This window comes from uncultured Draconibacterium sp., assembly GCF_913060805.1.
Classification (GTDB): domain Bacteria; phylum Bacteroidota; class Bacteroidia; order Bacteroidales; family Prolixibacteraceae; genus Draconibacterium.
Map to the genome: position 1 here is coordinate 1 of NZ_CAJXTC010000003.1, position 57,671 is coordinate 57,671.

49 protein-coding genes (1 of these 49 running past the window's edge) are annotated in these 57,671 nt (G+C 41.8%); 33 read left to right on the top strand and 16 right to left on the bottom strand.

Annotated features, from left to right (window positions below; translation table 11 throughout):
* On the top strand, positions 1-480 hold a 480-nt coding region (gene rplQ / locus QZ576_RS02330; protein ID WP_297093783.1), incomplete at its 5' end, for a 50S ribosomal protein L17.
* Positions 481-597: 117 nt separating this feature from the next.
* Here rplQ and QZ576_RS02335 read toward each other — a convergent pair.
* Positions 598-1,866 carry a replication-associated recombination protein A gene (locus QZ576_RS02335; protein ID WP_297093784.1) on the bottom strand — a complete coding sequence of 423 codons (1,269 nt, stop codon included), beginning with the start codon at positions 1,864-1,866 and terminating at the stop codon, positions 598-600.
* A 138-nt stretch (positions 1,867-2,004) separates the two neighbouring features.
* A complete protein-coding gene (locus QZ576_RS02340; protein WP_297093785.1) occupies positions 2,005-3,981 on the bottom strand; it encodes a tetratricopeptide repeat protein in 1,977 nt (658 codons plus the stop codon).
* 137 nt (positions 3,982-4,118) lie between these two features.
* Here QZ576_RS02340 and QZ576_RS02345 point away from each other — a divergent pair, with 137 nt between their 5' ends.
* The 7 genes from QZ576_RS02345 to QZ576_RS02375 all read left to right on the top strand — a co-directional run bounded on the left by QZ576_RS02345 (position 4,119) and on the right by QZ576_RS02375 (position 9,599).
* Positions 4,119-4,682, top strand: a complete 564-nt coding sequence (locus tag QZ576_RS02345; protein WP_297093786.1) for a DNA-3-methyladenine glycosylase I — start codon at positions 4,119-4,121, stop codon at positions 4,680-4,682.
* Positions 4,683-4,836: 154 nt separating this feature from the next.
* Positions 4,837-6,039 (top strand): C1 family peptidase, encoded by a 1,203-nt coding sequence (locus QZ576_RS02350; RefSeq protein ID WP_297093787.1) that lies wholly within the window; start codon positions 4,837-4,839, stop codon positions 6,037-6,039.
* Between the two features lie 168 nt (positions 6,040-6,207).
* A complete protein-coding gene (locus QZ576_RS02355) occupies positions 6,208-7,107 on the top strand; it encodes a hypothetical protein (RefSeq protein ID WP_297093788.1) in 900 nt (299 codons plus the stop codon).
* A gap of 83 nt (positions 7,108-7,190) precedes the next feature.
* Complete coding sequence (locus QZ576_RS02360; RefSeq protein WP_297093789.1) at positions 7,191-8,138, top strand: glycosyltransferase family 2 protein; 948 nt, start codon at positions 7,191-7,193, stop codon at positions 8,136-8,138.
* 74 nt (positions 8,139-8,212) lie between these two features.
* A complete protein-coding gene (locus tag QZ576_RS02365; RefSeq protein WP_297093790.1) occupies positions 8,213-8,896 on the top strand; it encodes a TonB-dependent receptor plug domain-containing protein in 684 nt (227 codons plus the stop codon).
* Between the two features lie 30 nt (positions 8,897-8,926).
* Positions 8,927-9,379 (top strand): SRPBCC domain-containing protein, encoded by a 453-nt coding sequence (locus QZ576_RS02370; RefSeq protein ID WP_297093791.1) that lies wholly within the window; start codon positions 8,927-8,929, stop codon positions 9,377-9,379.
* Entirely contained in the window at positions 9,372-9,599 is a 228-nt protein-coding gene (locus QZ576_RS02375) for a DUF2007 domain-containing protein (RefSeq protein ID WP_297093792.1), read from the top strand. Before QZ576_RS02370 ends, QZ576_RS02375 begins: the two co-directional genes overlap by 8 nt.
* A gap of 48 nt (positions 9,600-9,647) precedes the next feature.
* Here the strand turns inward: QZ576_RS02375 and QZ576_RS02380 are convergent, their stop codons facing one another.
* The 6 genes from QZ576_RS02380 to QZ576_RS02405 form a co-directional block, all read right to left on the bottom strand.
* Positions 9,648-12,395: a prolyl oligopeptidase family serine peptidase gene (locus QZ576_RS02380; protein ID WP_297093793.1), complete on the bottom strand. Its 2,748-nt coding sequence runs from the start codon at positions 12,393-12,395 to the stop codon at positions 9,648-9,650.
* A gap of 174 nt (positions 12,396-12,569) precedes the next feature.
* Positions 12,570-12,965 (bottom strand): hypothetical protein, encoded by a 396-nt coding sequence (locus QZ576_RS02385; RefSeq protein ID WP_297093794.1) that lies wholly within the window; start codon positions 12,963-12,965, stop codon positions 12,570-12,572.
* 80 nt (positions 12,966-13,045) lie between these two features.
* Positions 13,046-14,167: a saccharopine dehydrogenase C-terminal domain-containing protein gene (locus QZ576_RS02390; RefSeq protein ID WP_297093795.1), complete on the bottom strand. Its 1,122-nt coding sequence runs from the start codon at positions 14,165-14,167 to the stop codon at positions 13,046-13,048.
* 46 nt (positions 14,168-14,213) lie between these two features.
* Positions 14,214-14,861 (bottom strand): response regulator transcription factor, encoded by a 648-nt coding sequence (locus QZ576_RS02395; protein ID WP_297093796.1) that lies wholly within the window; start codon positions 14,859-14,861, stop codon positions 14,214-14,216.
* A gap of 146 nt (positions 14,862-15,007) precedes the next feature.
* The gene (locus QZ576_RS02400) at positions 15,008-16,051 is read right to left on the bottom strand and encodes a response regulator (protein WP_297093797.1); all 1,044 of its coding nucleotides are present in this window, start codon (positions 16,049-16,051) and stop codon (positions 15,008-15,010) included.
* A 235-nt stretch (positions 16,052-16,286) separates the two neighbouring features.
* Complete coding sequence (locus QZ576_RS02405) at positions 16,287-16,892, bottom strand: hypothetical protein (protein WP_297093798.1); 606 nt, start codon at positions 16,890-16,892, stop codon at positions 16,287-16,289.
* A gap of 341 nt (positions 16,893-17,233) precedes the next feature.
* Here QZ576_RS02405 and QZ576_RS02410 point away from each other — a divergent pair, with 341 nt between their 5' ends.
* Positions 17,234-18,769: an alpha-L-arabinofuranosidase C-terminal domain-containing protein gene (locus QZ576_RS02410; RefSeq protein ID WP_297093799.1), complete on the top strand. Its 1,536-nt coding sequence runs from the start codon at positions 17,234-17,236 to the stop codon at positions 18,767-18,769.
* Here the strand turns inward: QZ576_RS02410 and QZ576_RS02415 are convergent, their stop codons facing one another.
* Positions 18,770-19,729 carry an aldo/keto reductase gene (locus QZ576_RS02415; protein ID WP_297093800.1) on the bottom strand — a complete coding sequence of 320 codons (960 nt, stop codon included), beginning with the start codon at positions 19,727-19,729 and terminating at the stop codon, positions 18,770-18,772.
* A gap of 277 nt (positions 19,730-20,006) precedes the next feature.
* Here QZ576_RS02415 and QZ576_RS02420 point away from each other — a divergent pair, with 277 nt between their 5' ends.
* The 3 genes from QZ576_RS02420 to QZ576_RS02430 are packed head-to-tail and all read left to right on the top strand — an operon-like array spanning position 20,007 to position 22,484.
* The gene (locus QZ576_RS02420) at positions 20,007-20,333 is read left to right on the top strand and encodes a 4a-hydroxytetrahydrobiopterin dehydratase (protein ID WP_297093801.1); all 327 of its coding nucleotides are present in this window, start codon (positions 20,007-20,009) and stop codon (positions 20,331-20,333) included.
* A 57-nt stretch (positions 20,334-20,390) separates the two neighbouring features.
* Positions 20,391-21,806, top strand: a complete 1,416-nt coding sequence (gene fumC, locus QZ576_RS02425) for a class II fumarate hydratase (RefSeq protein ID WP_297093802.1) — start codon at positions 20,391-20,393, stop codon at positions 21,804-21,806.
* A gap of 12 nt (positions 21,807-21,818) precedes the next feature.
* Entirely contained in the window at positions 21,819-22,484 is a 666-nt protein-coding gene (locus QZ576_RS02430) for a flavodoxin reductase (RefSeq protein ID WP_297093803.1), read from the top strand.
* Positions 22,485-22,852: 368 nt separating this feature from the next.
* Here the strand turns inward: QZ576_RS02430 and QZ576_RS02435 are convergent, their stop codons facing one another.
* From QZ576_RS02435 to QZ576_RS02450, 4 genes are all read right to left on the bottom strand, one after another.
* Entirely contained in the window at positions 22,853-23,209 is a 357-nt protein-coding gene (locus QZ576_RS02435) for an STAS/SEC14 domain-containing protein (RefSeq protein WP_297093804.1), read from the bottom strand.
* A 17-nt stretch (positions 23,210-23,226) separates the two neighbouring features.
* Positions 23,227-25,257, bottom strand: a complete 2,031-nt coding sequence (locus QZ576_RS02440; RefSeq protein ID WP_297093805.1) for a copper-translocating P-type ATPase — start codon at positions 25,255-25,257, stop codon at positions 23,227-23,229.
* 54 nt (positions 25,258-25,311) lie between these two features.
* Complete coding sequence (locus QZ576_RS02445) at positions 25,312-25,527, bottom strand: hypothetical protein (protein ID WP_297093806.1); 216 nt, start codon at positions 25,525-25,527, stop codon at positions 25,312-25,314.
* A 241-nt stretch (positions 25,528-25,768) separates the two neighbouring features.
* Positions 25,769-26,098 (bottom strand): lipopolysaccharide assembly LapA domain-containing protein, encoded by a 330-nt coding sequence (locus QZ576_RS02450; RefSeq protein ID WP_297093807.1) that lies wholly within the window; start codon positions 26,096-26,098, stop codon positions 25,769-25,771.
* A 354-nt stretch (positions 26,099-26,452) separates the two neighbouring features.
* Here QZ576_RS02450 and QZ576_RS02455 point away from each other — a divergent pair, with 354 nt between their 5' ends.
* A complete protein-coding gene (locus QZ576_RS02455; RefSeq protein WP_297093808.1) occupies positions 26,453-26,914 on the top strand; it encodes a hypothetical protein in 462 nt (153 codons plus the stop codon).
* A gap of 56 nt (positions 26,915-26,970) precedes the next feature.
* Here QZ576_RS02455 and QZ576_RS02460 read toward each other — a convergent pair whose 3' ends face one another.
* Complete coding sequence (locus QZ576_RS02460; RefSeq protein ID WP_297093809.1) at positions 26,971-27,420, bottom strand: plastocyanin/azurin family copper-binding protein; 450 nt, start codon at positions 27,418-27,420, stop codon at positions 26,971-26,973.
* Positions 27,421-27,598: 178 nt separating this feature from the next.
* The gene (locus QZ576_RS02465) at positions 27,599-28,264 is read right to left on the bottom strand and encodes a BON domain-containing protein (protein ID WP_297093810.1); all 666 of its coding nucleotides are present in this window, start codon (positions 28,262-28,264) and stop codon (positions 27,599-27,601) included.
* A gap of 291 nt (positions 28,265-28,555) precedes the next feature.
* Between QZ576_RS02465 and QZ576_RS02470 the strand changes: the two genes are divergently transcribed.
* Positions 28,556-29,008: a hypothetical protein gene (locus QZ576_RS02470; protein WP_297093811.1), complete on the top strand. Its 453-nt coding sequence runs from the start codon at positions 28,556-28,558 to the stop codon at positions 29,006-29,008.
* 162 nt (positions 29,009-29,170) lie between these two features.
* Here the strand turns inward: QZ576_RS02470 and QZ576_RS02475 are convergent, their stop codons facing one another.
* Positions 29,171-30,679 carry a glycoside hydrolase family 30 protein gene (locus QZ576_RS02475; RefSeq protein ID WP_297093812.1) on the bottom strand — a complete coding sequence of 503 codons (1,509 nt, stop codon included), beginning with the start codon at positions 30,677-30,679 and terminating at the stop codon, positions 29,171-29,173.
* A 144-nt stretch (positions 30,680-30,823) separates the two neighbouring features.
* On the opposite strand from QZ576_RS02475, the gene QZ576_RS02480 reads away from it, so the two are divergent.
* The 19 genes from QZ576_RS02480 to QZ576_RS02570 all read left to right on the top strand — a co-directional run.
* The gene (locus tag QZ576_RS02480) at positions 30,824-31,417 is read left to right on the top strand and encodes an RNA polymerase sigma-70 factor (protein ID WP_297093813.1); all 594 of its coding nucleotides are present in this window, start codon (positions 30,824-30,826) and stop codon (positions 31,415-31,417) included.
* Positions 31,418-31,548: 131 nt separating this feature from the next.
* Positions 31,549-32,529, top strand: coding sequence for a FecR family protein (locus QZ576_RS02485; protein WP_297093814.1), 981 nt, complete (start codon positions 31,549-31,551; stop codon positions 32,527-32,529).
* A gap of 226 nt (positions 32,530-32,755) precedes the next feature.
* Positions 32,756-36,130 (top strand): TonB-dependent receptor, encoded by a 3,375-nt coding sequence (locus QZ576_RS02490; RefSeq protein WP_297093815.1) that lies wholly within the window; start codon positions 32,756-32,758, stop codon positions 36,128-36,130.
* A gap of 18 nt (positions 36,131-36,148) precedes the next feature.
* Positions 36,149-38,038: a RagB/SusD family nutrient uptake outer membrane protein gene (locus QZ576_RS02495; protein ID WP_297093816.1), complete on the top strand. Its 1,890-nt coding sequence runs from the start codon at positions 36,149-36,151 to the stop codon at positions 38,036-38,038.
* 18 nt (positions 38,039-38,056) lie between these two features.
* Positions 38,057-38,743 carry a DUF3823 domain-containing protein gene (locus QZ576_RS02500; protein WP_297093817.1) on the top strand — a complete coding sequence of 229 codons (687 nt, stop codon included), beginning with the start codon at positions 38,057-38,059 and terminating at the stop codon, positions 38,741-38,743.
* 100 nt (positions 38,744-38,843) lie between these two features.
* A complete protein-coding gene (locus tag QZ576_RS02505; RefSeq protein WP_297093818.1) occupies positions 38,844-41,345 on the top strand; it encodes a glutaminase family protein in 2,502 nt (833 codons plus the stop codon).
* A gap of 4 nt (positions 41,346-41,349) precedes the next feature.
* Positions 41,350-42,282, top strand: a complete 933-nt coding sequence (locus QZ576_RS02510; protein ID WP_297093819.1) for a glycoside hydrolase family 43 protein — start codon at positions 41,350-41,352, stop codon at positions 42,280-42,282.
* 1 nt (position 42,283) lies between these two features.
* Positions 42,284-43,366: a glycoside hydrolase family 43 protein gene (locus tag QZ576_RS02515; protein WP_297093820.1), complete on the top strand. Its 1,083-nt coding sequence runs from the start codon at positions 42,284-42,286 to the stop codon at positions 43,364-43,366.
* 1 nt (position 43,367) lies between these two features.
* Complete coding sequence (locus tag QZ576_RS02520) at positions 43,368-44,471, top strand: cellulase family glycosylhydrolase (protein ID WP_297093821.1); 1,104 nt, start codon at positions 43,368-43,370, stop codon at positions 44,469-44,471.
* 26 nt (positions 44,472-44,497) lie between these two features.
* Positions 44,498-45,592, top strand: a complete 1,095-nt coding sequence (locus QZ576_RS02525; protein WP_297093822.1) for a glycoside hydrolase family 43 protein — start codon at positions 44,498-44,500, stop codon at positions 45,590-45,592.
* A gap of 30 nt (positions 45,593-45,622) precedes the next feature.
* Entirely contained in the window at positions 45,623-46,780 is a 1,158-nt protein-coding gene (locus QZ576_RS02530) for an aldose epimerase family protein (protein WP_297093823.1), read from the top strand.
* Between the two features lie 97 nt (positions 46,781-46,877).
* Entirely contained in the window at positions 46,878-48,716 is a 1,839-nt protein-coding gene (locus QZ576_RS02535; RefSeq protein ID WP_297093824.1) for a glycoside hydrolase family 127 protein, read from the top strand.
* A gap of 11 nt (positions 48,717-48,727) precedes the next feature.
* Positions 48,728-50,281 carry a family 43 glycosylhydrolase gene (locus QZ576_RS02540; RefSeq protein WP_297093825.1) on the top strand — a complete coding sequence of 518 codons (1,554 nt, stop codon included), beginning with the start codon at positions 48,728-48,730 and terminating at the stop codon, positions 50,279-50,281.
* 11 nt (positions 50,282-50,292) lie between these two features.
* Positions 50,293-50,958: a hypothetical protein gene (locus tag QZ576_RS02545; protein WP_297093826.1), complete on the top strand. Its 666-nt coding sequence runs from the start codon at positions 50,293-50,295 to the stop codon at positions 50,956-50,958.
* Between the two features lie 35 nt (positions 50,959-50,993).
* Positions 50,994-51,983: a glycoside hydrolase family 43 protein gene (locus tag QZ576_RS02550; RefSeq protein WP_297093827.1), complete on the top strand. Its 990-nt coding sequence runs from the start codon at positions 50,994-50,996 to the stop codon at positions 51,981-51,983.
* Between the two features lie 26 nt (positions 51,984-52,009).
* A complete protein-coding gene (locus tag QZ576_RS02555) occupies positions 52,010-54,013 on the top strand; it encodes a beta-L-arabinofuranosidase domain-containing protein (protein ID WP_297093828.1) in 2,004 nt (667 codons plus the stop codon).
* Between the two features lie 99 nt (positions 54,014-54,112).
* Positions 54,113-55,087, top strand: a complete 975-nt coding sequence (locus QZ576_RS02560) for a family 43 glycosylhydrolase (protein WP_297093829.1) — start codon at positions 54,113-54,115, stop codon at positions 55,085-55,087.
* Positions 55,088-55,114: 27 nt separating this feature from the next.
* A complete protein-coding gene (locus QZ576_RS02565; protein WP_297093830.1) occupies positions 55,115-56,926 on the top strand; it encodes a glycoside hydrolase family 2 protein in 1,812 nt (603 codons plus the stop codon).
* A gap of 128 nt (positions 56,927-57,054) precedes the next feature.
* Positions 57,055-57,671, top strand: partial view of a glycoside hydrolase family 76 protein gene (locus QZ576_RS02570; RefSeq protein WP_297093831.1) — the 5' portion only. It continues 556 nt past the right edge of the window; the window shows 617 of its 1,173 coding nt (coding positions 1-617); the start codon lies at positions 57,055-57,057; its stop codon lies off the right edge, out of view.

A 57,671-nucleotide genomic window follows, 5' to 3' on the forward strand; every position in this document is an offset into this window, starting at 1 on the left:
ATTTCAACTACTGTTGCAAAAGCGAAAGCATTGCGTATGTACGTTGAGCCACTGATTACTAAGGCAAAAGAAGATACAACACACTCGCGCAGGGTAGTTTTTAGCTACCTGCAAGACAAAGATGCTGTATCGGAATTGTTCCGCGAAGTAGCTGTAAAAGTTGCTGACCGTCCGGGAGGATACACTCGTATTCTTAAAACCGGTAGCCGTTTAGGCGACAACGCCGATATGTGTATTATCGAGTTGGTTGACTTTAACGAAGCTATGTTGGCTGCAAAAGAAGAAGCTGCTGCACCAAAAAAACGTCGTTCACGTCGTGGTGGTGCTAAAAAAGCTGACGCTACTGCACCAGTTGCAGAGGCTGAAGTTGTTGAAGAAGTTAAAACTGAAGAAGCTCCGGCTCCTGAAGCAAAAGCTGAAGAAACAACCGAAGAGCCTAAAGCTGACGAGTCAGCTGACGAAGCTAAAAAAGAAGACTAATAATTTTCTTTACCATATTGAAAAGCCGAATTGCATTTGCAGTTCGGCTTTTTCATTTATAATCGCTTAGATCTATCGTTTGGATCCATGAGGGGCATTTTGTGAGGTTTTACGCCATTAAAACCTATTTCCCCACCACTTCTTCAAACGCTCCAGAATCTTCACCTCAGCAGCGTTATTTTGCGGCTGGTAAATGCGGTTGTTTTTAATCTCTTTGGGTAGGAAATCCTGCTCCACAAAATTACCCTCGTATGCATGGGCGTATTTATAGTCTTTGCCGTAACCAATTTCTTTCATCAGCTTGGTTGGTGCATTTCGTATGTGTAGCGGCACAGGCAGGTCGCCGGTTTGTTTTACCAGTGCAATGGCATTGTCGATGGCTTCGTAGGCCGAATTACTTTTTGGCGAGGTAGCCAGGTAAATCGTACATTCCGATAAAATAATGCGCGATTCGGGAGGGCCAATTTTATGCACGGCATCAAAAGTGTTTTGTGCCATCAGTAAGGCATTTGGATTGGCCAGGCCAACATCTTCTGCAGCCAGTATCAACAAACGGCGGGCGATAAACTTAATGTCTTCTCCACCTTCCAACATGCGCGCCAGCCAGTACACTGCTGCATCTGGATCGCCACCACGGATACTTTTTATAAATGCCGAAATAATATCGTAGTGCATTTCGCCTTTCTTATCGTATATCGAAAGGTTTTTCTGCAGCTTGTCGGTTACCTTTTTATCGGTAATAACAATGTTATCGCCGTCTTCGCCAAGGGTAACCAGTTCCAGCACATTTAACAGTTTCCGGGCATCGCCACCCGAGTAACGCAGTATGGCCGAATCTTCGCGTAGTGTTATCTTTTTCTCCTTAAGTACGGTATCTTTTTTTGTGGCTTGTTTAATAATCTTTAGCAAAGCAGCCTTATCCAAATGCTCCAGAATATACACCTGGCAGCGCGAGAGCAGGGGAGAGATCACCTCGAACGATGGATTTTCGGTTGTTGCACCAATCAGCGTTATGGTACCATCTTCAACAGCTCCCAGCAACGAATCTTGTTGCGATTTGCTAAAACGGTGTATCTCGTCGATAAACAGTATCGGGTTTGGGCGACTGAAAAACTGTTGCTTTTTGGCTCTGTCAATCACATCGCGTATATCTTTTACCCCCGAGTTAATGGCACTGAGCGTGTAAAACGGTCGGTCAAGTGTGTTGGCAATAATACGGGCCAGCGTGGTTTTTCCTACTCCCGGAGGTCCCCATAAAATGAGCGAAGTTATTTTTCCCGAATCGATCAATTTGCGCAAAACGGCACCCTTCCCAACAAGATGTTCTTGGCCGATGTAATCGTCTAAAGTTTTTGGTCGTAAGCGTTCTGCGAGTGGCTGATTCATAATTCAAGTAAAAAGTAAATGTGACAAGGCAAAAGTAAAAAATCAAATTGAAAAGTATTGGGTATAAAGTTCACCCTTCGACTTCGCTCAGGATGACATTTTTCTTTCTTCGGTCTTCAAGCTCCGATCTTCGTGCTTTTAGTTACAGTAGCGTTTAATAATGTTGTAAGCTCCGTCGATTCCCAGCTCTCCGGCGCGGCTTAAATCCAGTGCTCCACCTTCTATATCGTCGAGGTAGATTTTTGTCAATCCGCGGTTAAAATAAGCTTCGGCAAACTCAGGCTCCAGGTCGATGGCGTGATTTAAATCTTCAACAGCACTCCGGTATTCGCCAAGGCGCAGTTTAATAAACGCACGGTTGTAATAGCCAAAAAAGAAATCGGGATCGAGGAACAGCGTCACTGCATAATCGTCGAGAATCTCCTGGTATTCAACAGTCGATGGTTTTTCGTTGTTGTTGTCGTTAATCTTTCCTTCGTTTAATGTCAGCGAATTGGTTGACCCAACTCCTGCCAAAAGTTCCACCTGTTCTTTTAATTTATATCGTGTGTTGGCACGCGTGAAATAGGCCAGCGAAGTTTTTTCATCCAACTCAATCGCTTTATCCAGGTCGGCAAACGCACTGTTGTAATCGCCCGTAAGACTGTAAAAAATACCGCGGTTTAAATAATTGTGCGCATTTTCCTGCACCTCGATCTTTTCGTTAAAGAACAAAATAAAGTTCTCGAAAACCGACTGGTACGTAGTCACCGGCTTGTTCGAAATAGAGAGCAATGGATTGTAGTTGTTCTCGGCATTTAAATCATCGACTACTATATTGTAATATTGGAAACGTTCGTAATCGACTGCATTTTTTTCGAAGGCTGTAATCAGGAACATCGGCTGCAGATCGATTACAATGTTTTTATTCTGAATGCGGCCATCGTCAACTTCCTCGGCTTCCTCCGGAATATCGCGGGTATTTTCAACCACCAGATCCATACGCATCCGGCGCCGGCGTTTTTCAGCTTCCAATTCTTCTTTGCGTTTTTGTTCAGCTGCTTTTTCATCGTCAACCGAGGCATTGTTTTGCTGCGACGATTGCTGCTGATTGTGTTGTGCCAGCGCCTGCTGGTTCGCCTGCGAATTTTGCTGATTATTATTTTGCGTCGAAGATGAATTCTGCTGTTGTTTGTTTTGTTGCTGTTGCTGTTGAGCCAACTGCTCGGCATTTATACGTCGCTGGCTTAAATCGAACTGCGGATTAAGACGGGCTGCAATTTGGTAGTCCTGCTCATAACCGGGGCGGTCCAAAATTTCGCGGGCCATAGCGCGGTTGAAGTAGGCACTGGCCATTTCCGGATTCAATTGTATGGCCATGTCGTAATCCATAATGGCACTTTCGTAGTCCTCCAGTTTGTGTTTCACAATACCGCGGTTGTTAAAAGCCAGGGCGTTTGTGGCATCAAAACGAATACTTTGGTCGTAATCGCGCAGTGCCGATGCATAATCTTCCAGCTCAAAGCGGGCCAATCCACGGTTTAAGTACGCAGCAGCATAATGCGGCCTGATGATAATTACCTGGTTCAAATCTGCAATAGCCCCTTGAATATCGCCGCTTACAATTTTTGCGTTGCTTCGGTTCATCAACGCATGTGTCGATTTTGGATTTACTTCCAGCGCTTTGTCATAATCTTCAATGGCACCTTCCAGGTCTTTTAGCGCCAGTTTGGCAATCCCGCGGTTGTTGTATATCGATTCGTCAGTAGGATCAAATTCCAGTGCCCGGTCGTAATCTTCAATGGCACGTTTATACAGTCGGAGGTTGTGGTAAGCCATTCCGCGGTTGTTGTAAGCACGCGGGTAGTACGGTTTTATTTCAATCGCTTTATCGTAGTCGGCAATGGCGCCACGGTAATCCTCCAACGAATGTTTGGCCGTTCCGCGGTACAAATAGGCCTCAGCCAGATAAGGTTTAAATTCAATAACAATATTAAAGTATTCGATTGCCCCCGTGTAGTTGCCAATTGATATGCGCGTACGTCCAACCCTGATAAAATGGTTGATGTTCAATTGCGCCTCGGCCAGGAAACTCATCGACAACAAGAGTGCAAAAAGTATGGTAAGTTTCTTCATCTATTTATTTCTTTCGTAACCTTTTCTCTGCAGGGTTACTTCGTCCTGTTTTACTAAACAAACAAAAATAGTATTTTCATAGTTGGAAGTAATAAACAGTTAGGTTTTTTAACGAATAGCCACTTAAATCTAAAATTATGTGTAAACGCTGTGCCTGGGGAACAAAAAACGAGTTGATGATAAAATATCACGATGAAGAGTGGGGTGTGCCGATTCACGACGACGATAAGTTGTTTGAATTCTTTGTACTGGAAGGATTTCAGGCCGGGTTAAGCTGGCAGATCGTTCTGAACAAACGCGAGAATTTTCGTAAAGCTTTTGATCATTTCAACCCGCAAAAAGTTGCAACGTATTCAGAAGATAAAATTCAAGAACTTATTCAGGATAAATCAATCATTCGCAACCAGCAAAAAATTAGGGCTTGTGTAAATAATGCGCAACGTTTTCTCGAGGTGCAAAAGGAGTTTGGCACCTTCGATCGCTACATTTGGAAGTTTGTGGATTACAAGCCGATTCTAAATAGCTTTAAAACGATTGGTGAATTGCCGGCCAAAACCGATTTGTCGGATGCGATTTCGAAAGACCTGAAAGCGCGCGGTTTCAAATTCGTCGGATCGACCGTAATTTACGCGCACATGCAGGCCACTGGAATGGTAAATGATCACCTGGTTGACTGCTTCCGTTACCTCGAAATTCAGTGACCTTAGTCACATAAATCGTTACATAACTTTTAATCTGAAAAACGACCTCTAATTTTTATTAAGTCTATCTTAAATTCTCTTTTCAAAAAAGAATAAATTGTTAATTTTGACGCTAATTCAAAAGAAGAGGGGTAATAATTTAATTATTAATTTGATGAAGTTGCGTTTTATTTTTACCGTATTGATTGCGGTATTCACACTGAGTGTATTTGCGGAGAATGATAAGAAGGAGGAGGAAAAAGGTTATGTTTTTGAAGACGAGATTTCATTAGCGGCCACGCCTGTAAAAGACCAATACCGTTCGGGTACATGCTGGTCGTTTTCGGGGCTTTCATTTCTGGAGTCGGAAATGATGCGTTTGGGAAAACCGGAGGTCGATCTTTCAGAAATGTTTGTTGTATGGCACACCTATTCCGATAAAGCCAAAAAGCACGTACGTGTGCACGGTAATCTGAATTTCTCGGCAGGTGGAGCTTTTCACGATGTTACCAATATGATTCGTGCGTATGGTATTGTTCCTGAATCGATTTACGATGGTTTGAACTACGGCGAAGAAAAACACGTGCATGGCGAAATGGATAATGTGCTGAAAGAGCATGTTGACGCTGTTGTGAAAAACGGAAACCGTAAACTGAGTACTGTTTGGCACGAAGCCATTGACGGTACTTTGGATTCGTACTTAGGCGAATTGCCACAAAAATTTGAATACGAAGGAAAACAATATACACCACAAAGTTTTGCCAGCGATTATGTTGGATTGAACATGGACGATTATGTGGAGATCACTTCGTATACACACCACCCGTTCTACGATAAATTTATTTTGGAAGTTCCTGATAACTGGTCGTGGGATGAAGTGTACAATGTGCCACTTGAAGAATTGGAATCGATTATAGATTATTCGCTGAATAATGGTTTTACCATTGCGTGGGCAGCCGATGTTAGCGAAAAAGGATTTGCTACAAGCAACAAAGGTGTGGCTGTTTTGCCGGCCGCTCCGGAAGAAAATATGGACGACGCTGAAATTGCAAAATGGGAGGCGCTGCCACAAAAAGACAAAGAAAAGGAACTGTATAAGCTGGATAATCCGGTACCGGAGTTGGTAGTTAGCCAGGAAATGCGTCAGAGAGCATTTGACGATTATGAAACTACCGACGACCACGGAATGCATATTATCGGTACTGCAAAAGATCAGGATGGACATACTTTCTACAAAGTGAAAAACTCGTGGGGCGATTACAATAAATACGATGGTTATTTTTACGCCTCTAAACCGTATGTGAATTACAAGACGATGTGCATTATGGTGCACAAAGACGGCATACCCCAAAGTATAAGAGAGAAACTTAAACTTTAATTTTTAAGCCCTTCAGTAATCCTGAGGGGCTTATTTTTTTCACAACTTCATGTTTTCCCTAGCTGCGCATTGGCTGCATAAAAAAATCGTTTACATTTGATGTCTCTAAACAAAACCGGCAGAAAAGGTCATCTTTTCACGAAAAGCATGAACAGGTGTAAATTAGCAATGAAGCGATTACTTATCATATTTCTTGTACTAACAAGTACACTGCAATTGGTTTCGGCGCAGGAAGACTGGTCGTGGTGGAACAACGCACACGGCTGGGAAAGCGGTGATCCGGGGTGGCGAAACTGGATGATCATTTCGCCTGCCTATTTCGGTCCTAACGCTTTGTCGGTTCCCGAGGTAAAAAAAGGTTTTATCGAAGGACATACGGAGTTTGAGCTTACCGTATCAAGCCACTTTTTTTCGGGCGATCCAACACAGGATATTTCGGGGCGGGCTTTCATCCCTTTTGCACAAAACAAAATTGCAATCGAAATGTATGGTGTGTTGCTCGAACACTATTCCTACACCGAAGAGATACGGGACGAACGTTTTTCGCGCGATAAAGACGGAAAAGGTTATGCCATCGGCGATTTCTATTTCTCTACGCTTATTCAGCTTTTTAAAGACCGTGCTTTCCCAAATACTATGTTTCGGGCGATATTAAAAACTGCATCGGGAACCAATTTTGAAGGTGCACGTTTTGCCGACACACCGGCTTATTCGTTTGATTTTAGTTTCTCGAAAGATTACGGCCAGCAGGAAACATTTTTATTTCGCCCACATGCCATGTTGGGATTTTACAGTTGGCAAACCAACGATGAGCTGAACCTGCAAAACGATGCTTTACTTTATGGTGCAGGTGCCGATTTTCAGAAAAACAACTGGCGTTTTACGCCATCGTGGTCGGGTTATTTCGGTTATAAAAATAATGGCGACCGGCCTATGCAACTGAACTTTGAACTTCGGAAAGAATACAATAAAAAGGCAATTTCAATAGAATACCAGCACGGATTACACGATTGGTTGTATAAAACCGTACGTTTTTCGTTCATTTGGAAACTTAATGGAATTGAGTAAGTTATCGTAAATCAGAATTTATAACTTTGCAATCGCAAAATCAAGCTTGTGTTGATGCAGCTTAAAACAGATAAGAACAGATCATGAAAAAGCTTTCACTCGTAATATGTGTTTGGAATGAAGAAGAAAACATTAAACCACTTTCAGTAGAAATAAAAGCAGCGCTCGAAGGAATTGACTACGAGGCCATATTTGTGGATGATGGATCGACCGATAAAACACGTGAAGAGATTCGGAAAATTAACGACGACCGATTTTTATTGGTAGAGTTAAAACGAAATTACGGGCAAAGTTCGGCACTGCAGGCAGGTATCGATCAGGCCGAAGGCGATTTTGTAGCCTTGATTGACGGCGATTTGCAAAACGATCCGGCAGATATTCCGATGATGCTGAAAATGATCGAGGAAGAAGAATGGGACATGGTTGCGGGTGTACGTGCCAACCGAAAAGATGGAATGTTCCTGCGTAAAGTGCCATCAAAAATTGCCAATTATCTGATTCGTCGTGCTACCGGTATTTATATGAAAGACCTGGGATGTACGCTAAAAATCTTCACCAACGATATCATTAAAAGTATCCATATTTATGGCGAGCTTCACCGCTATATTCCTGCACTGGTAACGCTTGAAGGTGCCACAAAAATTACGCAGGTTGATGTGAATCACCGTCCGCGTACTTTTGGTACATCAAAATACAACCTTAGCCGTACCACGCGTGTAATGAGCGACCTTGTATTGATGCTTTTCTTTAAAAAGTACCTGCAACGCCCGATGCACTTTTTCGGGCAAATCGGTATTTTCACCCTTGCCATCGGAGTGCTTATAAATTTCTATCTGCTCGTGCTCAAAGTTATGGGTAACGATATTTGGGGAAAACCACTGTTGTTACTTGGTATTTTGTTGGTATTGGGTGGTATTCAGTTTATTACAACTGGTATTATTGCCGAGTTGCAGATGCGTACTTATTTCGAATCGCAACAGAAAAAACCTTACCGTGTGAAACGTGTAGCACCTGCTAAAGAAAACATTTAATGTAATTTCGGTACCTTGGCTTTTTGTTAAATTATTATACCTTTAACAAACAATAAAACAATAAAGCCAATACAATGAAAACCCGAATTTCTCTAGTATTTCTTGCGCTATTCTGCTTAGTCACAGTCAATAGTATTGCCCAGGAACGTTATGTAAAAGGAATTGTAACCACTTTCGACAGTATAACTATTGTTGGTGCCGAAGTGATGGTGAAAAGCTCAAAAGAAGTTGTACAAACAGATACACTTGGACAGTTTGAAGTTAAAGTTGACGGTAAGGATAAACTGAAAATATCTGCGAAAGGATTCGTTAACCAGAATGTTAAACTGGAGGAAAAGACGAAAATAGTTGCCGTTAATTTGAAGCTTAAACCCGGCGACAAAGCCCGGGAATATGCCATTGGTTACGGCTACGTAAAAGATGGTGAGCGCCTGAATGCACTGGCCCAAATGACAAACGACGATGTCGATTTTTCACAATACACCAATATGTACGATCTGATGCGTGGTCGTTTCGCCGGTGTGCAGGTACAAAGCAACGGCGATATAATTATCCGCGGACAAAATTCGATAAACCTCAGCAGCGCTGCATTAATTATTGTTGATGGCATGCAGGTGGATAATACCATTATGAATACGCTGGTGCCTTCGCAGGTGAAAAGCGTTAACGTAATTAAAGATGGTAGCGCGGCAATTTATGGTGCACGCGGTGCAAACGGAGTGGTGATTATCGAAACCAAAAAAGGTAATGAAGATTAACGCACCTTCGTGTTAACCGGACTCCGTAGAATGAAAAAGGGAGACAGGATAATTGTTGAGCAGCTGCTCGATGCCAAGGTTGTAAACGTGTGGCAAGCCATAACTGACTTAGCCAAAATGAAGCAATGGTATTTCGATAATATCAACCATTTTCAACCCGAAATTGGCTCCGTTTCCCAATTCATAGTAAAGTCAGGGAAGAGAACGTTTACACACCTTTGGAAAGTGATTGATGTGAATCCACCAACAAAGATCTGTTATTCGTGGAAATACCTTGAATACCCGGGAGATTCTGTAGTTTGTTTTGATTTGATTGACGAGAAGGGGCAGGCAAAACTAACGTTATCGCAAACTGTTCTGGAAGATTTTCCGGATGATATACAAGAATTTAAAAACGAAAGCTGTAGGGCAGGTTGGAATTATTTTCTGGGAGACCGATTGCCTGAATTTCTAAAAGAGAATAAAAATAAACACAATGAGTAAAGCTGTAACCGTCGCAACATTCACGAGCAATTTCGACATGAAATACATGTTGTTCAAAGAAATGCTTGACGAAGCCGGCATCAAATTTATGCTGGTAAACGAGATCACAAGTACTGTTGATGGTACTTTTAGCGGAAGTCCTTCTAATATTGGTATCGAAATCCGTGTGATGGAAGAAGAATTTGAGGAGGCTATGGAGATTTATAACTCCATAAAATAGCGAAAACGAAAAAGCGATGTACCTTACAGAAAGTACATCGCTTTTTTTTTAATCTACCAGTTCATACCCCATTTCAACGCCTTTATTAATTGCAGGAATACCCTCGTCCATCCATTTTGGCATTGGCTCACCTTTTAGGTAGTGGTCGAAAAATTGCGCCATCCGAATCTGGAAATCGTGCATATCGCGAAGTTTTGTTGGCCAGTGGTCGGCTTCGTTGTAATTAAGCAACCAGCTTGGTTTTTGCAAACGTCGCAAGCCAATAAAAAACTCAATTCCCTGGTACCATGGCACTGCACCGTCATCGTCGTTATGCATGATCAGAATCGGCGTGTTGATCTTGTCGATAGTAAACAACGGCGAATTCTCGAGATAACGCAATGGAGATTCCCAAATCGATTTTCCGATCCGGCTTTGTGTGTGCTCGTACTGGAACGATCGGTTTAATCCCGATCCCCAGCGAATTCCACCATAAGCACTGAACATATTTACAACAGGAGCTCCCGATTCAATAGCTGCAAACATATTGGTTCGTGTTGCGAGGTAGGCAACCTGATAACCGCCCCAACTGTGCCCCTGAGCGCCAATATGCGCTTCGTCAACAAAACCTTTGTCGATTAACGAAGTAATGCCCGGCATCACACAGTTAAAAGCCGATTCGCCCGGGTATCCTTCTTTGTAATAAACATCAGGATTGAAAATGATATAACCATGACTGGTGTAGTAGTGATAATCGATGGTTGAACGATGATTTTCCGGCATGCGATAGCTCAACAGGTTTTGCGAACTTTTTTCGTAAAAATTCACGATCATCGGGTATTTTTTGTTGGGATCAAAATCTACAGGTTTGTGCAAAGTGCCTTCCAAAACCAAACCGTCGAGCGAGCGCCAGGTTACCAATTCGGCAGTTCCCCACTTAAATTCGTTTTGCTGAGGCGCAGCATCGCTAATTTGTGTTTCCTTTTTAAAACGCAGATCGGTTGCAATCAGGTTCGGGTAGGTTTCAAAATCCTCTTTTGTAAAAATGATCATATCATCATCCTTTGCTTTTTTGGGTCTGCTTAACTTGTAATTCTGACTGAAAATCGCTTCCGGAGCTTTGGTTTTACTCAGATCGAAAGCGTAGTAGGCATCGGCACGCGAAACTTCATTATTCCCTGTTAGTAGTACCGTTTCTTCAGGATCGATTCCTGTATTCGGTTCCGGATTAAAACGAACCAGTCGATAGCTGATCTTTTCAGTTCTGCCATTTTTTGTCAGATTTACCGGAGCGGCAGAATTTGTTGGATCCACTTTCCACAGGTCGTAACGATCGTAGATCAGAATTGCTTCATCGTCTTTAAGCCAACCTGCATCTCGGTACGAACTTGCCAACATTGGTCGATCGTTTAGCTCATCGGCTGCCTGAATCGTTTCTGGTTGTGTAATTTGATATTCTTTACCGGTTGCAATTTCGTAGGTATTCCAGGTGGTATCGACGGCATTGTACCAATACACAAATTTCCCGTCGGGAGAAACTGATGGATTAGCACGACAGTCGGTTTTAAACTTTTCAGCTTCACCTGAGTTGATGTCAACCAAATAAAAATCGTTGTGATACGGTCCGCCTTCCCACATCGTTTGCACTGCGTAGGGGCGGTTGCTGTAGGCCAGCAATTTATCGGCGTCGCCATTTTGTATTTCCCGTATTCGCGAAAATTGTTCTGTTTCCAACTGAACTGTTTTTTGTGCGTCGAGATGAACAACTGCCAAATAGGTTTTTTTCAAATCTCGTTTTTGATTGTTGAGCTGAACGGTTTGAAGTTGCTCTTCATTCCAGGTCCAAACATCAAGTGCAGGGATTTCTTCCTCCAGTACTGTAGTATCTTTTTCCGGTAAAATTGGAGCCGTTCCAAAAAACAAACGTTCGCCGTTATCCGAGAATGAAAGATTGCCGTTTTCACTTATTGCCCAGTTTTCAGGAATGGCATCGTTGGAGTTGTCGGCGACAACGGTTTCATTATCTCCGCCCCAGTAATAAAGTGCAAACGACGGCTTGTCAGCATCGGTTGTATCGGCCAAAAAAGCAAGTTGTCCACCATTGTCGGCAATACAAAGTTGTTCGAATTTTCCTTCTGCTTCCAAAATTGGAGAGAGTTCTTCATTCTTTAGATCAAGCAGGTAAACTCCGGCTGAAAAAGTACTGTCGCCTTCAGAAATAAAACTGATGAATGGCTGGTCTTTCGCCAGTTCGTAACTGCTAACTGCAGGATATGTTTTTGTTGATCCGTCGTCAAGATTTTTGATGAACAACGGATGCTTTTTGTCCTTTTTGTTTTTCGTAGAATCACTTGGATCTTCCGCCTGATAAGCGATCCAGCCCGACCATTCTTCAGGTACTTTAACCGATTTCAGGTTTTCAACTTTCTCCGATTCATTTTCATCGATATTGAAAACAACCAATTTATTCTGAGGCAGGTCTTCCTTTTTCGTCTTCTTCAGTTTCAGGGCGCGAATTGTATCAGCCGGTGGAACTTCCGTAAAAATCAGGAATTTTGAATCAGCTGTAAACTTTGCTTTCGTTCCGTAGTTGAAAGACGCTATTTCTTTCGCATCGGGAGTACTGATTTTCAATGTTGCATCACCTTTCCAAGGTTCTTCTTTCCAGGCAACGTATTTCCCGTTGTTCGAGAGATGTGTTTCGGTAATTCTGTTCCACTTCAAAATATCATCGAAAGTAAGTGGTCGTTTTTCTGTTTGGGCCGATAAACTTGCTGAAATGATTAAAAGAACAAGTAGTGACAAAATGTTTTTCATAGGACTTCAATTGTTGGTTTTCCCTAATTGGATTAAAATGCGTGTAAAAATGAACGGTTTTACACAAAGATTTGATGAAGATAAAAATATTTCCTGTTGAATAAGAACGTAACTTCACAAAGCTCTTAACTCAACGGGAAAATTAATGGGAGGTTCAATAGGGGAGTGAAATGTTTATGCTTCGGCCATTAGCATTCTGGCTTCACTTTTTAAAATGGCCGGAAGTTGAATGTGGCGGCGCTCAATGCTAAGTAGCCAGAATTTTATTTCGTCGGTTTTTAGGGTGTACAAAACTTCGCGAAATTGTTCTATCTGGTTGTTTGTGTATGAATTTTCGTCCACATTTTTATACTCGTCCAATTCCTCGTCGTCGTAATATTCAATAACCGATTCGTTCATTTTCATCTGATCGAATTCACAGATCTCGTGAGCACCACAACAGTCGGAAGGTGGAGCAACCACTTCTTCCTGTTTTGTCTCTGTCTTCCCGTCTTTTTTATTCGCTTTTACTAAAAGAAAAACACCAATAAAGGTGAGTAATAAAAAGCCAAATCCAATAATCATTTCCATGGTGCAAAAATAGCAATTTGCTACAAAAGATAATTGGCTTTGGGTAAAGGTTAAAATAATTTTAAGTGAGTTCCTTACAACTACTCTGAAAGTAGGTAAATGACGCCACGTTCTTTCAGGTATTGGAAGATGTAACTGAGGTTTCCGGGCTGTGCGCCAACTGCTTCGGGCGCGTTTACGCCAACCGAATTAAAGGTACCGTCGAGCACAAGGTTGGCAACCGAAGTACAGGCATAACCGGTTGTTCGTGCCATTGAAATGGTTTGCGTTTCGCGGTCGAATTTGTCGAGCAGATGATAGGTAAACGTTTTTTCTGCTCCGTTTTCCACTCCTTTAATAACGATGCGCATGATAGTAAAATCTTCCTCGCCGGGTTTCAGTTGCCACTTTGGAAAAAGTAATTTCGCCGTAACATCGATTGGCCGAACTTTTGCTCCGTTCACTTCAACCGGATCGTTCGAGAAAAATCCCGATTCTCTTAAAACGCGAAGGTACTCGATGCATCCCGGGTAACGCAGTGTTTTTTCAATCATGTCGGGCACATTTTTCATGGTTTGCATCAGCGAACGTAACCCGTCGGAATTCCACGATTCAAGTGTGCCAATGCCATCAAAATGAATTAATTCAGGATCGGAGAGTGCTTCTTTTTCTACCAGCTCGTAATTTTGGATATAACGTGCAGGACGGGTGTATTCTTCAATAACGTCGATGGGCGAGAACACGGCTTTATATTCATACGGCCACTCGCGAATAACAGGCAGACCGCCAACCAAACATTCGTATGATTTTACTGTAATTTGCTGATTATGATGCCCCAGAATGATATTTCCCATACCGGGAGCAACGCCACAATCGGCCACAACACAAACCTTATGTTTTTGTGCTAATCCGTTTAACGACAAAAAATCTTCGGGCATAAACGAAATGTCAACCATATTCTTTCCGGCTTCAATTACCGCTTTCATGGTTTGGTAGCCCATAAAACCCGGAACGGCGCCAATTACCAAATCGTAGTCGGCAACCAATGATTTTATATTTTCAGGTTGGCTCAGATCTTCCTGAATGCATTTTATTTCGGGGAACGCAGAAAACTTGTCTAATGCTTTTTTGTCAAAGTCGACACTGGTAACCTGGTGGTTTTTCGATAAATCTTTGGCAATTGAACTTCCTACAAGTCCGGCACCTAAAACAATTACATTCATCTTCATTCGGTTTAATTAAGTTTTGGTTTGTTATGTGTAATCCTGCTTAATCGAGCTGAATCAATCCTTTTTTCAATGCATATTTTACAAGGTCGGAGTTGGTTTTTAAATCCAGCTTTTCAAGAATATTTTGCTTGTGTGTACCAACTGTTTTTACGCTGATAAAAAGTTTGTCGCCAATTTCGCGTGTCGATTTTCCTTCGGCAAAAAGTAGGAAAATTTCTTTTTCGCGATCGGATAATTGCGAGTAAGAATCGTTATCGTCGGCACTCGAATTTAAGTAGCCGTTAATAACAATTTCGGTAATGTCTTCGCTCAGGAATTTTTTACCGTCGTGCACCGAGTTTACGGCATCGGTAAGTTGGCGGTAGGTGCAATTTTTTAAAAGGTAACCGTCGGCACCGGCTTCCAGCATTCCTTTTACATATTGTTTGTCGGAGTGCATCGATACTGCAATGATCTTTACCTCCGGCATTTTTTCTTTCAAAATCCGGGTCGCCTCAATGCCGTTTAATTTTTCCATGGCAATATCAACCAAAAGCACATCGGGTTTAAATGCTTCCACTTTGTCTATTGCATCCTGTCCGTTTTCAGCCTGGGCAATAACTTCAATGTTGTCAGCCGAGTGTAAAAGGTTGATTAAACCTTCTCTGAAAAGTTGGTGATCGTCAGCAACTATAACCTTTATTTTCATACTATTAAATTGTTTGTTGTTAGTATAGTGCGGAACCAGCAGTATTTTTTAGCCTATAATATTTTACCTGCTCGTTTCATATCTTTTTATTCTTTTGGTCGGTGGAAATTCTGGTTTCAATGCCCGAATAACCGATTATTAACAGCCTAATTTTGTTCGAGAGAATACGGTATTTCAATCTCGGCTTTTGTGCCTTTTTCCAGCGATTCAATATTGAATGTACCGTTTAAACTTTCAATTCGCTCTTCAATACTCAACAGCCCAAAACCACCTTTGTTTGATACCTCTTTCGACGGCGATTTGTCAATCCCAATTCCATTATCTTCTACCGAAATACAGTACATCCCGTTGTTGGTTTCCTGTTTTACGGTAACCTCTGTGGCTTCGGCGTGTTTATAAGTGTTTGCAAGCAACTCGCCAACTGTGCGATACAGAAAGATGTTATTCTCTTTGCTGAGTTGCGTACGTTTGTTCTCTACAATCAGATTTGTTTTGATGTTAAAGTCTTTCTCAAACTGTTCCAGTTTCCACTGAATGGCGGGAAGTAAACCCAGTTCATAAAGTATTGGCGGACTTAAATCGTAAGTTAATCGCCGCGATTCTTCAATGGCTTTATTGAGCAATTTTGAGGTAAACTTGATGGTGTTTTTTATGGCCGGCGAACAATCCTCGGCGTCAATCGACGACAAGTTCATAAATGCCAGCCCCAGTGTTTGACCCAAACTGTCGTGCAGATTTTCGGCAATGCGTCGTCTTTCGCGCTCTTCAACCAGCGTAACTTCCGAGTTTAACTTTTTAAGTTGCAACTGGTACGATTTTATACGCAACGCAACATTTATCTGGGCTTTTAATTCAACCTGATCGAACGGTTTTGAAATAAAAGAATCAGCTCCGGCATTCAATCCTTTGGTACGTTCAACACTGTCGCGACCCAAAGCCGATACCATTATAATTGGTATTTGTTTCGTCCGGTTATTCTGCTTTAACAATTTACAGGTTTCGTACCCGTCGAGATCCGGCATCATAATATCCAGCAAAATCAGATCGGGATTTTCATTTTGTGCAATAGTTATACCCTCCTGGCCGCTTAATGCGCCAATAAATTTAAAATCGGGGTAATATACCTTCACAATCTGCGAAATCAGTTCCAGGTTGATGTTATTATCATCAATCGCCAGGATTTTTTTCATAAATTCTATCTCATTGTTTGGTACCAACATAGCAAAAAATCACTTAGGGTTTTAATCTTCAAGCGTCAATTGGTCTAAAGATACCAAAACTGTCGGAAACAATGAAGCGCGGAGGTAATAAATACTTAACAAAATATCAGTAAATTACTGAGGGTTTTTTAGGAGTCAAGGAAGTTGATAGACTAATTCGTTTGCTGAGTGAGGATTGTAGTTGAAAAACGGGTGCTGTTTTTTATTAATTGTTTCTAATCAATCCGTACATAATTCCGATTCCGGCACCAATATAAGTTTGATTGCTGTTTACAACAACCATTGGCCCAACCGAGCATCCAACCGTTGAGTGCAAAGGCATTTCGAGCTTTGGATTTAAAACCAGGCTTAACTTTTTTGATGTTTTGGTCTCGAAATTATACTGGCTGTTTGAGTTTACCAATGCAAATTCAGGTTCGCGAAATGTGGCAATTCCCGGTCCGGCCTGAAGAACAACACGCATGCTCTTTTTATGATTCAGGCTCAGAATTCGTCCTACCATCATATGCAGGTTCTCAGCGTTTTCGAACGGTTCGGCCGAGGTGGCAGATGTTATGTTCGAGCCTGATTTCAGAAAATTATCGGATGGTGAAACCGCTGATTTGAATGTGGCGGTGTAGCCAACGCTAACTATATACTTGTTGTTGTAGGTATAGCTCAAACCGATATTCCCGGCTTGCTGGTTACCAACAACATATTCTCCCGACGAATATAAATTGTGTGGTTTCATTGCTGTCGTTTGATCGGTCCACTGGGCATGGCTTACCAAAGTAACCAAACTAAAAACAGTAATTAATAAAAGTGCTTTCATAGGCGAACTTTTTTGGGATCTTCAACTTGCAGTAAACATTGGGTTTGAAATGTTTACGAAAAGTGAAAGGCCCGAAATGATTTAATGATTTCCAATCACAATGTAAAATTAAAGACTCTGGGGTCGTTTTATTAAATAGTTGTGCTGATTTGTGGGGTGCGAACTGACCATAATGAATTCAGCAAAATGGAAATTATTCTAAACTTTGGGCGCTGGAAACGCCATTTATCAATAAATTGAAGGGTAAATAAATTATTAAAATGCATTGCCGGAACAGGACAAAACCGGGTGCTTGTTCTATTTTTGAGGGCAAATTTATTTCGGATAAAAAATCACAAATTATGAATATTTCGCTTAAAAAGATAACGCTGTTCTTGACGCTGGTTCTATTGTTTGCTTTTCAAAATAGTTATGCGCAGGAAACCACAATAACGATCTCGAAACCTGAACAAGCAGTTGAAGTGTCGCCGAATATTTACGGGCAGTTTATCGAGTATTTGCGAAACAGTATAACCGGCGGAATATTTCAGGAAGATTCGCCGCTGTCGGATGAAAACGGATTTCGCACCGATGTATTGGAAAAAATGAAAGCGCTGAATACTCCGGTGTTGCGTTATCCGGGCGGTACGGTGATGAAAATATACCATTGGGAAGATGGTATCGGGCCTCGCGAAGAGCGTCCGGCGCGCCGCAACCTGATTTGGGGAGGCGTGGAAGACAATCATTTTGGAACCGACGAATACATAAAATATTGCCGCGAGATTGGTGCCGAGCCCTACATTGTGGTAAACATGGGAACGGGAACTGCCGAGGAGGCCGCTAACTGGGTGGAATACTGCAACGGAACCGGCAATACGTATTATGCCAATCTGCGCCGAAAATACGGAACGGAAGAACCTTATAATGTAAAGTTCTGGAGCCTTGGAAATGAAGAGGCTGCACGCGAAGATGCCGGGCGTTTACAAGATCCGGAGAAATATGCCGAAGAATCGTGGTACTACGCCAAATTGATGAAATTGACTGATCCAACCATCAAATTATTTGTGGTGGCCGATCCGTTTAAGTTCGACTGGAACGATCCGGTTTTAGCGTCTTTGTCGCCGATTGTGGATTACATATCGCTGCACTGGTACGTGGGAAACAGCCCCGATGATCCGTATTCGATTTATAAAAATATTACCCGTTTCGATGCAAGTTTGACCGAGCTGGGAGATTACCTTCAGCAGTTTCCTGCCAAAGTGGAGAATTTCTCGAAATGGTACCGTTTTCCGCCACGCAAGGGAGCCATAAAAATATCGGTTGACGAATGGGGAATTTGGGACAACACCTGTGGAGGACAATACAACCTCGATTGCGAATATACCTGGAAAAGTGCGTTGGCAACAGCTTCATTTTTAAATGTGTTTCACCGGCAGGCCGAAAATGTAACCATGGCCAATTGGGCGCAATCTGCAAATATTCTGGGGGCAATTTTGGCCAACGACGAGGGTTCGGTTGAGCAAACAGTGTATTATCCGCTGCAGTATTTCAGGAAGTATGTTGGTGACCAGTTGATGAAATTTGAAGTCGAAGATATGCCGCTTCTTGCCGAAGATCAAACTATTGAAGCGATGGATATTTCAGCAACCTATAACAATGACAATGATGAACTTTGTGTTTTTGTAGTTAACCGCAGTGATGAGGAGCAAACTGTAAAACTGGATTTTGCTGATATAAAAATGTCAACTGCATCACTTGTTGAAATGACTGCCCCGAATGAAAACTCGCGCAATGCAATCGGTGAGGAGAGTGTGGTGTCGATCGATGAAAAACCGTTAAAAAAGAACGGAGCCATTAAACTGGCCCCGCTTTCGATAAATATTGTGGTTGTTCGGTAACTATTCCCACTCCGGAAACTGGGTTTTATTCAAGTCCAGAGCGGCGATGGTTTTCATATCCGAATCACTGAGTTCGAAATCAAAAATATTAAGGTTTTCCGCCATGTGTGCCTTTTGCGATGAGCGTGGAATGGCAACAATACCGCGCTGATAATGCCACCTCAAACTTACCTGCGCATTGTTTTTATTGTACTTTTTGCCAATGGCAGCGAGCGTTTCGTTGGTAAATAATTCGTTTCGGCCCTGAGCAAACGGCGACCAGGCTTCCATTTGAACACCGTAATTCAGTAACGATTTTCGTGCTTTGCTTTGATTGAAAAAAGCATGTGTTTCAATCTGGTTAACGGCCGGTTTTATGGTGGCATATTCCAGCAGTTCATCAATCTGGTGATCCTCGAAATTACTAATGCCAATGGCTTTTATCTTGCCCTCTTTGTGCAATTCTTCCATGATTTTCCACGAGCCTTTTACGTCGCCCCTCGGACGGTGGATGAGGTACAGATCAAGATAATCGAGGCCCAGTTTGTCAAGCGAAGTCTGGAAAGCAGCCTTGCCCTTTTCATAACCTGAATCATCTACCCAAAGCTTTGATGTAACAAACAGTTCTTTGCGGTCGATACCGCTTTTTTTGATGCCCGCGCCAACCGCTTCTTCGTTGCCGTAAACCGTGGCGGTGTCAATTAGCCGATAACCCAATGAAATGGCATCCGCAACACATTGCGCACCCGTTTCGCCATTCAAATACAAGGTCCCAAAACCTAAAATTGGCATTTGTACTCCGTTGTTTAAAGTTACACTTTCGATTGTGGTTTGTGCTACGGAGTCGTCGCCGGCACCAAAAGCTTTAGAACTGCTCAGCCCTAAAATTCCGGCTCCGGCAGCAAAAGTAGCACTTGCGCGGATAAACTCGCGGCGCTTCATTTCTTTTTGAGGATTCTTTTCGTCGGATTTTTCTTTCATGATCTAAGTTCAGTTTAATTGGTAATAGAATTCGGGTTTAAGTTACTGAATTAGAAACAAAACGAAAACGCTATTGTTCGTTTTTATAGAGGGGATATGTTTCAATGGAAAAGCGGCTTCGCCGGGATTATAAAGTTGTGGTTTCATTTCACAACTTGTGGAAATTGTACCCGCATAACTTTAACGTAATTGCTTTAAATCAGCGATTTCCGTTGTGGCACATTATTTTCATAAATGACTTACACAGGCATTTTCCTGCAAATAAAATATTCAGATTATGAGTGAATTAAAAGAAAAGCACTGTACACCGTGCAAAGAAGAAACAACTCCGCTAAGTGCTGAAGAAATCAAGCATTTTAAGGAGAAAATAAATGACGACTGGAAAGTAGTGGATAACAAGAAAATTCGGAAGAGTTTTTCTGTAAAGGATTTTAACGCAGCCATTGCGTTTGCGCAAAAAATTGCTGTGTTGGCCGATGAGGAAGATCACCACCCCGATTTAGGTGTTCACTATGGTTCGGTTGATGTTGAAATCAGTACGCACAACATTGGTGGCTTGTCACCCAACGACTTTATTCTGGCCGCCAAAATCGATGAAATTTAGCAACGATTTAGAACAGGATATAAGGGAAAACAAGAAAACAGAATTAAAGGAGGAGTTATGAATTATCGCGTTGAAAAAGACACACTGGGAGAAATAAATGTACCGGAGAAAAAACTTTGGGGAGCGCATACACAGCGGTCGTTAGAGAATTTCAGAATCGGGAGGGAGGCATCGATGCCTGCCGAGATTATCGAGTCTTTTGCGATTATTAAAAAAGCAGCTGCCCGGAGTAATCACAAATTGGGAATACTTTCTACCAACAAAAAGCAGTTGATAGAAACAGCTTGCGACGAAATTTTAGCCGGAAATTTGGATGACCATTTTCCGTTGGTAATTTGGCAAACCGGCTCGGGAACGCATACCAACATGAATTGTAACGAGGTGATCGCCAACCGGGTAAAACAAATTGTGGAAAACGATTTTCAGTGGGAAAACATCGTGCTGCACCCAATTGATGACGTGAACAAATCACAGTCATCAAACGATACTTTTTCGGCTGCCATGCACATTGCTGCTTACAAAAAGCTAACAGCTTATTTGTTGCCGGCGCTTAAAGAGCTGCATGATACTTTTCAAAAGAAATCGGAGGAGTTTAAAGCGATCGTAAAAATTGGCCGAACCCATTTTATGGATGCCGTTCCGATTACTTTAGGCCAGGAATTTTCTGCCTATTCTACCCAAATTGAAAAAGGAATAAATGCATTAAAAAATACCTTGCCCGAATTGCAGGAGCTGCCATTAGGTGGAACTGCTGTTGGAACGGGATTGAATGCTCCGGAAGGTTTCGACGATGAAATTGTAAATGAAATAAGCCACGAAACAGGACTGCCATTTACAAAGGCCAAAAATAAGTTTGCATTGATAGCCGGGCACGATGCTTTTGTGCAATCGCACGGTGCAATAAAGCAGTTGGCCGTCAGTTTACTAAAAATTGTAAACGATCTGCGTGTAATGGTTTCGGGGCCGCGAGCCGGAATATCAGAATTGAATATTCCCGCAAACGAAGCCGGTTCGTCGATTATGCCGGGGAAAGTGAATCCAACACAAATTGAAGCGCTTTCAATGGTTTGTACCCAGGTTATTGGTAACGATACAACCATTTCGGTGGCCAATTCTTACGGGCATTTTCAGTTGAATGTTTTTAAACCTGTGCTGATTGCTAATTTCCTTGAATCGGCAACATTGCTTGCAGATGCTTGCAAATCATTCAATAAAAACTGCTTGGTTGGAATAACTCCCGATACCGAAAAAATTGATGCGCATGTAAATAATTCGTTGATGTTGGTGACTTCGCTTACGCCGCATATTGGCTACGACAAAGCCGCAAAAATTGCCAAATATGCCCATGCCCAAAAGTGTAGTTTAAAAAAGGCTGCAGCAGAATTGAAACTGGTTGATGAAAAGCAGTTTGATGAATGGGTAAAACCCGGTGAAATGACACGTCCGAATGTAACACCAAATAAGAACAAGTAATTAAACAGAATAATGGAACACAAGATAGAGATTAAACAAAAAAACTGGTTAACGCATAATGTAATGCAATTTACCCTTGAAAAACCCGAGGGATTTTCGTTCACAGCCGGGCAGGCGGTTGAAGTAACACTCGATGATCCGGAATTTAAAGATAAAGCAGCACCGTTTACCTTAACCAGCTTAAATATGGATGAAGATTTGGAATTAACGATAAAGTGTTATCCAAAACACGAGGGAATAACATTGGCACTTTCAAAACTGGAAAAGGGTGATCATTTATTGATTTCTGATGCCTGGGACTCGTTTAAAAATAACGGGCCGGGAGTATTTATTGCCGGCGGAACCGGGGTAACTCCCTTTATCGCACTTTTGAGGCAAATGGAAGTTGATGGAACGGTAGATGGAAGCCGGCTGATATTTTCGAACAAAACAGAAGACGATATTTTTCTGGATGAGGAGTTTAAGAGAATATTGGGGAATAATTTTATAAAACTGCTGACGCAGCAAAATAAGAAGCCTCATTACTACGGAAGAATTGATAAAGCTTTTCTTAAAAATATAGTTGGAGAATTCGACCAACCGTTTTACCTGTGTGGACCTGAAAATTTTGCTGCCGATATAAAAGGCTACTTAAAAGAATTGGGGGCCGGCGATGATTTGGTGAATATCAGTTTGTAAGAATATAAATGCCGTTTCGGCATTTTTTTTTGCATAAAAAACCGGTTGGGCAATTGAATGCCGCAACCGGTTAAACAACAATTGATATTGGTGTATAAACCTGAATTCGATTTTTAAATATTATCACAGAAAGTCATAATTGCGTCAGATTTCCATATAGAATTATGCAGGAATAACGGGTTATTTTAAAGAATTCTAAATGGAAAGATGGCGTGAGAAGGACTTTCCATTCTTGGCTTTGCTCTTTTTGCCATAAACTTCCAACAATTTTCTTGTATTATCCCGATAGTACTTCGAAAACCGTTGAAAGTTTCTGTCTAAAAATAGCTAAAGCTGTGAGCTATTTTAACTTCGAACTCAGGTTATAATTAATCTTTAACCCACTCCCGGGCTTCGTCAATGGCCGTAAATTCAAAATATTTTACCTCGCCTGAAATAAATGGTGCGGCCAGTTCTGACCACAATTTTTCCCAACGCGATTTTCCAACAACCGCAATTTTCTTCATGTGATTAAAATGTTTCAGATAGGTTTTTACATCTTCCCAAAATGCTTTTGGCGAAATCCCATCCACATAATTTAGCTGGACATACAATTTAACCTTTCCAAAATCTTTAACCGCCTTTTCAATCAACGGCGTAATTTTGTTGTAGTCTTCCTCTGTCAATTTTCCTTCAACTTCAAGAGCAATCAACTCTTCTTTTGTAATATCAATTATTTTAAACATAGCTTTAATTTTAAGTGTTACTTGATTCCTTTTTTCAGTAATTGTGCATTTATGGCAACAATAACGGTACTTAGGCTCATTAATACTGCTCCCAATGCCGGGCTGATCATTATTCCATAGCTGATCAGAACTCCGGCAGCAAGTGGAATTGCAGCCACATTATAAGCGGTAGCCCAAATAAAATTCTGTATCATTTTCCGATGGGTTTTCTCTCCGAAATGCAGCAGCGCCGAAATATCTTTAGGATTACTGTTCACCAAAACAATGTCGGCTGTTTCGGCGGCAACATCAGTCCCCGAACCTATGGCAATTCCAACATCGGCAGATGCCAGCGCCGGAGCGTCGTTTATTCCGTCGCCGGTCATGGCAACAAACTCGCCTTTATCCTGAATCACCTTGAGTTTATCCAGTTTCTGGTCGGGCAACAATTCGGCAAAGTACCCGTCGAGTTGCAGCTTGTTGCTAACTGCTTTTGCAACGTTTTCGTTGTCGCCGGTCATCATATAAATTTTAATTCCTTGCTTTTTTAACATTTTTACCGCTTCAAACGATTCCTCCCGAATCTCATCGGCGAGTGCGATAACTCCGGCCAGTTTATCTTTTGCCAAAACAAAAACAATGGTTTCCTGGCTGTCGGTATCCACTTCTTCCGGAATGTCAATGTTGTTTTCTTCCAGGTAACCGGGACTAACAACCTTAACTTTTGTGCCATCTACATTTCCTTCAATTCCTTTTCCTGTAATGGTTTCAACATCCGAAACTTTCGGAATTTCGATACCTTCATCTTTTACCTTACGCAGAATTCCTTCGGCCAACGGATGCTCCGATTCGGATTCCAAAGCTCCCGACATTGCCAGAATTTGTTCGTCGGAATAAGAGTCGGACAAGCTTTTAACGTGGGTTACTCCAAAGTTTCCTTTGGTTAGCGTTCCGGTTTTGTCAAACACAACAACCGAAACTTTTCGTGCATTTTCGAAAGCCGTCCGGTTCCGAATAAGCAGTCCCTGTTTTGCCGATACCGATGTAGAAATTGCTACCACCAGAGGAACGGCAAGACCAAGCGCGTGTGGGCAGGTAATTACCATAACACTTGCCATGCGCTCGAGCGCAAAGACAAACGATTTACCCAGCACCAGCCACGTTGTGAGTGTTCCAAAACCAACAGTTAAGGCAATAATGGTAAGCCAAAACGCAATTTTATCGGCAAGATGTTGTGTCTTCGATTTTTTATTTTGCGCCTCTCGAACCATCTGAATTACTTTATTCAGGTAAGCTTCTTCACCAACCTGTTCAACGGTAATTTTTAGCGAATTGGTACCGTTCACCGTTCCGCCAATTACTTCATCATCTTTCGATTTGCTTACCGGTTGTGATTCTCCGGTTACCATCGATTCGTTTATATTACTTTTCCCCTCAATAATTTTTCCGTCCACCGGAATTTTCTCTCCGGGACGAACCAAAACTGTGTCGCCCGATTTTAATTCATCGATTTTTACATCGCGCGTATCGTCACCTTCTATTAAGTGCGCCTCACTGGGCATTAAATCAATTAAACTTTGCAGCGCTCCCGACGCGTTTACCACCGATTTCATTTCAATCCAGTGGCCCACCAGCGTAATATCGATTAATGTGGCCAGCTCCCAGAAAAAGGAGTCGCCTTTTAATCCAAAAGTTGTAGCTGTACTGTAACCAAATGCTACGGTAATAGCTACCGCAATTAAGGTCATCATGCCCGGTTGCTTTTTCTTCAACTCGTCGGCTAAGCCGGTAAGAAAGGGCCATCCGCCATAAAAGAAAATGATTGCAGATAAGGCAAACAGAATGTATTTATCGAAACTGAATTGAATTTCGTAACCAATTATTTGCTGAATAAGTGGCGATAAAACAAGTATTGGAACTGTTAGTACCAGCGAAATCCAGAATCGTTTCCGAAAATCGGCGATCATGTGTTTATGATGTTCCGTATGATCGTGATGTCCGTTTTCTTGGTGGTTGTGTTGTGAGTGGTCATGTTGCGAGTGCTTATGTTTTTCGTGGTTCGAATTCATAGGTATTTGTTTTCTGATGAACAGTTATTTTGGGGACTATTTTCGTCGAATCTTTTAAGCGTTCTCGGTGCTTTTGCTCGGAATGAGGCTGTAAAGAATTGTTGTTAATTGCTCTCGGTTCATTCCCAGTTTCAGCTCCAGATGATGCAGGAATTCATTCTCATAACCCTCAACATAAGTAAGCTCCTCGTTTGATAATTGCGGGTATTTTTCTTTTAACCCGAGTTTAATAAACGACCAGTTGTTTTTTATTGAATTGTTTGTTTTCATCTGTATAAATTTTAATTTGTTACAGCTTTAAGTTGGCCAGAAACGTGCCACGAAGCACTATCTGTATGTATAATTTTATTTCCGTTCTGAGTTTCCGATATGCCGCTAATTATGCGGAGTTGCATACTGAATTTGAAAATAAACAGCCTACTGATTAGTGTGGAAAGATGTCACACTCTGCGGAAAAATAGCACGATTTTCAAGGATCTTGAAGCACCCGAAATCCCGACTAAAGACGTGTTTAATCTGCCATCTCGTTTGGTACTTTTTGCTCCTTGTTTTTTTCGTCAACAGCATATTTGATTTTATATTCCAGTTGACGAATCTGACTTTCCAATCCTTTAATTGTTTTGTCTCTGTTTTTAATTTCGTGATTCTTTTTTGCACGATAGGGTAGCGACAATATAAAACTGGTTATGGCGCCAAACGTAACGGCAATAATTATCACCAGCGACAAATTGGATTCGATTCCCCATTTCCAGAAATTAATCGAAACCACCGACGAGTTGTTCAGCGCGAACAAAACAACGCCCAGTATAACGAGTAATATTCCTATAAATGTTTTTTGCATGGCTATATATTTTGATTCATAATTCTCAAATCTGCATCGTGTGGAGATTGGATGGGACGAAAACATTGTTCGCTTTCAGTGAATATCCTTTGTCTTTTACATTGTTTATAAGGCAATATGCGTGCCCGGACATCCATTTCAAGCCTTCTTCAACAGAAAGTGGGTAAATACAGGCTTTTAATTGCCAGTTGGCACATTGGAGCTTTTTAACGTAGAAGTTTTCGGTTGTAGAATTTTATAGAATAGTGTGGAAAAAATTCACTTTAAACAGCGTGTTTGCAGGGGATTTACCAGTTGCTGGCGCATGGCATAGTATTTTCATAATATCCTACTGTTGAATTAAAAACAAGTAACATGAAAATGAAAAACATCGCAATGAAAGCATTTACAAAACAGATGAACTTGATTTTTATCCTATTACTTTCTGCCACTATTTTGTCGTGTAATTCTTCGAATAAACAAAACGACAATAAAGAAGAATTGGCCGAAGATCTGCAGGAAGTAAAACAGGATGTTAATGCTATTCTGGAAAAGGATAAAGAGGAGTTAAAAATGGAAGTTGACTCTGCGATTACCGAATTTAACGAAAAGCTTTATGATTACGAAGATGAGTTAAGAAAAGGTACCAAGCAGGTAAATTCCGAGACGGAAGAGTTGGTTGAAGAGCTAAAAGTTAAAAGCGACTCATTAACCACTCGGGTCGACGAAATTAAGGATCAGGGAGAACAAACCTGGGACGAATTTAAGGAAGAGCTACAATACGATACCGAAAATTTTAAGAAAAGTGTTGAAGCATTCTTTGAAGATAATATGTAAAAAGTAAGAAAATGAAAAAAGCCCCGGCAACTTTAAAGTTGTCGGGGCTTTTTGTTTTACTCAACAATTAGTTTCCCTTTCATTCCGGCCTGGTAGTGTGCCCTGAACGTACAAACATATTCGTAAGTTCCTTTTTCTTCGGGCACATTAAAAACGATTGAATCTGTTTCTCCGTCGCCCAGCATTTTTGTTTCGGCAATTACTTTACTTTCAAGTGCCGGATCGATAAAATCATTGTCTTCGTGCTGAAGTCCTTTGTTTACAAAGTTCATCCCATCGGTGCCTTTCTTTAGCAGCACCCAGTTATGTGCCATCATGCTTTTATCATTGATGTTACTAACTGTGGTCAGCGTAATTTTCAGCTGCTCTCCGGGCGATGCTTTAATCGTTTCAACCGTAAAGCGCAGATTGTCGTGGCCTTCAATTTTAATCTCTCGTTGTGCCCAGGTGTTTGCTGCAAAAAGTAGTAACAGCAAAACCGGAGCAAGTTTTTTTAGTAGTTTCATCTGTATAAATTTTAATTTTTTTATGATTTAAAAATTCTAATTTGACAGATGGAACCGCTCCATCCGTCGCTCTCACATAAAATTTATTCATTCTTGTTTGTGTAACTTTTGAATGAAAAATTTCATGTTCGTTTCATATCGTTATAATTTTACTTGTTTTGGTGGGGGACAGGCGGTTTTATCCCACGGTGATTTCGTTCACCACCTCGTTTACACCTTTGGTGTGCAAGGCCTGGTCCTCAATTTCTTTTCTGATGGGATCGTTGGCCACACATCCCGAAATGTAAACGGTACCTTTCTCCACCTCTGTAATAATTTTGTTCTCGTCGATCAGGGCACTTTTTTCAAAAGCATCTTTTAGCGCCTGCTGAATGTGCTGGTCGTTGCTTATCATTTTCGGATTTACCTGTAAACGATTGTCCAAATCGATGACTCCCTTGGTAGAGCTTACAATCTTTTCGGCAGCAATGCTCTCGCTTTCGTTCGATACGTGCCCCGATAACACTACCTGACCCTTGTTAACCTCCACCACAACATTCCTCGGATTGATGCTTTTTTGCCATTTAAAATATTGTTGAATATTGTCTCTGATCTCATTGTCGGAAACGGCCGGCTGATTGGGTTGAAAATTTACCTGCAGATCGTTTACCACGTTAAAATCTTTGGCTACTTCAGTGGCATCGCGGAGTGCTTCAATTTTTGCACTGAAACTGGGCACGTGCCCCTGCAGATGAACTACGCCATCGGTAATACTTACAAATATGTTGTTGATATTCACTGCATCGTTATTCGTTAACCGGTCGATGATGTTCTTTTTAATAATTTCTTCTGGTAATGGTTTCATAATATATCTGTTTTTCTGTTTTGCATATAAATGTGTGCGATATCTGTACCAAGCAGGTGATTTGAGGAAGTATATTTTTTGAGTAGTTAAACCGCCTGTAGACAGCAGTTTGTGGCCGCTTTGTTCTTGGGCAAGAATTCGCTCGTCGGAAAGATTGTGGAAAGATTGGCCGCTAAGTGTGTAATATTTCAACAGGATGTGGAATTATATAAAGTGTGTTTTTCGCATTAGTCAGCATTGTGATTCACGGCTGATATTCGTAACTTAATTAGAACTAAAAACCGACTTGTTATGCTTACACAATATTTATTGCTTGCCGTTTTTGGAATTGCCATGGCGCACTTCGAGGGGGTGGTTGTAGTTTATCTGCGAAAAGCCATCGGATTGCTGGATTCAGAAACGGAAGCGGGAAACAAAGAATTGCTGGAACAGATTCCGAAACGCACCATAAAAATTGAAATGACTCGCGAAGCTGCCACCATTGTTATGCTGGTTACACTGGCATTGCTGGTCGGTACTTCCTGGCTGGATAAGGCAATGGTTTTTTTGTGGACCTTTGCTTTCTGGGATTTGTTTTATTACGTATCGTTGTATGTGGTAATAAAATGGCCGCCACGGCTTACCACCATCGATGTGTTATTTCTAATCCCGCGCCCGTGGATTGCCCCGGTTTGGTTTCCGGTTGGTGTATCAACCATAACCATCGTATGTATTGCTGTGTTTTATTTGTTCCCGGGACTGTAAAAAAGAACATTAATGATTCCTAATATTACCAACTGAGATGAATGTTTTAGACCCCACCTAACCTCCCCAAAGGGGAGGAAATGTCCCCCTTCGGGGGATTTAGGGGGTTAATAATTTGCACTTTAACTTTCTGGAAACAGCACTCAATTCGGACAAAGGTTATTAGCGAGCCGCTATTTTAAATGTATTCAACGATGTTGCAGGCAAAACAGGTGAAATAAACGAATCCCCAATTTTGATGTTTACCGTTTTACTCGCTTCATCCTGGTTTCCTGCAATTACAATTACAGAACCGTCAGGATTTTTAAATGCCAAAAGGTCGTTGTAATCGCCGCCCGTTTCAAGTTTTACTGCTCCCGGCAAAACATAGTGGCTGGCGTGTTTTAATATGTAGTATTCGTACGAATAGCGATAACTTTTATTTTCCGAGTCGACTACCACCAACGAGTTTTGTTCCCATCCCCAGCGGCTTACACCACCTTCCAGCAACGAAGTGTTCCAGTATTCGTAAACCGAAACACCATTGTTCAGGTAATGCTTCATCAAATCCCACGAATGCATGGCTCCGCCCCAATCGTTTTTACCGTCGCCACATTCCTGCTCCGTTTGGAACATCGCCAAATCAGGATAACGTTTGTTTAAACCCGGCAGTGCATCTTTTCCGGCCCACTGAAAACCTACTCCTTTTACATATTTTGACGATTCCGGATCTTGTAGAATCGTGTCAACCAGCGCTTCGTTTGGGCGCTCCATTGTCCCAAAATACACATCAACTCCCAATTCATTCATGGACGGTCCTAAATACGAACCGATAAAATTGGACAAACCGGCAGCCGTCCAGCAGCAGCTCGGAAATATTTGTGCCGAGTTAAATTCGTTTTGTGGCATTACCGCAAAAATATCAATGCCTTCGTTTTTATAACCTTGAATAAATTTTGAGAAGTAAAGCGCGTAAGCTTCCAGGTACTTATCTTCCTGGATAAACATATCGGTACCTTCTTTTCCTTCGCGGTCGATCGGCAGATCGTTCTGATATAAGGGATTGCCGACATTGGCAAAAAAGCCACTCAAAGCTGCGGTGTCGCCTTGTGCTTGGCGTTGTTTGGCATACATTTCAGCCATGTTGGCCATACGCTGCGATGAGGTGCTGGCATAATGTTTATTGTATTTCATCCACGATGGAGGGCTCCAAGGCGATGCCCAAATCTTAATATCGGGATTGTATTGTTTGGCGTTTTTGATAAAAGGAATCAGTGTGTTTTTATCGTTTTCTATCGAAAAATTTTCCATGGCAAAATCGCTATCGGTTTCGTTGTACGAATACCAGTTTAAGGCAAAATCGTTAGCAGCAACCGGCATACGGCAAATGGAAAAATTGGCTCCAAAACCAGGCGAAAAAAGCTCGTTCATTATCGACTCGCGATCAGCGTCGCTTAACTCATTTAGCGATGTCCAACCCAATTCGTTAAAACAGCTGCCAAAACCTACAATCTCTTGTTGTGTTTTTTCGAGATAAACTTCGGCACTGGTATTTTCGGCAGAAGTTGTTGTTTCTATTTGTGAAGTTTTCCACTGAGTGGTGGGTGTTGTACTTACCCAATCAACCGGAGTTGTTTTGTTGCAGGCTGAAAATAAAAGGAGGCTAAAAATTACGATGGTTAAGTTCTTCATTTGGTTTATTTTGATTTGCCAAAATACAAATTATTTTCAGGCGTTTTAATCTCGGTTAGGTAAGAAATCGCTAATCCTCACGAACATCACGAAATGCTTTTCTGTTTTTTTTGTTTATCATTGCAAATTCAATTTAACTAACTGATGAAAGCGCTAACTAATGAGATACTACAACTTTTGAATAACCACCAAGAGGCTGCTTTTGAAGTAGTTTTTAAATTGTACTATCCCCGTTTAGTGTATTTTGCCAAAGAATTTGTTCCCGATAGTGAAGCTAAAAACCTGGTTCAGGATGCCTTTATTTCCATGTGGGATAAAAAGCCACAGTTCATCAACGAATCGCAGCTGCAAAGCTATTTGTACACCAACGTAAAAAACAACTGTCTGATGTTTTTGCGTCACGAAAAGGTGAAGAAAAAGTACAAATCAGAGGCAGCTTTTCAGAAACAAAACAGTATTTACACCGAAGCTTTATCGGGCCTCGATACGTCTACCGTTACTTTTCAGGAAATAGAATCGATTATTGAAAAAACACTTTCGGAGCTACCTGATCGTTGTCGAGAAATTTTTGTTTTAAGCCGCATGGAAGGCAAGAAAAACAAAGAGGTAGCCGAAGCCTTAAATATTTCAGTAAAATCGGTTGAAGCACAGATCACCAAAGCCCTGAAAACACTTCGGGTTTCGCTCAAAGATTATCTCCCTTTAGTCGCCTGGCTGCTTTTTAATATAAATCAGTAAAAAAAAAAATATCTGCACAATGCTCAGATATTCAGTGGTTTATGTTGGTGTTTGTCAGGAAATTTCAAAAAAATAAAATTTTAAGCTAGGGTAATTGCCTGGTTGGTCATTATATCAGTAACATACGAAAAATGGATTCGGAAAAACTAATACATAAAATCACAGAGAGTAAGTCGCTAAAAGATTCGGAAGAGCTTTTAGATTATATAAATGAATCGGGGGAGAATACCAAAGAGTATATCCGTTATAAAACACTTTGGGCGATGCTGCAAACCGGAAATGAAATGGACGAAGAAACCATTAACAAAGGTTTTAGTGCAGTAAAACGAGGTGTTAAAGGCCACGGTAATTCAGTTCTACTGAATATTGCAAAATACGCGGCAATTATAATTCTGGCCGTTTCAGCAGGTTATCTTGTTCAGTATGCCGATTTCAATAATGAAATTGCCATGAACGAGGTTTTTGTACCTAAAGGAAACCGCACCTCTGTGGTGTTACCCGACGGATCGAAAGTTTGGCTGAGTAATGGAACAAAGCTGGTTTACCCCGAAAGTTTTGTTGGCGACTTTAGAGATGTACATCTGGAAGGAGAAGGTTTTTTTGAAGTAACACACGACGAAGATCACCCCTTTATTGTAAACGTGGGGCAACACCGCATAAAAGTTTTAGGGACAAAATTTGCTGTGGTGGCATACCCCGAAGATGAAGAGGTAAAAGCGGAACTGGTCTCAGGAAAAATTCAATTTGATATTCATTCTGGTGCTACCGAAGAGAGTTACAAGTCTTTTATGGTAAAACCTATGCATAGTTTAGTTTATGACAAAACCTCCGGGAAGGTTTATGAATCAATCATCCCGGATGGTTTTCATGATTACTGGCAAAAAGGAACTTATCGTTTCCGGAATGAAACTTTTGATTCGCTGGCAACAAAAATTGCACGTATCTATAACGTTGAAATCATTTTTAACGACGAAGAACTTAAAACGCGCACTTTTACCGGAACCTTAAGCGTAGACGACAATATTTACACACTGATGGAGGTATTTAAAAGTGCTTCGGGAAAACCTTTCGAATACTATTTTGACAGTGGAAAAATTTATATCGACAAATAACTAAAACCAAAAGCGTATGTAGGGAACCAAATTTATGAACTAAAAACGGGAAATGCCTGGCCGCACTTCCCGTCTGTCAGGAAACACGCCTAATGTTTCCTTCTGAGAATCAATAAATAAGCCAATCGGCTCAATTATCGAACTTTAACACGTTAAATGTATGAAAAAAACTAACATTTGCAATGGGGAGAGTTGTATGCCCCATTTCAAAAAACTATTAAGAATTATGAAGATCACATGTTTGCTTGTAGTGATTGCATTTGTGCAAGTTTCGGCCTCCACCTATGCCCAATCAACGAAGTTAACATTGGACATGAAAAATGCCAGACTAGCTGAACTATTTGAACAAATTGAAAAAACCAGTGAATTCCGCTTTTTTTATGACAGTGACGAAATTGATCTGTCGAAAAGAGTATCGATCACTCAAACGAATTCCAATATCGTAGATATTCTGTCGGAAGTTTTTGCCGGAACAGAGTATACCTACGAATTAATGGACCGACACATTATTGTCAAACATTCAGAAGTATATAATCCTGCTACCGGAATTGCCAATGCTGCTCAGCAGAATGGGATTACAGGTACAGTTACCAGCCGAAGTGGTGAGCCTTTGCCGGGAGTAACCGTTGTGGTTAAAGGAACCACAAAAGGTACGGTTACACAGATTGATGGTACATACTCGTTGTCGAATGTAAAACCCGGAGCTATTCTTGTTTTTTCTTTCATCGGAATGGAAACTCAGGAGATCGAGTTAGGCAACCAAACTACTGTTGATGTTGCATTGAGCGAATCAACTATTGGTTTGCAGGAAGTAATTGCTATTGGTTACGGTACGCAAAAGAAAGAGTCGTTAACAGGCGCAATTTCCGGTGTTTCGGCAAGCGATATCGAGCAGGTACCTGCAGCGACCGTTGGTTCTGCACTGGCGGGTAAAATTGCCGGTGTTTCTTTCCGTATGCCCGACGGACGTCCGGGTGCACATGCTACCATCCAAATTCGTAACATGGGCGATCCACTTTATGTAATCGACGGAATTCAGAAAGATGCAGGTCACTTTAATAACCTTTCGCCAAACGATATTGAAAGTATTAGTGTACTGAAAGATGCATCGGCAGCAATTTATGGTGTTCGTGCAGCAAACGGTGTAGTTGTAGTAACTACCAAACGCGGTAAAAAAGGAACAAAAAATACAATTAATGTAAACGCTTATACCGGTTGGCAAAACTGGTCGCGTTTCCCTGAAACTGTTGGGGCTTACGAGTGGATGCTTGGAAAAGCTTACTCTGAAATGAACCTTGACGGACATACCAACATTACCCGTGAAGAATTGGATAAATGGCAGGCAGGTACCGAAACCGGTTACAGAAGTTTCGACTGGTACGATTTTATCATTCAGCCTAATGCGCCGCAATCGTCGGTAAACGTTAGTACTTCAGGAGGATCGGATAAGATTAACTACTATTTGTCGTTAACACGTTTGGATCAGTCTTCTGTTTTAGGTCGCGAATTTACATTCGGACGTACCAATTTCCAATCGAACCTTGATGCTCAAATTACCGACCGTTTTAAAGTTGGTGTTTCAATAAACGGAAACATCGAAACACGCGATAATCCTGGTGTTCCGGGTGGCGACGATTACTGGGCACCACGTTTTGCTTTGTTCCGCAACCGTCCTACCGAAAGACCTTATGCCAACGATAATCCGGAATATATAAACAACATCGGTCACATGGCTGAAAACTGGGGATTGTTAACGAAAGAAAACTCTGGTTACTGGACAGAAGACTGGCGTGCGCTTCAAATGAACTTCGTGGCAGAGTACGACATTCCAATCGACGGATTGACCTTTAAAGGAACCTATTCGTACTTTATTAAAGACCGCATTATGAACGGTCATGAATACACTTACGAAGCTTATTCGTATTTCCCTGAAACCGATGAGTACAAAGTAACTTTCTCGATGATGAATCCATGGCGCGAGCGTGGTACACACAAACAATTTGAGAATGTACTGATCGGTCAGTTGGATTACGTGAAATCATTTGGCGATCATAACATTGCAGCAACCGTTGCAAACGAGCGTATCGAGCGTCGCGATTTAGATGTTTGGGTTCATGCCGTGCCAAAAACCAACGCACTTCCGCTTATTCAGTTTCCTGATATGGATACTTACGACGACAGAGATTACGAAAGTGCACGTATTGGTTACATTGGTCGTTTTAATTACAACTATGCCAATAAATACTATTTCGAATTCGCGAGTAGGTATGATGCTTCATGGAAATTTGTATCAAGCAATCGTTGGGGATTCTTCCCGTCGGTTTCGGGAGGTTGGAGAATTACCGAAGAGAATTTTGCTAAAGCATTGTTGGGCGAAAGCTCATTTAACCTGAAAATACGTGGATCGTATGGTGAGTTGGGTGATGATAATGTAGGCATTGGTGATTTTGATTATTTAACCGGTTACAATTATGCATCTCAGGCAGTTGTAATGGATCGCGAAATTATTACAGGAGCCCGCGACCGTGGTGTACCAATCACATCTATTTCGTGGTATACCAGTAGAATATTGGATATTGGTGCCGACTGGTCGTTATACAATGGCAAGCTGAGTGGTACGGTTGATTATTTCCACCGTAAACGTGATGGTTTGCGTGGTAGAAAATACGATATTCTGGTGCCAAACGAGTTGGGTTACGGCCTTCCGGATGAAAACGTAAACAGCGATGCTACAATGGGTGGTGAAATGTCGATTGCTTACGATGGCAATGTTGGCGATTTCCATTATTCAGTAGGCGGTAATGTTTCGTATGCAAGAAATAAATTCCTCGAATCGTACAAACCACGTTTTGGTAACTCGTGGGATCACTACCGTAATTCGCAGGAAGATCGCTGGACAGGAACTTTCTGGGGATATGAGGTTATTGGACAGTTCGAGTCGTTCGAGCAAATTAACAGCTGGGCGGTAAACAACGACGGAGTTGGCAACCGCGATATGCTTCCTGGCGATTTGATTTACAAAGACGTTAACGAAGATGGTGTTATCAATGGTTTGGATGAACGTCCGATCGGTTTCCCAAGAGACCGTAACCCGATTGTAAACTTTGGTATCAACCTAAGCGCTCAGTACAAAGGATTTGATATGAGAGCTGACTTCTCTGGTGGATCAGTGTACTCATACAACCAGGATTGGGAAATGCGTTGGCCTTACCAAAATACCGGTAACTTGTTAAAACAATTCTACGATGACCGCTGGCATCGCGAAGATCCGTACGATCTGAACAGTGCCTGGGTACCCGGACGTTATCCTGCTTTGCGTTTCAATACAGGATGGCATAATAACTACAATAAACAATCAACTTTCTGGCTTACTAATGCAAGGTACATAAGACTGCGTACGTTTGAAATTGGTTATACATTACCTGAAAAACTGATTGCAAAAGTTGGAATGCAACGTTGCCGACTATATGTAAATACATACAACCTATTCTCGTTGGATAACGTGAAGAGCTTAGGTGTTGAACCGGAGATTATGGATCAGAACGGATTACAGTATCCGCAAAACAGTATGGTAAATGTGGGTGTAAATCTTTCATTCTAAACTTAAAACTGAATTGACATGAAAAATAAGATATTATATATACTGATAATTCTACTGGCCTTTAGCTGGGGCTGTAACGATGAAGACTTCCTTGATAGGGAGCCAACTGACATTCTTTTGGATGATCAGGTGTGGGGAGATCAAGCACTGATTTTATCGGTAGTAAGTGACCTTTATTTTAGAATTCCGGAGTACCAATCTGCTCAGGGATGGTGGAACTTTGCCGATTTCGACGAAGCTTTTGCCTCAAACTTTGGCGATTACTGGCGTCATAAAAACAACGACTGGGGATATGGCGAATGGAGTCTTTGGAACTATGGTTATATCCGTGAGATCAACTTGTTTATTCAAAAAGCTGACTCGGATTTGACAAGTGAACTTGATCCTGCAGTAAAAGCACGTTTTATTGCTGAAGGACGTTTCCTTAGAGCCAATGCTTATTTCGAACTGGTAAAACGTATGGGGGGTGTTCCGCTAATTCTGGAACCAATGGAATATGATTTTAGCGGCGATGCATCTTATTTGCAACATCCGCGTGCAAAAGAGGCTGAAGTTTACGATTTTGTTCTTAGCGAACTGGATGCTATTAAAGGTGATCTTCCAAACGATGTAAATGTTAAAAGCCGTGCTACACAAGGTTTAGCATTGGCTATGAAAGCACGTGTTGCAATTTATGCTGCATCAATTGCAAAATATGGTGCAACTACTCCAAACGTAAGTTTGCCTGGTGGCGAAGTGGGTATCGATGCAGGCCTTGCCAATGGTTATTACAACCAGGCTTTAACTGCTGCCAAAGAGTTGATCAATAGTGGAACCTATTCGCTTTACAATAAAAAAGAAGACTTGTCGGAAAACTTCGCCAATATATTTATTGATAAAGCAAATAACCCGGAAGTAATTTTTGTGCGCGACTATGTACAGAGCGAGCGTAACGATGGTAGAGCAAATAACTGGACACTTTGGAACCAACCCTGGTCGGGTGCCGAAGATTTGGAAGGTGGTCGTACCAATCCTTCTTTGAATTTGGTTCAGTCGTTCGAAATGTTGGATAATAGTTTTGCTACTTTCCAAACAACTACTGAAGAAGGTGATTATATTTTCTTCGACGATCCGATTGATATGTTTGCAGGCCGCGATGCTCGTTTAGCAGGAACGGTAATTCTTCCCGGATCGAAATTCAAAGGTAAAGACCTTGATATCTGGGCCGGTTATCAATTGGCTGACGGAAGTATTGTTACAGGCGATGAGTTTGGTCAGCGCAAAGTATTGCCGGGTTCAGAAACTCCTGTGCAGGTTGTTGGTTTCGACGGACCAATCGACGGACGCGAGTTCAGTGCACAAAGTGGTTTTTACGTACGCAAGCATATGGATGTGAACACCGGTTCCGGTCAGCGTGGTTTGAAATCCGACAGATGGTGGGTACGTTACCGTTTAGCAGAAACTTACCTTATTGCTGCCGAGGCTGCTTTTGAATTGGGTAATGCAGGCGAAGCTGCCGGTTACATGAACACCGTTCGCAGTCGCGCAGGGTTTACAACTGATTTAACTGCCGACGATATTACTTTCGATCGTATTGTACACGAGCGCAGAGTGGAGTTGGCCTTTGAAGGTCACCAACTTTGGGACATGAAACGCTGGCGTTTGGCGCATATCGTTTTCAATGGCGAGCAAGCTGATTTAACTGATCAGCCATGGAAAGCAGATGAGGTTAGCACACGCGTATTTGGTTTGTGGCCATACAAATACCACGAACCGGGAAGTGCGAACGATGGTAAATGGATCTTTAAACAAGTGTTGCCGGGTCAGGTAACCGGTGCCGATCGTTTCCGCTTAGGTAACTACTATTCGTTCATTAACGACGATATCAGAAATAACAATCCGCAAATTGTTAAGAACCCTAATCAATAACCTTTAAAGGAGAATACAATGAAGAAGTTAAAATTTATATTCACATTACTTGTTGCTACTGCGATTTTCGCATCGTGCGACTGGGATAATTACGACGAACCGGAATCATTCCTGAAAGGAACTATTGTATACAACGGCGAGCCGATTAATGTAAGCTACAACGATGTAAACTTCCAGCTTTGGGAGCCGGGATGGGAATTGTCGTATCCTATAAATGTTGTTATTGATCAGGACGGAACTTATTCAGCACTGTTGTTTAACGGCAGTTACAAACTGGTTTTTCCTGACGGACAAGGCCCGTTTCGTACTGTTGGAGCAGATACGCTTGATGTTAATTTGAACGGCGATCAGAATATGGACATCGAAGTGGAGCCATATTATATGATTCGTAATGCACAGTTTTCGGCTTCAGGCGGAAATGTAACAGCTACTTTCCAGGCCGAAAAAATCATTACTGATGCTGATGCCCGAGATATTGAGCGCGTAAATCTATACGTAAACAAGAGTCAGTTTGTTGATTTCAGAACAAATATTGCCAGCACCGAAATCGGTGGCGGCGACATCGCTGATGCAAACTCTATCAGTATGTCGGTTGCAGTTCCTGAAATTACACCAACACAAAATTATGTGTATGCCCGTGTGGGATTAAAAGTTGCCGGACGTGAAGATATGATCTTCTCGTCGGTACAAAGAATAGATCTATAACCAACTATCTGTTGAGGTTGTCCCGGTGATTGTGCCGGGATAACTTCATTGACAGCCTTTTTTATTTAAACCAACTATTTTTCATTTTAATCTGAAATCAATGTTTAGAATACAATTTTGCGGTATTGTTTCAATACTTGCCTTACTATTTATTGCCTGTTCGCCAACCGAAAAAGTGAACGAAAACGTTAACAAAGAATCGTTCAGGGCACCGTCTTATCCCCTTATTACAATAGATCCATACACCAGTGCCTGGTCAAATGCCGATCAGTTGTTCGATGCTCCGGTTACTCACTGGACCGGAAAAACTCACTCATTAATTGGTGCACTGAAAGTAGATGGCGAAGTTTATCGTTTCCTGGGAAAAGAAGTTATTCCTCCGAAAGTTATTTTGCCCATGGCGAATTACGAACAATGGGAAGGTAGTTATACGGAAAAACAACCAGCGGAAGGTTGGGAAAAAGCCGGTTTTAACGATTCTGCATGGAAAATAGGAAAAGGTGCTTTTGGTACTTCAGGAATGCCGGCTTTGGCAACATCGTGGGAAAGTAAGGACATTTGGGTGCGCCGCTCATTTCAATTGCCTGATGAATTGGGAGCTGAAGATATCTACCTGATATACTCGCACGATGATATTTTTGAATTGTACCTGAATGGTGAGCAGCTGGTAAAAACCGAATACGAATGGCACAACAATGTACTGCTAAAACTCGATCGTAATAAATTAAAGCTTGGTGAAGAAAACGTTATAGCAGCACATTGCCATAACCGCACCGGCGGAGGTTATGTGGATTTTGGAATTATCCAGGAACGGAAAGAAAAAGAAATTTTTGCAACAGCTGCAATTCAAAATAGTGTTGACATAACAGCAACAGCTACAAAATATAATTTCACATGCGGACCGGTCGATCTTGAACTTTCATTCGTGTCACCTTTATTACCCGATGATCTTGATTTGTTATCGCGTCCGGTAAATTACATTAATTACGAAATTGAGGCCAACGACAACAAAAAACACGATGTTCAGATTTATATCGAAACCACTCCCGAATGGGCTGTAAACGATTTAAGCCAGGAAGTAATTTTAACCACCGGAGCTCAGCAAAATATTAGCTGGGTAAAAGCCGGAACTGTAGAGCAGCCGGTTTTAGAAAAAAAGGGTGACAATGTGAGAATCGACTGGGGGTATCATTACCTGGTAACTGCCGATAAACCTGAAACTGCAGTTCGTATTGGCGATTACCTGCTTTCGAAAAAACAATTTACAAACAACGAATTACCGGAAGGTGGTGTTGATGAGTTTACTACAAAAATGAGCCAGTCGATGCCGGCGCTTATTTATACTGAAAACCTGCAGGAAGTTAGCGACCAGTCAAAAAGTGGTTATGTAATGCTGGCTTACGACGACATTGAATCCATCCAGTATTTTGGAGATAACCTAAAAGCCTGGTGGACAAAAAACGGAGCAGTAAGTATCGAAGATGCTTTAAAAGCTTCAGTTGCTGAACGTGATAATATTCTTTCGCGCTGTGCAAAACTTGATAAGGAAATCTATTCTGAAGCATTTAAGGCAGGTGGCGAAAAATACGCCAAACTTTGCGAGCTGGCATTCCGCCAATCCATTGCTGCACATAAACTGGTAAAAGATACAAAAGGAAACATCCTTTTCCTTTCGAAAGAAAACTTCAGCAACGGTTCTATCGGAACGGTTGATGTTACCTATCCTTCAGCACCATTATTTCTGAAATACAATCCTGATTTGCTAAAAGGAATGTTGAATCCGATCTTCTACTATTCCGAAAGTGGCAAGTGGACGAAACCTTTTGCAGCCCACGATGTAGGTACTTATCCTTTGGCTAACGGACAAACCTATGGTGGCGATATGCCTGTTGAGGAATGCGGAAACATGATCATTTTAGCCACTGCGATTGCTGATACAGAAGGAAATGCCGACTATGCGGCCGAACATTGGGATGTTTTAACAGTTTGGGCAAATTACCTGCTCGAAAATGGTCTCGATCCGGAGAATCAATTGTGTACCGACGATTTTGCCGGTCACTTTGCACACAACGTAAACTTGTCGGCAAAAGCGATAATGGGAATTGCCGGATACGGAAAACTGGCAGCCATGTTAGGGAAAAACGATATTGCTGAGAAATACACTTCTGAAGCAAAACAAATGGCGCAGGAATGGATAAAAATGGCCGACGATGGCGACCATTATCGTTTGACATTCGACAAGCCGGGAACCTGGAGCCAGAAGTATAATTTGGTTTGGGATAAACTGCTGAACTTGGGAATCTTCCCGGAAGAAGTGGCTCAAACAGAAATTGCTTATTACCTTACCAAACAAAACAAATACGGCTTGCCGCTTGATAATCGCAGAACTTATACAAAATCAGACTGGATTATTTGGACAGCTACGTTGGCTGATGATAAGGCTACTTTCGAAAAGTTTATCGATCCGTTGTATGGTTTTGTAACTGAAACACCTGACCGTGTTCCAATGAGTGACTGGTATGAAACACCCGATGCTAAACAGGTTGGCTTTCAGGCACGCTCGGTAGTTGGCGGATATTTTATAAAAATGTTGGAAGAATAGGCGAATGAAGAATACGCTTTTCATATTTATACTCGTGATTTGGGCATTGCAAGCTAATGCCCAATCACAGGTTCCGCTAGGCGATCCATTCATTTTGTATCACGAAGGTGCTTATTATGCTTATGGAACGCAATCACCTGATGGTATTGCTGTGTATGTTTCAGATGATTTGAAAAACTGGAGAATACCTGCTGAGGAGAGAAACGGTCTGGCTTTGCACAAAGACGATGTGTATGCCGAACAACGTTTTTGGGCACCGGAAGTATATTTTGTGAAGGATAAGTTCTACATGTATTTTTCGGCTGATGAACACATATGTGTGGCCACGGCTGACAGTCCGCTTGGGCCATTTAAACAGGATGTGAAAAAGCCGATGATTGAAGATGAGAAGTGTATCGATAATTCACTTTTTATCGACGACGATGGAAAGGCCTATCTTTCTTTTGTACGATTTACTGATGGAAATGCCATCTGGATTGCAGAGCTGGAAGATGACTTAACGACCTTGAAAAAGGAAACCATAAAATCCTGTTTGCATGTTTCGCAGGATTGGGAAAAGGAGATGGCACGCGTTAACGAAGGTTCATTCATTGTAAAACACAATGGAATTTATTACATGAGTTATTCTGCGAATCATTTCGAGAGTCCAAAGTATGGTGTTGGATTTGCCACTGCCAAAAACATTATGGGGCCGTGGCAAAAATCTGATCAAAATCCAATCTTACAGAAACCGGGCAGATTGAAAGGAGTGGGGCACAGTGCCATGTTCAGAGATGCGAACGGGGAGTTGCGGATTGTTTTTCATTCGCATCACGATGATAATAAAATTCATCCACGCCTGATGCACATCGGCAGCGTTTACTTTGAGAATGACAATGGCGAAGAAGTAATGAAAATTGGCGATGATGTTCTTTCGCCAACCCTGGAAACGAAATAAAATGAATTTGAAGATTTACATAACACTTTTTTTACTGGTAATTTTTACCGCTTGTGCGAAAAGCGAGAACCCGCCCGCTGAAACTGATTCGGTAGAGACAACCTTTGCCAACCCGGTTTGGGATGGTGCCGATCCGTGGATGGTAAAACAGGGCGACGATTACATTTACTGTTTCTCTATTAACAACGGAATTGCAGTTTCGAGTTCCAAATTCATGACCAAAAGAAATAAGGCGGAATACATTTGGAAAGCACCTGCATCGGGTTGGAACAGCAACTGTGTTTGGGCGCCCGAGATTCATTTTATCGATGGACACTGGTATGTTTATTATGCTGCCGGCGTTTCGGGACCACCTTTTATTCATCAGCGAACAGGGGTTTTGCGCTCGGTAAACGATAATGTTTATAGCGAGTATGAAGACATGGGGATGTTAAATACGGGCGACGATCCGGATGATATCACGAAAAACATTTGGGCTATTGACATGACAGTGCTTGAACATAAAGGGAAACTGTATGCGATATGGTCGGGTTGGCTGGAGCAAATGGACACTGATGCCACATCGCAGCACCTTTTTATTCAGGAAATGGAGAATCCATACACCTTGAAAGGAAAGCGGATTTTGTTGTCTTCGCCAGAAGAAAGCTGGGAAACCGGTGGCCCACTCAATTTAAATGAAGGTCCTCAGGTTTTGAAACATGATGAACAGGTATTTATCGTTTACAGCTGTCGTGAATCTTGGTTGAAAGAATACCGACAGGGAATATTGCAGCTAAAAAATCCGGATGCCGATCCGCTCGCTCCTGAAAGCTGGATTAAAACAGGTCCCGTTTTCGAAGGAAATAATTCGGTTTATGGTGTTGGGCATGTTTCGTTTGTAAAATCGCCCGATGAAACGGAGGACTGGATTATCTACCACTCGAAAAAAACAACGGAGCCCGGTTGGGATCGTGATGTGCGAATGCAACCATTTAATTGGAATGCCGATGGAACTCCTGATCTTGGAGAAGCGGTAAGAGCCGGCAAAGCGATACAACGTCCATCGGGAGAAGTAGAAATAGAACAAAATCAAATAAACGAATAAAATGAAACGAACAGGAATTTATCTTTTGGCGATCATGCTGGTTTTGGGCGTTGCCTGCCAATCGAAAAAAGAAACACAGGAAGCTACCGAAGCAAAAACAGCTGAAGTTGTTTCGAAGAAATGGACACAGGAACAAGCTGATGCCTGGGCCGAAGAAAACGGATGGTTACGCGGAAGTAACTTTAATCCGAGTACTTCAATTAACCAATTGGAGGTTTGGCAGGCTGAAACTTTTGATCCTGAAACCATTGACCGTGAACTGGGGTGGGCCGAAGAAATTGGCTTGAATTGCATGCGCGTTTACCTGCACCATGTAGCATGGGGGGTTGATAAAGAAGGATTTAAAAACCGCATGAATCAGTATCTCGATATTGCTGACAGCCACGGAATAAAAACCATTTTTGTGTTTTTCGACGATTGCTGGAATGCCACTTACGAAGCAGGGAAACAACCGGATCCTAAACCTGGTGTTCATAACTCTGGTTGGGTGCGCGATCCGGGAGATTTGCTTTACGAAGATGAGAATCTGGTAAATGTTTTGGAAAACTATGTAAAAGATGTTCTAACTACGTTTAAAGATGATAAGCGAATTGCCATTTGGGATTTATACAACGAACCCGGCAACTCAGGCTACGGCAAGCGTTCAATGCCACTACTGAAAAACGTGTTTAACTGGGCCTGGGAAATTCGTCCATCACAACCGGTTTCGGCAGGTGTTTGGAATGCTTCGTTAACCGACTTGAATAAATTTCAGTTGGAGAATTCTGATATTATCACCTACCATAACTACGAAGGTCCTGAGCAACATCAGGCTGCCATCGACACCTTAAAAACAAGAGGCCTGCCAATGGTTTGTACCGAATATATGGCACGCCGTAATAATAGTTATTTCCAGAATATTATGCCAATTCTTCACAACGAAAATATTGGTGCAATTAACTGGGGATTGGTTGCCGGAAAATCAAATACAAAATATGCATGGGACGAACCAATTCCAGATGGATCGGAGCCGCCACTTTGGTTTCACGAGATTTTCCACCCTGATGGAACTCCTTACAGCCAGGAAGAGGTTGATGTAATTAAAAGTTTAAGCGGCGTAAATTAGTTTTACTAACATTAAAACCAGTGGTAATGAGCATGCGATTTTATTTGTTCCTCATCGTAATTATTTCTTTTCTTCAGGGATGTCAACCTCAAAGTTCAGTATTGAAAATTGAGAATCCGCTGCCGGTAGAGTTTGGCGATCCATATATTCTGAAAGCGTCAGACGGAATGTATTACATGATTGGAACCGGTGGAGTAAAAGACGGCTTTAAAATGTATTCATCTACCGATTTACAAAACTGGAAGGACGAAGGCCGCATTTATCAGGGGAACACTAACGACTCGTGGAATATTGCCAATTTTTGGGCTCCGGAGTTGTATGAAAAAGATGGTAAGTTTTATCTGCTTTTTAGTGCCGATTGGCGTGAAAATCCAACCAACGAATTAGAAAATTTCCGAATTGGAGTCGCCGTCGCCGATAATCCAACCGGGCCATATTCCGATTTGATGGATCGCCCGATTTTTGACCCGGGATACCCGGTAATTGATGGAAACCTATGGTTTGAAGACGGAAAGACATATCTCTACTATTCACGTTGTTGCTACAAAAATCCAGTTGAAAGTGAAGTGGCCGATTGGGCTCGCGAACAAGGACTTTTCGACGAGATTGAAGAGAGTTGGGTATATGGCGTTGAAATTGAAAACGATTTTTCGGGAATAATCGGCGAGCCGAAATTATTGCTGCGTCCTCCGGTAAAAATGGATGATCAGCAAGCAGAATGGGAAAGCCGCTCGGTAACTTCAGGCGAGGTAAACCGCCGCTGGACGGAAGGTTCATACATTATTAAAAATGAAGATACCTATTACATGATGTACTCTGCCAACTATTTTGGCGGAAAGAATTATGCTGTTGGTTATGCAACTTCTCAATCTCCACTCGGGCCTTTTAAAAAGGCAGATAATAATCCTGTTTTACAGAAAAATGTAGAACAGGGCGGGGTGGTAACCGGTACTGGTCATAATTCAATAACGCTGGCACCTGATGGGAAAACCATGCTTTGTATTTATCACGGACGAACTTCAGAAACAGGTGATGAACGTGTTGTTTTTATCGATCCGATGGAAATAACCGCCGATGGGAAACTTGTTGTGCACGGTCCTACTACCAAATACGATAAATGATCTGAATAGAACTAAATCAAAACATACAAAATGAACCAATTAAAACTATTTATAACTGTGCTGCTGTTTGGCTGTTTTTTAATGGCTTGCAATCCGAAAAAGTATACCGAAAATTTAATATGCGGAGTGTTAAAAGAATCCGATTTTAAAACAACCATTAACGAAAAAGAAACCGGTTTGTACGAGTTGAAAAACGGAGATCTTACAATGGCTTTAACTAATTATGGAGGCCGCATCGTAAGTCTGTTGGTACCCGGAAAAAATGGAGAGACAGCTGATGTTGTGCTGGGTTTTCCATCAATTGATGCCTACCTGAATGCCAACGAAGTATTTCACGGGGCATTGATCGGTCGTGTAGGAAACCGAATTGCAAAAGGTAAATTCACCTTAAATAATATTGAGTATACTTTGCCTATTAATAACGATCCTAATCATTTACACGGCGGCCCCGGAGGATTTCATAATGTGGTTTGGGATGTGAAATCGGTTAACGATACTTCCATTGTTCTCAGTTATCTGTCTAAAAATGGAGAAATGGGCTACTCCGGAAATTTAAGTGTGGAAGTTACTTATCAGCTGACACCCGAAAACGAAGTGCAAATCGAATACATAGCAACTACAGATCAAAGTACTCCGGTGAATTTAACCAATCACGCTTTCTTCAACTTAAAAGGAGAAGCTAACGGAACGATAAATGATCACCTGTTAACGATCAATGCCGATAAGTTTACTGCAGTAGATTCAACTTTAATTCCGCTGGGAGAAAATGTTTCGGTTGAAGGAACGCCATTCGATTTCAGAAAAGCAAAAGCCATTGGTGCTGATTTGGCATTACAAAGCGAAAACGAACAGTTGCAAAATGGTTTGGGCTACGATCATAATTTTGCACTCAATAAAGCAGAGGCTGGCAAAATGACTTTGGCGGCAACCGTTGTTGAACCGGCAAGCGGAAGGAAAATGGAGGTCTTCACAAAAGAGCCGGGAATACAGTTTTATGGCGGAAACTTTATGGATGGCGCGGATACCGGTAAATATGGAAAGTCGTTTGATTTTCGTGAATCGTTTGCATTGGAAACACAACATTTTCCTGATTCGCCAAATCAGTCTGCTTTTCCGTCAATTATTTTAAACCCGGGAGAGACTTATTCAACAACGAGTATTTATAAGTTTAGTGTAATAACGGATTAACTAAAAATTGTAGATGCGCAGTTATTTATTGTAAATTGCGTATAAATCATTAACCGATTTGAGCATGCTTAAACCAACTAAAATATGCCGCTTTTTAATGGCTGTATTATTTATTGCAGTACTTGTAAAAACCGGTGACGCACAAAATTACCAGGTAAAACCTGTACCTTTTAATCAGGTAACAATTAACGATAGTTTTTGGGCTCCTCGATTAGCTTCTCATGCAAATACTACCCTCGAAACCTGTATTGCGCAAATGCAGGACTCAACCGAGCGCATTAACAACTTTGCCCGCGCTGCCGGAGTTATGGAGGGACAGCATGAGGGGATTTATTTTGATGATTCGGATGTTTACAAGGCGATGGAAGGTATTGCCTATTCCCTGATTAACAATCCAAATCCGGAAAGGGAAGCTTTGCTGGATAATTGGATCAAACTGATTGCCGGTGCGCAGCAAGAAGATGGTTACCTGAATACTTTCTATACCCTGAATCATCCTGATGAGAGGTGGACTGATATGGAAAAGCACGAAATGTATTGTGGCGGACACATGATTGAAGCAGCCGTAGCTCATCATAAAGCAACCGGTAAAGAAACATTTTTGAATGTTGCCATAAATTTTGCCGATTATCTGGACGAAAATTTTGGCCCCGGCAAAAAACATTGGGTGGCCGGGCATCAGGAGATCGAACTGGCACTGGTAAAACTCTATCACGAAACAAACGATAAAAAATACCTCGATCTGGCTTATTGGTTATTGGAAGAGAGAGGCCATGGGCACGGACACGGCGAAATTTGGGATAAGGAACACTGGGGGGCAGCTTATTGCCAGGATGATGTGCCGGTTTCAGAGATTAGTGAAATAAAAGGACACGCCGTTCGGGCTATGTATTTATTTACCGGAATGGCTGATGTTGCAGCAGAAAAAGAACTGCCCGAATATGTTTCCGCATTGGAGCGGGTTTGGCACGATGTGGTTGATCGAAATATGTACATTACCGGTGGTATTGGCAGCTCAGGATCTAACGAGGGCTTTTCGAAAGATTACGATCTGCCCAACAAAACGGCTTACTGCGAAACCTGCGCTTCCATAGGAATGGTATTGTGGAATAACCGCATGAACCTGTTTTCGAAAGATGCCGGCTACATTGATGTGATGGAACGATCGATGTATAACGGTGTCCTTTCAGGAGTGTCGCTTGATGGCGATTTGTTCTACTACGTTAATCCATTGGAATCGGATGGTGATCATCATCGTCAGCGTTGGTTTGGATGTGCTTGCTGCCCGAGCAATATTTCGCGTTTTATTCCTTCGGTGGGAAGTTATATCTACCTGACATCTGAAGAAGAGGTATTTGTAAATCTGTATATTGGAAGTCAGGCTCAATTTGAAGTGGGAGGGCAGAAGCTTACCCTTGTTCAAACTACAAATTACCCCTGGGAGGGAGAAGTGGAATTTACGGTAAATCCGGAGTCTTCGGCTTCATTCGCTTTAAATCTGAGGATTCCCGGATGGTGTAACCAATACGAACTTTGGGTAAACGATGAACGAATAAGTGGTCAACAGGAAAAAAACGGGTATGCGCAACTGGTTCGTACCTGGACTAAAGGCGATAAAATTAGACTGAAAATGGCGATGCCGGTTGAACTGGTGGCTTCCCATCCCAAAGTTGAAGAAAATATTGGAAAAAGAGCCGTTCAACGTGGTCCGTTAGTATACTGTCTGGAACAAACCGACAACAAACAGCTTAATCTGGACGAAGTTGCAATTGCTGAAACAACAGCCTTTTCTATTTCCGATACCGATAGAAAATTGAAAGGAATGAAGGCAGTAAAAGCTGTAACAAATAGTCAAGCATTAACTTTTGTACCTTATTTCTCGTGGGATAATCGCGATCCGGGGAAAATGAAGGTGTGGATTGATTATAACGAATAAATGTTAAGCCGATGAAGAACACGATACTCATAATAGCAGTAATGTTCCTTTTTACTTTTTGCGCTCAGCCTGAAAAGAAAAAGGAAACAGCTTACTATCAAAATCCCGTTATCGGCGGCGATTTTCCCGATCCATCCATTATTCGGGTAGGAGACACGTATTATGCCGCAGGTACCAGTTGCGATTTTGCGCCAAACTACCCTCTTTTCGAGTCAAAAGACCTGATAAACTGGAAACGTATTGGATCGGTTTTTAATGAGCCGCCAGCCTGGACTGCCGACGATTTTTGGGCACCGGAGTTGTTTTATCACAACGGAACCTTCTTTGTTTATTACACCACAAAACGAAAAGACAACCGGATCGCCTGTATTGGAGTAGCTACCACAAAAGATATCAGCAAAGGATTTACCGATCATGGAATTCTTATTGAATGGGGTGAAGAAGCCATTGATGCATTTGTTTTTCAGGATGATGATGAAAAGCTTTACATTACCTGGAAAGCTTACGGGCTAACTCCGGGGCGCGATATTGAAATACTGTGTTCGGAGTTAAGCGATGACGGGATGCAGCTTGTGGGCGATCACTTCACGCTCACCGATTTCTCGAAAGGCTGGCAGGGAGCCGGCGATGAAGGCCAATGTATTGTAAAACGTAACGGTTGGTACTACATGTTTTATTCGGTAGGAGGCTGTTGTGATAACCGCTGCGATTACCGGGTACGGGTGGCTCGCTCGAAAAATCTTAGGGATGGATGGGAACAATTTCCTGAACCCATTTTGCAGGGTGGCGATGAGTGGCGCTGCACCGGCCACGGAACCTTGGTAACCGCTCCCGATAACCGGTATTTTTACATGTACCATTCGTACAATGCTACCGATTTTGAATACATTGGTAGGCAAGGTATGTTGGGCGAAGTGCTTTGGAACGATGAAACCGGATGGCCTTATTTCAAAAACAGCACCCCGGCACTGAAAGCTGAAGTGCCTTTTGAAAATACCCACCAGGTAATCGATAGTGTTTTTATTGATGATTTTTCCGACGACAAGAATCTCGAATTTTGGTCGTGGGAAGTTAATCATACAAAGCCCGGAATAGAAGTTGAAAATGGGCAGTTAGTACTGACGGCCACCGAAGCAGGTGTTGGTTTTGTAGGATTACGTCCAAAATCTGGTAACTATCAACTGAGCTCAGAAATTATTCAAAACGAAGAGAAAAGTGGTATTGGGATATACAGTAATCGCCAGAATATGATTGCGCTGGTTGTAAACCGTCATCAGCTGGAATTATTTCAGGTAAACAATGGAGAGAAAGAAGTCCTGGCAACAACAGAGCTTGAAAATGCGGGGTCGGTATACCTAAAATATGAAGCTACAAATGCAAGGCATTTTCAGTTTTTTTGGTCGCTCGATGGAAAAGAATGGATACCGGTTGAAACAGCCTCGGGTCTTCAGGTTGATGGATCGTTTATTGCCCAGTGGGGTTATGCTCCGCGCGTCGGTTTTATATTTGGAGAGGATTCCGGAAGTTCTTTTGCTTACAACGAAATAAGGGTGAAATACAACTAATCTGATATAAAATGAAGTTAAGAGGTTTTTCATTTTTCATATTGCTTATCGGCCTAAGCATTTTTTCGGTGGATGCGTTTGCCCAAACAGCCGGGAGGCGAATGTTTTTCTCCGACTTCACCAATGGAACAGTCATCTTTAAAGGTGGCACAAAAACAGCTGCATTACTCAATTACGATACGTTCGAGGAGCAAATGATCTTTAAAAATGGCAATGAAATTATGGCACTCGCATCTCCCGAATTAATTTCTTCCATTGAAATAAATGATCACACTTTCGAGTGGCTTGAAGGCGATGTTTTTCTTGAAAAAATAGATACTGCAACAGTAATTATCTATAAAAGAAACCGCAATCAGCTAATGTCGAAAGGCAAAGGCACTGCCTTTGGCGGAGTTTCAAACACTTCGTCGGTACAGCCGGTTAATAATTTGCCACGCGGGTACGACAAGCAGGGAACAGAATTGAGTGTAAATGAAGATTTCGATCTGATGTCGGATAATCTGTTTTACACCAAAGAAAAGACAGGCTTCAGAAGTTTAGCTTCTCCAAAACAATTCTGTAAAACTTTTGGTGGCGACAAAAAGGAAGTGACAAAATATATCCAGACCGAAAAATTGAATTTGCAGAACGTGAACGACGTTATAAAAGTTATTGAGTATTGTAAGAATAATCAGTAATTGAAATAGGAATAAATTAAAGAAAACGAAATAGCATGAATACAAGATTAAGATTTTCAATCGTGTTTTTGGGGCTCATACTTTTAAGCCTGTCAACATTTGCCCAGAAAAGAACCGGCAACAATCACAACCCGGTTTTTGAAGGATGGTACGCCGATCCGGAAGGAATCGTTTTTGGTGATGAATATTGGATTTTTCCAACGTATTCAGCGCCTTATGATGAGCAGGTATTTTTAGATGCATTCTCATCGAAGGATTTGGTGACCTGGGAAAAGCACGAACGCATCATTGATACCGATGAGGTAAAGTGGGCAAAAAGAGCCATGTGGGCACCGGCAATCATAGAAAAAGACGGAAAGTACTTCCTGTTTTTTGCTGCCAACGATATTCAAAGTGATGAGGAAGTTGGCGGAATCGGAGTGGGAATTGCAGATACTCCGGGAGGTCCGTACAAAGACTACCTCGGAAAACCGCTAATCGACAAATTTTACAACGGAGCGCAGCCCATCGACCAGTTTGTATTTCACGATAAAGATGGTCAGTATTATATGTTTTATGGTGGATGGCGTCATTGCAACATCGCAAAAATGAAAGATGATTTTACGGGATTTGTTCCTTTTGAAGATGGTGAAACTTTCAAAGAAGTTACGCCCGAAGGTTATGTAGAAGGTCCGTTTATGTTTATCCGCAACGGCAAGTATTATTTTATGTGGAGCGAAGGGGGCTGGACCGGCCCCGATTACAGTGTGGCATATGCCATTGCCGACTCGCCTTTCGGACCATTTAAACGTATTGGAAAGATTCTGAAGCAAGATCCAAATGTGGCTACCGGTGCCGGACACCACTCGGTAATTCACGTTCCCGGAACCGACGAATATTACATTGTTTATCATCGCCGGCCATTAAGCGAAACCGATGGAAACCACCGCGAAACCTGTATCGACCGAATGTATTTTGATGAAAATGGTCTGATAAAACCGGTGAAAATTACTTTCGAAGGTGTGCAGGCCCGGCCTTTAAATTAAACCTAAAATAATCAGAACTTAAACCAATGAGACAAATTGTAGTACTTTGCCTTGGCATCATTTTAATTTCTTTTTCAACTGTTGGAAAAGATAAAAGAAACAGCCATTATATTAGCAATCAGGCACCTCTGGTGAATCAGCCTTATACCGCATTGCCATTGGGAGCTGTAAAAGCAGAAGGTTTTTTACACGAAATGTTAAAACTTCAGCGTGATGGATTAACCGGTCACCTCGATAGCATTTATGAAGTTGTTTGCGGCGATAACAATGGTTGGCTTGGTGGAACCGGCGATGGTTGGGAGCGCGGGCCATACTGGATTGATGGACTTGTGCCACTCGCTTACCTGCTGGACGACGAAGAACTAAAAGCAAAAGCCCAGAAATGGATTGATTGGAGTATCGATAATCAGCAGGAAGATGGTTATTTCGGGCCGCGACCATTAGCCGAAGGATATGAGCATATTCCCGGCACGCAGCAAGATATGCGTAACGACTGGTGGCCAAAGATGGTGATGCTGAAAGTATTGCAGCAATATTATATGGCGACGGGTGACGAGCGCGTGATCACTTTAATGACCAACTATTTTAAGTACCAGTTAAAAATGCTTCCTGAAAACGAGTTGGGCTATGTAACTTATTGGGCCAATCGCAGGGGAGGCGACAACCTTGCAGTGGTTTACTGGCTTTACAATATTACCGGCGATAAATTTTTGCTTGAACTTGCGGAAGTCATTCACGAACAAACTTTTGACTGGACAAATGTGTTTGCCGGAGACATGATTAGAAAATTGAATCCGTTGCCCGATTTACATTGTGTAAATGTGGCACAGGGATTAAAGGAACCTATCATTTATTATCAGCAACATCCTGAAGAGAAATATCTTGAGTCTGTTAAAAAGGGATTGGAGTCGTTAAAAGATGTGCATGGTTTTGTAAATGGCATGTATGGTGGCGATGAGCGTCTGCACGGTAATGATCCTACACAAGGTTCGGAGCTCTGTTCGGCAGTTGAAATGATGTTTTGTTTCGAAAATATTATTCCAATTACTGGTGATGTTTATTATGCCGATTACCTGGAGAAAATTGCCTACAACGTGCTGCCAACCCAAAGTACCGATGATTACATGCGCAAACAATACTTTCAGCAGGCGAACCAAATTAAGGTTTCTGATGATGAACGAAACTTTTTTAACGACCGCGAAGGACGAAATGTATTTGGAACCACAACCGGTTACCCATGTTGTTTGACAAACATGCATCAGGGATGGCCAAAATTTGTGCAAAGCACGTGGTTTGCAACTGCAGATAATGGTTTGGCAGCATTGGTTTATGGGCCAACTTCGGTTACTGCAATGGTTGGTAATGGCGAAGAAGTGACCATTACAGAAGAAACCGGTTACCCGTTTAAAGAGCAAATTCAGTTTACTGTTGAATGCGATAATGCAGTAAAATTTCCATTTCATCTGCGAATTCCGGAGTGGTGCAAATCATTCACATTAAAAGTAAACAACACGACTCAGCAGGTTGAAGCACAAAATGGAATCGTAATTCTTGATCGTGAGTGGAATTCGGGCGACAAAGTTGAGTTGAATCTAGGGATGGATTTCAGGTACAGTTACTGGCACGAAATGTCTATGGGAGTTGAGCGCGGCCCACTGGTTTATGCGTTGAAAATTGATGAAGAGTGGCGCGAAGTAACAAACGATAAATACGATGATACTTTTTGGGAAGTGTTGCCAAAATCGCCGTGGAATTATGCGTTGCTTAAAAGTGAGATCGATGCAAATAAGTTCAATGTTGAAGTGAGTGACGAAATAGCTAAAAATCCGTGGAATCTAGAAAATGCACCAATCATTGTGAAAACAAAAGGCAAGCGTCTGCCGATCTGGACAGAGGATCGTAATATGGCCGGAAAAACACCTTCGCCATCGTGGCCATACAGGATTGTTGAGGAAAATGAAGAAGAAATTACTTTAATTCCTTATGGCTGCACAACATTGAGAATTTCGGAATTCCCTGTGAGTGAGTAAAGCGAAAATTTCCCAATCACTTGGAGTGAGGCATTTTGAAATGAATTTAAACAGGTGTAATCTCGCTAAGAAGTAGTTATGACAATAGATAAATCAAGAATGATACCTCAAATTGTGTTTTCAGTAATTTTTCTGATGACGACGTTCGTCGTTGCAGCCCAGCCTGAAATGTATTACGGAGATACTTCGCGTTTGGGAAGACCTTTTTCGAAGGATCCCCATGTTATTCGCTTTGATGGAAGATATTTAATGTATACAAGTGCTCCACCTTCAGAAACCGAAGAGAATGATATGCAAGGGTGGGGAATAGGAGTAGCCGAAAGCACCGATCTTATCAACTGGCAAAAAATTGCCGATGTACCTCCTTCGGGAGAACTGGAAGCAAAAGGAATATGTGCTCCATGTGCTCTGGTAGTTAGCGATACTGTTCATCTTTTCTACCAAACCTATGGCAATTGGAGAAACGATGCCATTTGCCATGCCTGGTCTACTGACGGAATTCATTTTACTCGCAATACAACAAATCCAATTTTTCATCCAACGGGAGAATGGACCAGTGGCCGTGCTATTGATGCGGAAGTCTATTTACTTAATAATCAATATTATCTGTATTTCGCTACGCGCGATCCCGACATGCGAACACAGATGATGGGCGTAGCAGTTTCTCCGCTTGATGGGGATTTTAAACGTGAAAGTTGGATGCAGAAGTGTGATAAACCAATACTGGCCCCGGAATTTCCGTGGGAAGGATTGTGTACTGAAGGAGCTTCAATTATCAAAAAAGATGACTGGCTGTATATGTTTTATGCCGGAGCTTACAACAACAAACCTCAGCAGGTTGGAGTTGCAAGGAGCCGTGACGGACTGACGTGGGAAAAATTATCAAATAAACCTTTTCTTACTAATGGCGATCCCGGAACGTGGAATTCAAGCGAGTCGGGGCATCCGCATATTTTTGAAGACCAGGATGGAAAGACTTATTTGTTTTTTCAGGGAAATAATGATAACGGAAATACCTGGTTTATCTCAAAAGTAGAAATAGGCTGGAATGATAGCGGACCTTATCTTAAATGAATTTTTAAACCAACTAATATTTTTGAAATGAAACAAAGTTTTATTGTTCTGATTTTTGCGTTGAGCGCATTAACGAGTGTCGCCCAGTGGAAGCCGGCGGGCGACAAAATTAAAACCCAATGGGCTGAAAAAATTGATGTAAATAATGTGTTGCCGGAATATCCGCGGCCAATTATGGAGCGTGCCGACTGGCAAAATTTGAATGGTTTGTGGAATTACGCCATAACCGATGCCGGACAATCGCAGCCTGCAGAATTTGACGGAGAAATTCTGGTACCTTTTGCAGTTGAGTCAAGTTTGTCGGGTGTTCAGAAAACAGTTGGCGAAACAAAAGAATTGTGGTACCAACGCACTTTTACTGTGCCTTCGTCGTGGAAGGGTAAAAAAGTATTGCTGCATTTTGGTGCCGTTGATTGGAAAGCTGAGGTTTGGATTAACGACATAAAAATAGGATCACACAAAGGTGGCTACGATGCCTTTTTGTTTGATGTAACACCATTTATAACCAAGTCGGGCGAGCAAAACCTGGTGGTAAAAGTTTGGGATCCATCGGACAGAGGTTACCAGCCTCGCGGAAAACAGGTGAGTCGTCCTGAGGGAATTTGGTACACTCCGGTTACCGGAATCTGGCAAACCGTTTGGCTCGAGCCAGTAAACGAAAAACATATTACCGATGTTGTTGCTATTCCAAATATCGACAACGCAAGTTTAAAAGTTGATGCTTCAGTTTGTGGTGCAACTTTTGGCGATGTTTACGAAGCAGTTCTGAAAGATGGAAATAATGTCGTTTCAAGTGGAAAAGCTGTTGCCGGACAGTCTGTAGAGCTGGCGGTTCCAAATGCCAAATTATGGAGTCCCGAATCGCCATTTTTATACGACTTGGAAGTAAAACTTATCAGCGACGGAAAAACTGTTGACGCCGTTGAAAGTTACACTGCAATGCGTAAAGTTTCAAGCAAACGCGATGAAAACGGAATTGTACGCCTGCAATTGAATAACGAAGATTATTTCCAGTTTGGCCCGCTCGATCAAGGCTGGTGGCCTGATGGATTATACACTGCTCCAACGGATGAGGCTTTGAAATATGATATTCAAAAAACCAAGGATTTTGGATTTAACATGATTCGTAAACACGTAAAAGTAGAACCTGCCCGTTGGTATACTCATTGCGATGAGTTGGGGATTTTAGTGTGGCAGGATATGCCAAATGGTGACCGTTCGCCACGCTGGCAAAACCACCAGTATTTCGATGGAACAGAGAACAAACGATCTCCCGAATCGGAAGCTAATTATCGTACTGAGTGGCAAGAGATTATGAATGAACACATGTCGTACCCGTCGGTAGTTTGCTGGGTACCGTTTAACGAAGCCTGGGGACAGTTTAAAACCGAAGAGATTGTGGAGTGGACAAAAGCGCATGATCCAAGTCGTTTGGTAAATCCGGCAAGTGGCGGAAATCATTACCGTGTTGGCGATATGTTAGACCTGCACAATTATCCCGGTCCGGAAATGTACCTGTACGACGGAAGCCGGGCGACTGTATTAGGCGAATATGGTGGAATCGGTTTGGCACTTGAAGATCACTTATGGATGACCGACAGAAACTGGGGTTACGTTCAGTTCAAAAATTCAAAAGAAACGACAGACAAATACATTGAATATGCCGAGGAACTCTACAAAATGGCAAAGACTGGTTTTTCTGCTGCAGTTTACACACAAACCACCGATGTGGAGGGCGAAGTAAACGGATTAATGACCTACGACAGAAAGGTGATTAAACTGGATGAAAATCGTGTTCGTGAGATCAACCAGAAGGTTTGCAAGGTTTTAAATGAATAGTTTTTATAGGTTCAGATTTCGAATAGAATGGAATAGTCGATTCGTTTTAGTTAGAAATCAATTTGATTTGGTTGGAATCTTCGGGATTTATTTCCGAAGATTCTTTTGGTATACTTTAAATTCATAAAATGAGATATATAAAATGGATTTATGTGCTCGCGCCGATTTTATTGCTGGGATGTCAACAAGATAATAGTTCGGATAATTTAGCACGTGCAGAAAAAAGTCTGACTCAAATTCTTGACCGCTACCCGGCAGGACGGAATAATCTTTTCAACGAGTATTATCCATACAAACACGAAGATCAGGCCACTTATCTGGCTGAAACCGATAGTGTAAAAGAGAACCGTGTTGCGTATTTATGGCCAACATCAGGTATGTTTTCTGCAGTAAGCGCTTTGTTGCATGCAACAGAAAATGAGGATTATCTTAGTTTGTTGCAACAAAAAATTCTTCCCGGTCTTGAAAATTATTTTGATGCTACCCGTTCCCCGGCTTGCTATCAATCATATGTCAGTAACGATGGTCACAGCGATCGGTTTTACGATGATAACATCTGGCTGGCAATTGATTTTTGCGATTTGTATCGAATGACTGGTGATGAAGATTATTTGAAAAGTTCTGAGCAACTCTGGGATTTTGTAATGAGCGGTTGGGACGAAAAATTGGGAGGTGGCATTTATTGGTGCGAACAAAAAAAGCGATCAAAAAATACCTGTTCAAATGCTCCGGCTTCGGTTCTGGC

Bases quoted from the DNA above. Each gene is read 5' to 3' on its own strand.
- QZ576_RS02335 (WP_297093784.1), bottom strand. From the start codon at position 1,866: ATGAATCAGCCACTCGCAGAACGCTTACGACCAAAAACTTTAGACGAT.
- QZ576_RS02340 (WP_297093785.1), bottom strand. From the start codon at position 3,981: ATGAAGAAACTTACCATACTTTTTGCACTCTTGTTGTCGATGAGTTTC.
- QZ576_RS02345 (WP_297093786.1), top strand. From the start codon at position 4,119: ATGTGTAAACGCTGTGCCTGGGGAACAAAAAACGAGTTGATGATAAAA.
- QZ576_RS02350 (WP_297093787.1), top strand. From the start codon at position 4,837: ATGAAGTTGCGTTTTATTTTTACCGTATTGATTGCGGTATTCACACTG.
- QZ576_RS02355 (WP_297093788.1), top strand. From the start codon at position 6,208: ATGAAGCGATTACTTATCATATTTCTTGTACTAACAAGTACACTGCAA.
- QZ576_RS02360 (WP_297093789.1), top strand. From the start codon at position 7,191: ATGAAAAAGCTTTCACTCGTAATATGTGTTTGGAATGAAGAAGAAAAC.
- QZ576_RS02365 (WP_297093790.1), top strand. From the start codon at position 8,213: ATGAAAACCCGAATTTCTCTAGTATTTCTTGCGCTATTCTGCTTAGTC.
- QZ576_RS02370 (WP_297093791.1), top strand. From the start codon at position 8,927: ATGAAAAAGGGAGACAGGATAATTGTTGAGCAGCTGCTCGATGCCAAG.
- QZ576_RS02375 (WP_297093792.1), top strand. From the start codon at position 9,372: ATGAGTAAAGCTGTAACCGTCGCAACATTCACGAGCAATTTCGACATG.
- QZ576_RS02380 (WP_297093793.1), bottom strand. From the start codon at position 12,395: ATGAAAAACATTTTGTCACTACTTGTTCTTTTAATCATTTCAGCAAGT.
- QZ576_RS02385 (WP_297093794.1), bottom strand. From the start codon at position 12,965: ATGGAAATGATTATTGGATTTGGCTTTTTATTACTCACCTTTATTGGT.
- QZ576_RS02390 (WP_297093795.1), bottom strand. From the start codon at position 14,167: ATGAATGTAATTGTTTTAGGTGCCGGACTTGTAGGAAGTTCAATTGCC.
- QZ576_RS02395 (WP_297093796.1), bottom strand. From the start codon at position 14,861: ATGAAAATAAAGGTTATAGTTGCTGACGATCACCAACTTTTCAGAGAA.
- QZ576_RS02400 (WP_297093797.1), bottom strand. From the start codon at position 16,051: ATGAAAAAAATCCTGGCGATTGATGATAATAACATCAACCTGGAACTG.
- QZ576_RS02405 (WP_297093798.1), bottom strand. From the start codon at position 16,892: ATGAAAGCACTTTTATTAATTACTGTTTTTAGTTTGGTTACTTTGGTA.
- QZ576_RS02410 (WP_297093799.1), top strand. From the start codon at position 17,234: ATGAATATTTCGCTTAAAAAGATAACGCTGTTCTTGACGCTGGTTCTA.
- QZ576_RS02415 (WP_297093800.1), bottom strand. From the start codon at position 19,729: ATGAAAGAAAAATCCGACGAAAAGAATCCTCAAAAAGAAATGAAGCGC.
- QZ576_RS02420 (WP_297093801.1), top strand. From the start codon at position 20,007: ATGAGTGAATTAAAAGAAAAGCACTGTACACCGTGCAAAGAAGAAACA.
- fumC (WP_297093802.1), top strand. From the start codon at position 20,391: ATGAATTATCGCGTTGAAAAAGACACACTGGGAGAAATAAATGTACCG.
- QZ576_RS02430 (WP_297093803.1), top strand. From the start codon at position 21,819: ATGGAACACAAGATAGAGATTAAACAAAAAAACTGGTTAACGCATAAT.
- QZ576_RS02435 (WP_297093804.1), bottom strand. From the start codon at position 23,209: ATGTTTAAAATAATTGATATTACAAAAGAAGAGTTGATTGCTCTTGAA.
- QZ576_RS02440 (WP_297093805.1), bottom strand. From the start codon at position 25,257: ATGAATTCGAACCACGAAAAACATAAGCACTCGCAACATGACCACTCA.
- QZ576_RS02445 (WP_297093806.1), bottom strand. From the start codon at position 25,527: ATGAAAACAAACAATTCAATAAAAAACAACTGGTCGTTTATTAAACTC.
- QZ576_RS02450 (WP_297093807.1), bottom strand. From the start codon at position 26,098: ATGCAAAAAACATTTATAGGAATATTACTCGTTATACTGGGCGTTGTT.
- QZ576_RS02455 (WP_297093808.1), top strand. From the start codon at position 26,453: ATGAAAATGAAAAACATCGCAATGAAAGCATTTACAAAACAGATGAAC.
- QZ576_RS02460 (WP_297093809.1), bottom strand. From the start codon at position 27,420: ATGAAACTACTAAAAAAACTTGCTCCGGTTTTGCTGTTACTACTTTTT.
- QZ576_RS02465 (WP_297093810.1), bottom strand. From the start codon at position 28,264: ATGAAACCATTACCAGAAGAAATTATTAAAAAGAACATCATCGACCGG.
- QZ576_RS02470 (WP_297093811.1), top strand. From the start codon at position 28,556: ATGCTTACACAATATTTATTGCTTGCCGTTTTTGGAATTGCCATGGCG.
- QZ576_RS02475 (WP_297093812.1), bottom strand. From the start codon at position 30,679: ATGAAGAACTTAACCATCGTAATTTTTAGCCTCCTTTTATTTTCAGCC.
- QZ576_RS02480 (WP_297093813.1), top strand. From the start codon at position 30,824: ATGAAAGCGCTAACTAATGAGATACTACAACTTTTGAATAACCACCAA.
- QZ576_RS02485 (WP_297093814.1), top strand. From the start codon at position 31,549: ATGGATTCGGAAAAACTAATACATAAAATCACAGAGAGTAAGTCGCTA.
- QZ576_RS02490 (WP_297093815.1), top strand. From the start codon at position 32,756: ATGAAGATCACATGTTTGCTTGTAGTGATTGCATTTGTGCAAGTTTCG.
- QZ576_RS02495 (WP_297093816.1), top strand. From the start codon at position 36,149: ATGAAAAATAAGATATTATATATACTGATAATTCTACTGGCCTTTAGC.
- QZ576_RS02500 (WP_297093817.1), top strand. From the start codon at position 38,057: ATGAAGAAGTTAAAATTTATATTCACATTACTTGTTGCTACTGCGATT.
- QZ576_RS02505 (WP_297093818.1), top strand. From the start codon at position 38,844: ATGTTTAGAATACAATTTTGCGGTATTGTTTCAATACTTGCCTTACTA.
- QZ576_RS02510 (WP_297093819.1), top strand. From the start codon at position 41,350: ATGAAGAATACGCTTTTCATATTTATACTCGTGATTTGGGCATTGCAA.
- QZ576_RS02515 (WP_297093820.1), top strand. From the start codon at position 42,284: ATGAATTTGAAGATTTACATAACACTTTTTTTACTGGTAATTTTTACC.
- QZ576_RS02520 (WP_297093821.1), top strand. From the start codon at position 43,368: ATGAAACGAACAGGAATTTATCTTTTGGCGATCATGCTGGTTTTGGGC.
- QZ576_RS02525 (WP_297093822.1), top strand. From the start codon at position 44,498: ATGAGCATGCGATTTTATTTGTTCCTCATCGTAATTATTTCTTTTCTT.
- QZ576_RS02530 (WP_297093823.1), top strand. From the start codon at position 45,623: ATGAACCAATTAAAACTATTTATAACTGTGCTGCTGTTTGGCTGTTTT.
- QZ576_RS02535 (WP_297093824.1), top strand. From the start codon at position 46,878: ATGGCTGTATTATTTATTGCAGTACTTGTAAAAACCGGTGACGCACAA.
- QZ576_RS02540 (WP_297093825.1), top strand. From the start codon at position 48,728: ATGAAGAACACGATACTCATAATAGCAGTAATGTTCCTTTTTACTTTT.
- QZ576_RS02545 (WP_297093826.1), top strand. From the start codon at position 50,293: ATGAAGTTAAGAGGTTTTTCATTTTTCATATTGCTTATCGGCCTAAGC.
- QZ576_RS02550 (WP_297093827.1), top strand. From the start codon at position 50,994: ATGAATACAAGATTAAGATTTTCAATCGTGTTTTTGGGGCTCATACTT.
- QZ576_RS02555 (WP_297093828.1), top strand. From the start codon at position 52,010: ATGAGACAAATTGTAGTACTTTGCCTTGGCATCATTTTAATTTCTTTT.
- QZ576_RS02560 (WP_297093829.1), top strand. From the start codon at position 54,113: ATGATACCTCAAATTGTGTTTTCAGTAATTTTTCTGATGACGACGTTC.
- QZ576_RS02565 (WP_297093830.1), top strand. From the start codon at position 55,115: ATGAAACAAAGTTTTATTGTTCTGATTTTTGCGTTGAGCGCATTAACG.